Origin of the sequence: Sulfitobacter sp. 1A13496 (genome assembly GCF_043557225.1) — a bacterium.
Lineage (GTDB): Bacteria > Pseudomonadota > Alphaproteobacteria > Rhodobacterales > Rhodobacteraceae > Sulfitobacter > Sulfitobacter faviae.
Genome location: NZ_JBIFFP010000006.1, coordinates 1 through 57,671, shown reverse-complemented (window position 1 = coordinate 57,671; position 57,671 = coordinate 1). Strand labels below are relative to the sequence as shown.

The following is a 57,671-nucleotide window of genomic DNA, read 5'->3' as shown; positions in this document are numbered from 1 at the left end:
CAATGTAGAACATCGAGAAGATCAGGATCAGCGCCTGCACGGTGGGCAGGTCGTTGCGCGCGATGCTCTCCCAGGCCAGATAGCCCGCGCCATGTAGCGCGAAGATCGACTCGACCACGATGGAGCCGCCCAGCATGAAGCCCATCTGCACGGCGGCGAGGCTGACCACCGGGATGATCGCGTTGCGCAGCGCATGGCGGAACAGCACCCGGCGCTCGTTCGCGCCCTTGGCCCGCGCGGTGCGGATGTAGTCGGAGTTCAGCACGTCCAGCATGCCCGCGCGCGTCAGGCGCATGATCGCGGGCATGGCATAATAGCCCAGCACCACGGTCGGCAAGATGAAATGCCGCCATGTGTCGGTGCCCGAAGGTGGCAGCCAGCCCAGTTGGATGGCAAAGACCACGATCAGGATGAGGCCGAACCAGAAGCTCGGCATCGCCTGACCGGCAACGGAGATGAAAAGCGCCACACGATCGATGATCGAATTGGGGCGGATCGCGGCGACCACGCCCAAGGGCACCGCGGTCAGCAACGCGAAGGTGATCCCGCAGACGCCGAGCGTCATGGTCACGCTCAACCGGTCGGCGATGAGCGAGGCGACGGGCAGGCGGAAATAGTAGCTCTCGCCGAAATCGCCCTGAAGGGCCGAGAACAACCATTCGCCATATTGCACCAGCATGGGCCGGTCAAAACCATAGAGACGGCGCAGGGCCTCGATATCTTCGCCACTGGCGGTTTCACCGGCCAGCGCGGCGGCGGGGTCGCCCGACAGGAACAGCAGGCTAAAGCTGATAAACGACACGGTGAAGGCCACGAGAAGGGCCAGTCCCAATCGTTTGAGAATGAATTGAAGCACGGGTGCAACTACCTTGAGGCTGCGCCGCAGGCGAGGGCCTGCCGCGTGGGTCTGGGTTGGGTGCGGAAGGGGAGAAGGGCAGGGGCAACGGTCACGGCGCCCCCGCCGATTGGTTTACTTCCAGCTGGCCGTGGTGAAGCGCAGGACTTCGTCGGCTGTGGGTGTGTATTCCACCTCATTGGTGGTCACGTAGTTGGTGTTGTAGGAGAACATCGGCGCCCAATAGGCTTCCTCGGTGATGCGTTCGATCGCCTTGGAGTAGTTCTCTTTGCGGACCTCGGGGTCGGTCGAGCTGTCGGCGATGTTGAGGTATTCCAGCGTCTCGTCGTCCATCGCGTAGTCGAGCGAGCCATGTTTGAAGAACTGGCTGACCATGGCGGAGGCGTCGTTGATCGAATAGCTGCCCCATGTCTGGAACGACACGGCGGTTTCGCCCTTCATGTTCTGCTCGCGCAGGGCGGAATACTGCAACATCTTGAAGTTGGTATCGATTCCCACAGCGTTCAGATAGCTCGTGATCGCCTCGGCATATTCACGGTCGCGGTAGGCGTAGAAGTCGATGGTCAGACCGTCTTCGTAGCCAGCTTCGGCCAGCAATTCCTTGGCCTTCTCGGGGTTGTATTCATACTTCACCGCCGCGTCTTCGTCGCAGCCGAACTGGCTGGGGAAGCAAGGGGTGTAGACGACTTTGGATTTGCCTTTAAGCAGCGCGTCGACCAGTTCCTGACGGTTGATCGCATAGTTCACGGCCTTGCGCACGCGCACGTCGGTGAAGGGGCTGTCCTCGGAGCGGCCTGCCGCATCGAGCGTCAGATAGCCCACACGCATGGTGGATTCGTTGGAGACTTGGAACTCATCCCGCTCGGCCAGTTTCTCGGCTTGGTCCGACGGCACCTGCCAGATCAGATCAAGCGAGCCGCTGAACAATTCGGCCATCTGCGTGTTCACATCGGGGATGGTGCGGATGTCGATGTTCTTGATGCTGGGCGTGCCCTTGGGGCTGTCGTGGTAGCCCTCATAGGCTTCCAGTTTGAAGTGCTGGCCGGGGACGACTTCGGTCACCTTGTAAGGGCCGGTGCCGACGGGTTTCAGGCCCATGCCTTCGGGGCCGGCTTCTTCGTAGTAGTCGCTGGGATACATCGAAACGGGGCCAGAGAGGAATTCAATCGCCGCCGGGAACTTCTCTTTCAACATGATGCGCACGGTGTAATCGTCGACCTTCTCAGCCGATTTCATCCAGTTCACGTTGCGCTGCGTTTTCACGCCATTGGCCTCATCGGCGACGTAGTTCACGGTAAAGACCACGTCATCGGCGGTGAAGTCCGACCCGTCGTGGAATTTCACGCCTTCGCGCAGTTTGAATTCGATGGTCGTGTCGTCGATCCATTCCCATTCGGTGGCGAGGTTGCCCATGTATTCGTTGGTGACCGGATCGCGGTAGATCAGACCATCCCAGACCGCGCGTTGCAGCACCACGCCTTCGCGGGACGAGTTGAAGTAGCTGTCGACGTTCTCAAGCTCTTTGGTGAAGGCGACATTCAGCGTGTCATTGGCTTTGTCCGCCCAAGCCGCGCCCGTGGCGGCGGCCAAGACAAGCCCGGTGATGGTTGATTTCAGGACCGTGGATTTCATGGTCAACTCCCCTGCTGGTTAACGAATTCGGTTCCGTATCTTTTTGACTTGCGTCACGTATCATATAATAATACTTGATATCGCAATACGATTAATAAACGCAATCAGATCGACATACGTCAAGCCCCGGTTTGAACAATTGGGCCAGATTTCGGGGTAGGTGATTGGAAAAGAAGCAAAATACCCTCTACGTCGGGTCGCTTGCCAAGGGGCTGCGGCTGCTCCGCGCCTTCGATGAATCGCATACGGAATTGTCGTTGGTCGAGCTTGCCGCGCGCAGCGGATTGGACAAGAGCGCGGTTCAGCGGCTGGCGAATACGCTGCATATCGAGGGCATGTTGGAAAAGGATCCGGCCACGCGGCGCTACCGCCCGTCCCATGCTTGGTTGGAGCTGGCCTATGCCTATTACTGGTCGGATCAATTGGTCGGGCAGGCGATTCCCAAGCTGATCGACCTCAGCCAAGAGATCGGGGAGACGGTGAACCTGGCCGAGCTTTCCAAGGACCATATCATCTATGTTAGCCGCTTGCCCTGCCAACGGACCTATTTCGCGGCGACGGTGATTGGGCGGCGGCTGCCTGCGCTTTCAACATCGGCGGGGCGGGCGATCATCTCGACCTTCTCGCCCGAGGACCGGGAAGACGCGATCGAGACTTGGCCGCTCAAACCCTTCACCGCGCGCACCACGATGGACCGCGCCACGATCCGCAACAGCATCGGTGAGGCCGTGCAGCAGGGCTATGCGATCTCCAGCGATCAGATGATTTTGTCCGAGATCGGGGTGGCCTGCCCGATCACCGGCCCCGATGGGCGGGCCTTTGCGGCGGTGCAATGTTCGGTCTCGGCGCATACTTGGACGCGGGAGCGGATCAGGGCCGAGATTCTGCCGCGCCTTCAGGACACGGCGAACGCCATTTCACCATCGTCACAGGTGCATCGGCGCTAGAAAAAGGGCCGGGGCATTGCCGCCCCGGCCCGATGTTTTTTTATTCCCAGTTCAGCTTTTCTTCGCGCTGCCAGAACCGAAGTTTGCGGCAGGTCTGAAGGAACGTGTCCGCATTATCGGCAGAGACCTCCATCATGCCCTCGTCCTTCTCGACCCCGGCGGCGTTGAGCAGCGGATCGGCGGCGGTGGTCCAAGCGATGAACTTGTTATGCGCAAAGGCGTCCGAGACGAAATCCTGCGCGGGTTTGTTCTTGGCGATCTTGTCGGCTTTCTCATTCCCGAAGACCAAGGCCACCGCGTCAAAGACCACCGACGGGCCGCCGTCGATCTTCTCATCTGCTTCGCGGGTGCTGCCGTCCGAAAGGGTCACCCCTTGGATATGCGGTGTCACGATGGCCACCATCGCGCCTTCATCGGCAAAGGCTTTTTCCAAGGCTTCCACCACCGAGGCATCCGCGCCTTCGGTCAGGAACAGACCCAGCTTGCGGCCCGCAAAGCTGTTCGGCGCGTTCTTCAGAATGCTGAGCGCGTCGGACGGCGGCAGATCGGTGATCGGCTCCCGCGCGGGTTTGGCGGGGTCCGGCATCTCGGTCACGCCCAAGCCTTCGGCCACCTGTTTCGCCAGATCGTCATGCACGTTCATCAGATGCGAGAGCATCCGCAGGCGAATGCGTTCTTCCTGACATTTCGACAGCTCGAAGGTATAGGCCGCCGCGATGTGCTGCTGCTCGATCTCGGTCTGGCTGATGTAGAACTGCCGCGCCTGGCTGTAGTGGTCGGCGAATGTCTCGGACCGCACGCGCTGTTTCGTGCCTTCCACCTCTGCCGGGTAACTCTGGAAGCCAATCTCTGGGTTCTCGCGCGGGCCGCCATCCTCGCCCCAGCTGTTGGGCTCGTAGTTCACGCGACCCTTGGGATTGTGCATCGCCATATGGCCGTCTTGCTGGAAGTGGTGGAACGGGCATTTCGGCGCGTTGATCGGGATATGGGTGAAGTTCGGCCCGCCGAGACGTTTGAGCTGCGTGTCGAGGTAGGAGAAGTTCCGCCCCTGTAGCAGCGGGTCATTCGTGTGGTCGATCCCGCGCACGATGTTCTGGGTGCAAAAGGCCACCTGCTCGGTCTCGGCGAAGAAGTTGTCGACATTGGCATCCAGCGTCAGCGTCCCGATGATGCGCACCGGCACCTGCTCTTCGGGGATGATCTTGGTGGCATCAAGGATGTCGAACTCGAAGTTATCCGCGAATTCATCGTCGAAGACCTGAATGCCCAGATCCCACTGCGGATAGTCGCCCGCGTCGATGGCATCCCACATGTCGCGGCGGTGGAAATCCGGATCCGCGCCGTTGATCTTGAGCGCTTCGTTCCAAACAACCGATTGCAGACCCTGCTTGGGCTTCCAGTGAAATTTAACGTAATGCGATTTGCCCTCGGCATTGACCAGCCGGAAGGTATGCACGCCGAAGCCTTCCATAAAGCGGAACGAGCGCGGGATTGCACGGTCGGACATCTGCCACAGCGTCATATGGATCGCCTCGGGCGAAAGCGAGACGAAATCCCAGAAGTTGTCATGCGCCGACTGCGCCTGCGGGAAGCCACGGTCAGGGGCGGGTTTGACGGAGTGGATGAGATCGGGGAACTTGATCGCGTCTTGGATAAAGAACACGGGGATGTTGTTGCCGACGAGATCCCAGTTGCCCTCTTGCGTGTAGAACTTCGTCGCGAACCCGCGCACGTCGCGGGCCAGATCGAAAGAGCCCTTGTTGCCTGCCACGGTGGAGAAACGGGTAAAGGTCGGGGTCTTTTCGCCGACGCGCTGGAAGATATCGGCGCAGGACAGTTCGGGGATCGCTTCCTTTAGCTCGAAATGCCCATGCACGCCGTAGCCGCGGGCGTGAACGACACGCTCAGGAATGCGCTCATGGTCGAAATGAAACATCTTCTCGCGGAAAACGTGGTCTTCCATCAAGACCGGGCCACGCGGACCTGCTTTGAGTGAGTTCTGATCATCCGCGATCGGGCCGCCCTGCGCGGTCGTCATCGTCTTTTCGCGGTCCGTGGTTTGCTGGCGGGGTTCGCCGCCTTTGCCAAGTTCTTTGTCTGTCATGATCTTTCTCCACAGCGCCCCCGGAATATAATCGGGAGGATTTGTTGCTAATATGTGGCGGGCCGAGAGGGCCGCTCCAGAGCCGGCGGTGATTGCCCGACCCTATGAGAGTTCAACCACCCCCGCGGCGAGGGGTTCCGATGCTTTTGCCCGGCGGGCAGGAAAGTTCTCGCGCGGGTGGAGATCTGCGGCCTCCAATGCGAGGGGGGCGGCTGTCTCACAGGTCGCGGACCTGTCCAAAAAGCCCCGCAGAAGCGCGATATGCGCGGGCAGTTCATCGACCGGAATGCGTTCAGCCTCTGGCACCTGCACCGGCCAGCAGCCCAAGGCCCCCCGGCGCAGTTTCTCCAGCAAGCAGCCCGCATCCGGCAAACAGTCATCGGCCAGATAGCCCGCCCCGCTCAGCCGAATGCGCAGCGTATCGGCCATGCCGCCCACCGCGCGCCCGACAAGCCTGCACGAGGCTTCAACCCAGACATCATCCGCGTGATGCACCCGGCGGCCCGCCGCCCGCAGGTCGCGGATGATCGCGCGGTCCTCGCCACAGGGGATCGGGGCGAAACCGCCGACGGCCTCATAGGCATCGCGGGTGAAGCCAAGGCTGGCCCCCGGCGCTTCGCCGTGGCTGTTCTGCAAATCGGCGCAGTTCGGGGCGTGCCGCGCGTAGAGCGTGAGCACCAAGCGGCGGTAGGCCATTTCATGGGCCTCAAACATGGGGTCTTGCTGCGCCAAACAGGCGGCCTCTTCGGGGTTCAGGGTGACCCTGCCGCAGAGGGCATCAAAGCGTTGGAGGTGGTGAATGCTGCGCGCGACCCAATCGGGACTGACGCGGCAATCGGCATCGGTGGTCAGGAACTGGCGCAGATGAGGCATCTGATCGAGCGCCACGGCGCAGCCCCTCCGCCTTGCCGCGCCGACCCCCATGCCGGGGGGAAAGGTGAGGTCGAGCACGGTGAGGTCGATGCCAAGCCGCCCCGCCGCCGCCGTGGCGATCTTGGCGGTGTCGTCATCGGTGTTGTTCACCACAAGGACCACGTGGACACGGTCGTTACACTGGGGGGCGAGGGCGGTGAGGCAATCGCCGATCCGCTCCGCCTCGTTCCGGGCGGGGATGATGATCGCGGTGTCTTTCCAGCGCTCGAAACTCATCTGTCACCCTCCGGAAAGGCGCGGTCGATGCGGTAGTTCTCGGTCTCGCTGACGCAGGTGAAGGCATGGGTGTCGAGCGCCTTGGCAAAGCCGTTCAGCGCCTCTTCCCCTTGCAACGGATTGCCGGTGTCACCGCGCCAAGTCACGCAGATGATCTCGGCCTTCGGCCAGCGGGTCGCAATGTCGCTCGCCAGTTGGGCCAACCCCGAATGATCCAGAAAATAGAGCACTTCGGAGAGGATCAGCAGATCGAAGTCCCCCTCTGGCAGGGGGCCGGGATAGAACCCTTGGACGAAGCGCCCCTCCGGCACCGTTTTGCGCGCGGCGGTCAGGGCGCTGGCGACCGCATCCATCCCGGTATAGCGCGCGCAGATGTCGATCAGGTGGCGCGCCAATTGCCCATTGCCGCAGCCGAGTTCAAAGGCCGAGCGGTAGCCATCCTGTGAAAGCGCCGCCCGCGTCGCGGCGAATTTGGCCTGCTCATAGGCGCTTTGTTCGAACCCCCAAGGATCGCTCGTCTCGGCATAGAGACCTTGGAGATGATCCAACCCCACACCCATCACGGCATCCTCCAAAAAATTTCGTCTTGCTGCGCGAAGAGGTCGATCATCGCCTCGGGCAGAACGAACCCCTCGGGATCGTCCTGCACGACTTGGCCAAGCTGGCTGCGATGCGCGCGGATCGCGGCGCTCTTGGCGTCGCGGTAGGCGGCGGTGTCGAGGGTCAGGGGGGCGTAGCCAGCCGTGTTCTCGGCAAAGTTCGGATCGTCGAAACGGCTCCACACCGGATAGCTATGAAAATGCAGATCGGGGCGCTGCGCGCGCAGCCCGTCGGCCAGTGACGCGGTGGTTTGATGGTCGCAATGTTTGTCTTCGCGGGCCGGGACGAAGATGTGGCGTACCGTTTGCGCGTCGATTACCTGCATCAGCTCGGTCAGGATGGCGTCGGGAGGCACCTCGTGCAATTGGCTGTCGGGATGGCCGAGCCATGTCAAATCCGCTGCGCCGCCACCAAGGAGATCGAGCGCCTCGGCCAGTTCCGCGCGCCGTGTCTCGGCCAATCGGGCCGGGGGCCATGCGCGGGAGCCGGGGTGGCTGGCGCCGCCATCGGTCAGGCAGATGACATGCGCCCCGGCCCCTGCGAAAGCGCGCGCCAAAAGACCGCCGCAGCCGAGTGTTTCGTCGTCCGGATGCGGCGCCAGAACCACGATCTTTTCGCGGCCCGACAGAGCCTCGGCGAGGGGGGCGTTGTGGCTCATCCAAAGACACCCCAAACCGTCTGGTCGCTTGAAAGCGCATGGCGGGCGGCGCGTTGCAGGAAGGCATCGCGCGCGGCTTGGCGCAGATAGACCGAAAGATCGCGCGCCATGCGGCCCGTCTCGGAGGTTCCGGTGAAATGCCGCAACCCTAGGCTCTGCTCCACCGCTTTGATCGCGTCGAGGGCGACCTCCTCAGTATAAATTCGCGCGGCGATCGAGGTGCTGACGAGGGTCTCCTCCGCGTGGTCATCCGCGTTGGCGAGAGCGGCGCGTTCGACCAATGCCATTCCGGCCCATATCCGCATCAGCACCTGCATCAAGCGGCTCAATTGGGCCTCGGCCTCAAGCCGGTCCATGTCCCGCAGAGCAGTGGCCGCCGCATCAATCAACCCTGCCGCCGCGCCCGCCTGAAGCGCCGCGATCCGCCAGACGCCGCCGACGAAATGCGGCTCTTTCAGATAATCGCCGGGGGCGCCGATAAGCGCGTCATCCTCAAGAGGCAGGCCGGAAAAATCATATGTCCCCGAGGCCGTCGCCCGCATCCCCAGCATGTCCCATTGCGAGGCATCGCCGCGCGCGGGCTCGGTCACATCGATCAGCGCAAGCTGCACTTCGGGGCCGGAATTGAGCGAGACGAGCGCATGGGTGACAGTGCCGAGGCCGGAAGCAAAAATCTTCTGACCCTTCAAAACACCCTTTTCGAAACGCGCCGGATTGCCGCCATCGGCCCCCCAAACGCCCAGAAGCCCACCTTGCCGGATCACCTGCTTCGCCCGCTCCGCCTGCGCCGCGCTGCCGTATAGGCGGATCAGGCGCAGCGCGTTGACGTGGCCCTCCCATAAGCGGCCGACGCTGAGGTTGGCGGCACCGATCTGCATCAGCGCATGGGCGGTGCGCAAAGGCGCCGTGGCGCCATCTTCCAGCATCAGCCCCGCGTCGCGCAGAATGTCGATAGAGCCGCTGATCGGGGCGGTGCCCGCTTCTTCGGCCCGCGCCGCGTGGCGCAGGGCCTTTCGGGCAGTTTGCGAAAGGATATCCCTTTGCGACTGGGGCGGGAAAGGGTCGAAACGCGGCGCACTGTTCATGGCAGTGCCCGACAGCCGAGCAAGAATACACCTTTGAGATCAAGCGTCACGATACTGCCCCCCATTCGTGAAACGGGCAGCCTGCGCGGGTGGCAGCACTGCCTTCGGGAGCGCAACCGTTCAACTTGTCTTTTGGTTCCCGCCTACGTTGCAGCCGCGGCGGGGGGGCGAATGTCAGCCCTCGGGAATCTCGCCCATCACCTTGGGCACATGGTAGCCCTTTTGCACCGCGTCCCGCGCGCGCAGGCGCTGGTACCACGCACGCACATTGGGATAGTCGGCAAGGTCGATCTGCTGCCATTCATAGCGCGACACCCAAGGCCAGCAGGCCATATCCGCGATGGAATACTCGCCGCAGATATGGTCCCGCCCCTCAAGCTGTTTGTCGAGCACGCCGTAAAGCCGTTTGACCTCGGCCCCGAAACGCTCTTCGGCATAGGCGGCCTTGCCGGGGTTGAAATGTAGGAAGTGATGCGCCTGCCCGGCCGTCGGGCCAAAGCCGCCCATCTGCCACATCAGCCATTGCATCACCTCGGCCCGCGCGGCCTGCCCCTCAGGCAGGAAGCGGCCATGTTTCTCGGCGAGGTAGACCATGATCGCGCCGGATTCCATCAGGCTTACCCCAGTGTCATGGTCCACGATGGCGGGGATTTTATTGTTGGGGCTGATCTTTAGAAACTCGGGCGCGTGCTGCTCATCCTTGCCGATGTTGATGGCATGCACATTGTAGTCGATCCCCAATTCTTCGAGCAGGATCGAGACCTTGCGGCCGTTGGGGGTGGTCCATGTGTAGAAATCAATCATCGCTTCGGTCCCATATGCAGAGGTGCGTTTCGGTTTCTTGCAATGTTAAGCAGGCGGTTTGCGGTGGGTCAACGCGAGGAACCACAGCGGCCTGCGGGGGTTTTGCTTAACAAGGCATCAATTTGCGGAGCGAAGATGCAGAACAGTGACCCCCTAGCGCAGCCCGACATCGCAGATCGCGCGAAATCCGTTTTGGAAGTGCTTTGCGACCGCGACATTCACATCGCCACGGCGGAAAGCTGCACCGGCGGGCTGGTCGCCGCGTTGCTTACGGATATCGAAGGGTGCTCCCACGCGTTCGAGCGGGGATTTGTCACCTATACGGATCAATCCAAGCATGAGCTGTTGGGCGTCGATCGGGCGCTTTTGGACCGCTGCGGCGCGGTTTCGCGCCCCGTGGCGATTGCCATGGCCGAGGGCGCGCAGGACCGCTCAGGCGCGCAGATTGCCGTCTCGACCACCGGGTTTGCCGGGCCGGGCAGCGCCGAGGATGAAGAGGGGCTTGTGCATTTTGCGCTTGCACGCGAGGGGTGTAACACGGTTCATCGGGCCGAGTCCTTTGGAGCCATTGGCCGGGATGCGATCCGGCAGCGATGCCTTGAAACGATTTTGGATATGTTGGAGGAGAGCCTGACGTGAGCAAGAGCCAAGCCGCCGCCTTTACCGCCTACCACCGTCATGGCTTTGTCCGGGTGGCGACCTGCACGCCGCATGTGCGGCCCGCCGATGTGGCCTTCAACCGCGACAGCCTGTTGGACGAAATGCGCCGGGCCAATGCGGCGCGGGTGGATTTGCTGGTTTGCCCCGAACTGTCACTCTCGTCCTATGCCATCGACGATCTGCACATGCAGGACGCGCTGCTGACGGCGGTGGAAGAGGCGCTTGGCGACCTGATCGAGGCCAGCGCCGAGATGACCCCCGTGATCCTGCTCGGCGCGCCACTGCGCCGTGAGGGGCGGCTTTACAATTGCGCCATCGCCATTTCACGCGGGCAGGTGCTGGGCGTGGTGCCGAAATCCTACCTGCCCAATTACCGCGAGTTCTATGAGAAACGCTGGTTTGCCCATGGCCGGGACACCGGCGGAGAGATCACCGTCGCGGGCCGGCGAGTGCCCTTTGGCGATGACCTGATTTTTGAGGCGACGGATCTGCCCGGTCTGATCTTCCATGCCGAGATTTGCGAAGACCTCTGGACGCCGGCGCCGCCCTCGGCGGATGCCGCGCTTGGGGGCGCCTTGATCCTCGCCAATCTCTCGGCGTCCAACATCGTGATCGGCAAATCCTCTGACCGTCACCTGCTGTGCCGGTCGCAATCCACGCGCGCCTTCGCGGCCTATGTGTACTCCGCCGCCGGGCCGGGGGAGAGTACGACCGATCTGGCGTGGGACGGGCAGGGGATGATCCATGAGTTGGGCGATCTTCTGGCCGAATCCACCCGTTTCCCGCTGGAGCCGGAGCTGACCATCGCCGATGTGGATTGCGGGCGTATCCAGTCCGAGCGGATGCGGACGGGCAGTTTCCATGATGCCGCGCGGCACCGCGCGCCGGAATTCCGCCGGGTGACCTTTGCCCATCAGCCGCATCACGAAAACGCCGGACTGATCCGCCCGGTGCGCCGTTTCCCCTATGTGCCGAACCGCGAAAGCCATCTCGACCAAGACTGCTACGAGGCGTTCAACATTCAGGTCGAAGGGCTGCGCCGCCGCTTTGAGGCGACCAAGGGCAAGACCATGGTCATCGGCATTTCCGGCGGGTTGGATTCAACCCATGCCCTGATCGTGGCGGCGAAAGCCTGTGACCGTATGGGCATTCCGCGCGACCGGATCCTCGGCTTTACCATGCCGGGCTTCGCCACCTCCGAGGGCACCAAATCCAACGCGTGGAAATTGATGCAGGCCATGGGCATCACCGCGGATGAGATCGACATTCGCCCCGCCGCCCGCCAGATGCTTGAGGATATGGATCACCCCTTTTCGGACGGGGAGCCGGTCTATGACATCACCTTTGAAAACGTCCAAGCCGGGCTGCGCACCGATTATCTCTTCCGGCTCGCCAACCAGCGGCAGGGCTTTGTCATCGGCACCGGCGATCTGAGCGAATTGGCGCTTGGCTGGTGCACCTATGGCGTGGGCGACCAGATGAGCCACTATGCCGTGAACACCGGCGTCCCGAAAACGCTGATCCAATATCTCATCCGTTGGGCCACCCGTTCGGGCCAGTTCGACGCTGAGACGGACAAGGTGTTGCAAGCCATTCTGGACACCGAGATTTCGCCCGAACTGGTGCCCGCGGGCGAGGATGAAGAGATTCAAAGCACCGAGTCGATGATCGGCCCCTATGAGTTGAACGACTTCTTCCTCTTTCACACCATGCGCTACGGGCTCGCCCCGTCAAAGGTGGCCTTTCTGGCGTGGCACGCTTGGCATGATGTCGAGGCGGGGCGCTGGCCTGAGGGCTTTCCGCAGGGCAAACGCAACGCCTATGATCTGGAGACGATCCGCCACTGGCTCGAAAAATTTCTGCATCGCTTCTTTGCCACCAGCCAGTTCAAACGCTCGGCCCTGCCGAATGGGCCCAAGGTCAGCGCCGGGGGGGCATTGTCGCCGCGCGGGGACTGGCGCGCGCCGTCGGATTCTGTCGCCACCCCGTGGCTGGAAGAGCTGCGCAGCAACGTGCCAGAGAGCTGGCCCCAGAGCTAAGCCGCGCTATTCCTCGCGGCTCAGCTCGCCTTCGACAAAGTTGGGGGTCAGCGGCGGTGCCGCGTGGCGTTCTTGGGTTTCGGGATCGCTGCGCAGGGTCATGCGCAGCAGCCCCCAGGCCACGATGGTCAACTGAAAACCGCCAAGCGCCAGCGGCAGGCCGCGCGGCCCCAGTGTATCCAGCAGCACACCCGCCAGCAGCGGCCCGATTGCGGCGCCAATCCCCTGCATCAGCACCAACCCGCCCGAGACGGCCACCACCGCCGAGCCGGGGGCGCGGTCGTTGACATGGGCGATGACGATGGATTGCGCAGGCAGAACCAGCCCGCCGATGGCAAACCCCAGCACCAGCAGCATCGACCCCGAAGGGGCGGGGATCGGCAGGGTCAGCATCATCAAAGCACCGCCCGCCGCCGCCAGTCCGACGCCCAAGCCCCGGCGGCTCATCCGGTCGGAAACCCAGCCCAGCGGGAATTGCAGCATCAGCCCCCCGATGGTGAAGGCCGCGATCAGCAGGGCGATGCGTGATTGGGTATAGCCCATCTCCTGCGCGAAGAGCGGTGCCAGACCGTAGAACGTCCCGATAGAGGCCCCGACCAGCCCCGCGCTGACCGCCCCGTAGGGCGACAGCCCCCACAGTCGGCGCAGCGATGGCGGCTCCTGCGCGCCTTCCGAGCGCGGCCCCTCTACACGGCTAAGCGAGATCGGCACCAGCGACAGCGACATCACGATGGAGACGAGCACGAAGAGGATGAACTCAGCCGGATCCCCGAGATTCAGCAGGAACTGCCCCGCCGCACCAGAGGCCATGCCGACCATACCGTAGACCGCCAGCAATTTGCCCCGTTGCGCGGAACTGACCGAAGCGTTAAGCCAGCTTTCCGTCACGATGATCAACCCGGCAAAGGCAAAACCGGTGAGGCAGCGCACGGCGATCCAGACCCAAGGGTCGATGAAAGCCAAATGCATCAGCGCCGCGGCGGAGGCGACAGAGGCAAGTGCGGCAAAGGTTCGGATATGGCCCACCCCGCTGATCAGCCGGGGTGCCACGAAGGAGCCCACGCTCAGCCCCGCGAAAAATCCCGACATGATGAGGCCGGTGGTCGCCCCGCCAAACCCTTCGAGCCCCGCGCGCACGGCCAAAAGCGTGCCCTGCAACCCGTTGCTCATCTGCAAAAGCGAAAAGCCCAGTAGCAGTGTCGCCAGTGGTAGAACCGTCGCGCGCATGATGTCCCCTTGGTCTTTGATCCGGCTTGGGCCAGAATATGTGCGGCGGAAACGGAATTTCTAGTAATCAACCCCATTGCCCTTCCACCGGGCAGGCTTCCGCGCCATAGTGATAGCAGCCAGCGGCCCCTTCGGGGAATGCCCAGCCAGTGATCAAGCAGAATTGACGTGCCTTTTTGGGGCCGATGCTCAATTATGCGCCTCGTAACATATTTTGAAAGCGCATCCCCCGTGAAAGCCCTGCGCCAATTTTTCGTATTTCTGCTGGTTCTCGTTGCGGGTCTTTACGCGATGTTAACCTATGTCCCCGCCTCCCGCCTCTATGTGGCGGAGACCGGCTTGCTCGATCTTCTGGGGATCGAGGAGGTCGCGGAGGCGCCACAGGCCTCTGGCCGGGGCTGGGGCGGCGGCGGGCCGTCGCTGGTCGTCACCGCCGGGGTCAGCGAAGAGACTTTGGCCGACCGGATCACCGCCATCGGCGACGGGCGCGCGCGCCGCTCCGTCACGCTGCGTTCCAACGCCGTGGGGGTCATCACCGACCTGAACTTGCCCGCCGGGCAGTTGATCAAGGCGGGCACCGTTGTGGCCCTGTTGGAGAATGAGGCCGAGCAGATCGCCCTGAAGCAAGCCGAATTGCAGCTTGAAAACGCCCAGACCGAGCAAGACCGCGTGGAGCGGCTGCAAAACACCGGCGCGGTCAGCGAAGTGCGCCTGCGCGAGACGGAATTGGCCCTGCAAAGCGCCGAGCTTGCGCTCAGCCAAGCGCAGTTCGATCTGTCGCAACGCCGCATCCTCGCGCCAATCTCAGGCTGGGTGGGGATCACCGATATCGAAGAAGGTGACCGCGTCAATGCGCAGGATCAACTCGCCACCATCACCGACCGCAGCGAGATCCTGATCGATTTCCGCGTGCCTGAACGGGTGGTGAGCAAGCTCTCTTTGGGCAAGGAAATCACCGTCACCCCGCTTGGCATGCGCGATTTGACCCTTACGGGCGAAGTCAGCGCCATCGACAGCGTGATCGACCGCGCCAGCCGCACGCTTCTGGTGCAGGGCCGCGTGCCGAACGAAGGCGACCAGCTGCGCGCGGGCATGGCCTTTTCGGTCAGCCTGACCTTTGTCGGCGATCCGTTTCTGGCGATCCCGCCGCTGGCGGTGCAATGGTCCTCGGACGGGCCGTTTGTCTGGACGGTACGGGAGGGCAAGGCGCACCAAGTCGCGGTCGAGATCGCACAGCGCAACAGCAATTCGGTGCTCGTCCTGTCGGATGATCTGACCGCCGATGATGTGGTGGTGACCGAAGGCGTGCAAACCCTCCGCGAGGGCGGCGAGGTGCGTGAGGTCAACCGCGCGGGCAGCGTGCAGTCAGATGCCGCCCCGGCTGAGAAGACAACCCTATGAGCGCCGCCCCGACCGAAGACGCCACGCCGCCTGCGAGAACCGCCTCGGGCACCGCGCTATTCGTGCGCCGCCCGATCCTCGCCTTCGTGCTGAATGCGCTGATCGTGCTGGCGGGCATTGCCGCGCTTTTCGGCGCGGAGGTGCGGGAATTGCCCAATGTCGACCGGCCCGTGGTCACGGTCACCACAACCTTCTCGGGCGCCTCCCCGGAATCCGTCGATCAGGAGCTCACGGGGCGGATCGAAGGCGCCGTGGGCCGGGTTTCTGGCGTGCGGGCGATCTCATCGAACTCGCGGTTTGGCCGCAGCCGGGTCACCTTGGAGTTTAACGACAGCACCGATATCGACGTGGCCGCGACCGATGTGCGCGATGCAGTGGCGCGGATCGTGAACCAATTGCCCGAAGGGGCCGACCAGCCGCAGATCGTCAAGGCCGATGCCAATGCCCAGCCGGTGATGCGCATCGCCGTGACCTCCATGGGCCGCTCGCCGGAGGAGTTGACCAAACTGGTGCAGGACCGGGTCGAAGATCGGCTGATCTCGGTCAACGGGGTGGCGGATTTGCAGGTCTACGGCGACCGTGAGCCGTTTTTCCGCGTCGATATCGACCAGTTGGAACTGGCCAGCCGGGGCCTCACCCTCGGAGACATCCAGCGCGCCCTGGCCGATGTGGCCTATGACGCGCCCGCAGGCGATCTGGCGGGCGACCGTCAGTCGATCAGCGTGCGCACCACGGCCAGCGTTGTCACCACACAGGCGTTCGAGGCGATGGAGATCAAGCAGAACGTCCGGCTCGGCGATGTCGCCAGCGTCACGCTCGGCCCCGCCGAAGGGGAGACGATCCTGCGTGCCAATGGGCAATTGGGTCTCGGCATTGGCATCATCCGGCAGGCCACGTCGAACACGCTTGAGATCTCGCGCGATGTGCGCGCCGTGGTGGGGGAGTTGAACGAAACCCTGCCCGAGGATGTGCGGATTTTCGTGACCTCGGACGATGCGACCTTTATCTCAGGCTCGATCCGCGAGGTGCTCTCAACGCTGGCCTTTGCCGTGGGCATCGTGGTGGCGGTGATCTTTGTCTTCCTGCGTGATTTCCGCGCCACGCTGATCCCGGCGCTGACCCTGCCCGTGGCGCTGATCGGCACTTTGGCGGCGATCTATCTGGTGGGCTTTTCGATCAATATCCTGACCCTTCTGGCGCTGGTTCTGGCCACCGGGATGGTCGTGGATGACGCGATTGTGGTGCTAGAGAATATCGTGCGCCAACGGGCGGCGGGCATGGGGCCGCGCGCGGCGGCGGTGCTGGGCACCTCGCAGGTCTTCTTTGCGGTCGTCACCACCACGGCCACGCTGGCGGCGGTCTTTATCCCGCTGTCGTTCCTGCCCGGACAGGCGGGTGGGCTGTTTCGGGAGTTCGGCTTTACCCTCGCCATCGCGGTAATGCTGTCCTCGGTCGTGGCGCTCAGCCTTTGCCCGGTCTTGGCGAGCCGCTTGTTGACCAAACCCGCGGCCGAGAACCCGCGCGGCCCTGTCGTGTGGCTTGGCAACCTGCTGTACCGCGCCTATGCGGCGACGCTTAGATGGGCGCTGGCGATGCCCTATGTCGTGGTGCTGATCGCGGCCTTCGTCGCGCTGACGGCGGTGCTGGTCTCGGGCGAGATCCGGCAAGAGCTGACCCCGCGCGAAGATCGCGCCGTGGCCCTGCTCAGCGTCTCGGCCCCGCAGGGCGTCTCACTTGATTATACCCAAAGCAAGATGCGCGAGATCGAAGACCTGATCACCCCGCTGCAAGAGGCCGGAGAGGTGACGAATATCTTCTCCATCACCGGGTTTGGCGCGGACAATCGGGGTTTCATGGTGTTCACGCTCGCCGGATGGGAAGACCGCGCGCGCAGCCAAGATGAGATTGTGGGCGAGATCAACGGCAAGCTGCGCGGCATCGTGGGCGTGCGGGCCTTCGCGATCCAGCCGAACTCCCTCGGCATTCGCGGCGCGGGGCGGGGGCTGTCATTCGCCATCACCGGCAATAATTACGAGCAACTGTCCCAAGTGGCACAGGCGATGGTCGACCGGTTGAGCGCGAACCCGGCGATGGGGCAGGTGCGGCTGGAATATGAACGCACGCAGCCGCAGCTTTTCGTGCAGATCGACCGGACGCTGGCTGCTGACCTCGGCGTCGACATCACCGGGCTGGGGCAGGCTTTGCTGGCCATGCTCGACGGGCGTGAGGTGGCATCGGTCTTTATCGACGACACCAGCTATGGCGTGCAGATGCTGTCGACCTCGGACCCGGTGAACGACCCGCGCGACCTTGAGAACGTCTTTGTCCAATCGGGCAACGGGCAGATGATTTCGCTGGCCAGTTTCGTGACGCTCGAAGAACGCGCCGTCGCGCCCGAGTTGGACCGGGAAGGGCAGAACCGCTCTGTCGAGATCTCCGCCGGGCTGACCCCGGGCCTGTCACTGGGCGATGCGCTGGAACAGGTGCGCGCGGTCGGGCAAGAGGTGTTGGAGGATGAAAACCTGATCGTGCCGCTGGCCGAGGCCGCCGCCTTGGATCAAACCAGTTCGGGGCTTTTCGTGACTTTCGGCTTTGCGATCCTCGTGGTTTTCCTTGTCCTCGCCGCGCAGTTCGAAAGCTTCATCTCTGCCATCGTGGTGATGGCCACGGTGCCCTTGGGGCTGGCCTGCGCGATCTTCGCGCTGCTGATGACGGGGCAGAGCCTGAATGTTTACAGCCAAATAGGGCTGGTCATGTTGATCGGGATCATGGCCAAGAACGGGATTTTGATCGTCGAATTTGCCAACCAATTGCGCGACCAGGGGGCGGATATCCACGAGGCGATCTTTGGCGCCTCCACCATCCGCCTGCGTCCGGTGATGATGACGATGACCTCGACCGTCTTGGGCGGCGTGCCGTTGATCCTTTCGGCGGGTGCGGGGGCCGAGGCGCGCGAGGCGCTTGGCTGGGTGATCGTCGGGGGGCTGGGCATGGCCACGCTCTCGACCCTCTATCTCACCCCGGTCGCCTATTTCCTGCTGGCGCGGTTCACCACGCCCAAAGCTGCCGAGGAAGCCCGTCTTCAGGCCGAGCTGTCTGAGGCGCAACCGGTCTGAGCCTGCCCGATATTTACGCATCGATGCAACTTCGCGCGGGAATGGGCGTTTAGCCCTGTAGGATCGAAGAGAGAGGGACAAAACGTGCAGGGCGATTTGGAACTGGCTAAGACGAACCACCCGCAAGCGGCCAACGGCCAAAGCCTGTTCAATGACAAGACCACATGGCGCGTCGCCCGGGCCGATCGGTTTGGCCTCATCGTCGATGCGGCGGATTATTTCCGTGTCTTGCGCGAGATTTTCCTCGGGGCGCGGCAGCAGTTGATGCTGATCGGCTGGGATTTCGATTTCGAGCTTGAGATGCTGCCGGGCGAAAGTGACGAAGACGGCAACGCACCCGACAGCTATCCCAACCAGCTTGGCGCTTTTGTCGAGGCGGTGGTGGAGCGGACGCCGGATCTGCATGTCTACCTGCTGAAATGGAACGGCGCTGTGCTGGCCGCGCCGGGGCGATTGGTGCCCTCACTGGCGCTGAGCCTATTCGGTGGCGACCGGATTCACTTTGCCTTGGACGGCCACCACCCCTTCGGCGCCTGCCACCACCAAAAAATCGTCGTGGCCGACGATGCCTTGGCCTTTTGCGGCGGGATCGACGCGACCGAAGACCGGTGGGACACGCCCGACCATCTGCCGCACGACCCGCGCCGCCTGCGCAAGGATGGCACGCCCTCTGACCCTTGGCATGACGCGACTTCGGCCATGTCCGGCCCCGCCGCCGCCGCCTTGGGTGAGCTTTCGCGTCGGCGTTGGTTCCGCGCCACGGGGGATGAGATCGCGCGCCCTGAGGATGTGCCCATGTCCGAATGGCCCGAAGACCTGCCGATTGATGCCGAAGGCGTCGAGGTGGGCATCGCCCGGACCGAGCCGCCTTTTGACGAAGAGCCGATGATCAATGAGATCGAACGCCTCTATATCGCGGGGATCCAATCGGCGCGTGACTATATCTATATTGAATCGCAATACCTCGCCGCCGCCTCGGTTTGCGACGCGCTCAAGACGCGGTTGGCCGAAGAGGATGGGCCGGAGATCGTCATCATCAACCCGCGCGATGCGGAATCCCAGTTGGAAGACGACGCCATGCATGTGCTGCGTGAGCGGCTTGTGGAAGACCTGAAACGCGCGGATCACCAGAACCGTTTCCGGATCTATTTCCCCGTCACCGATGAGGGGGAGCCGATCTATGTCCATGCGAAGATCATGATCATCGACGATCATCTTTTGCGCCTCGGCTCCAGCAACCTTAACAACCGCTCCATGGGGTTTGATACCGAGTGTGACGTGGCGATCGAACACCCAGCGAAAGTGATCGAAGGGTTCAGAACCCGCTTGATTGCCGAACACCTCGGCCTGCCGCCCGAACGTGTGGCCGAGGTGATGGAAGAGAAGAAGTCGATGATCGGGACCATCGAAACCCTCAACCGCAAGAAGGGCCGTGGCCTGCGGGCGGTGTTCCGGGGCAGCGAGACTGTTGTCGGTGGATTCCTCGCCAACACCCGCTTGCTCGACCCGCGCTACCATCCGGGCGAAAACACCGCCACCGGGCGGGGCATTCGCCCGCGGCACATGGCACTGATCGCGGGCGGGCTGGGGCTTGCATGGCTTGCGTGGCGCAAATGGGGGCGCAGCGACGATCGGCGTTGGTGAAGGCTACGGGGCGGCTTCTACGGTTTGTGCTTTAAGCGAGACGGGTGCGGGTTCAGCCGGTGCGGCAAGCACCTGCCGCGAGGTCTCTGCAATCCAAGCGATGCCATAGAGCGCCGCCGTTCCGACAACAGGCAGAACCCACGGCATCCACTGCGCTTCGGGCCGTGCCATCATCGCAACCTGACAGATCAGCGCCAGAACGGTGCCGCTGGCAAAGACCAGCAGCCCATGCCGACCGATCAACCGGACGGGGCTGGCCATTGCATGGGCCGAAAGGCGGGTGACGGTCTGCAACTGTGACAGGAAATATCCCAGGGCCAGAATGTGAACGAACCGCGGGGCGGAGAGATAGGTCTTGTCGTGCGAAGTGATGTTGAAGGGCACCCCGGCCTCTCTCATATGATGCATTTGGAGGTTCAGGAAACGGCCCAAACCCGGCACATAGCGCCATGCGAGAACGCCCAGCAGGATAGCGACGGACAGCCAAAACAGCGCTTGCGAGTTCGGGAAAAATCGGTAGCCCTGCCGCTGGCTTAGGCCCACCAGCAATCCGCAGACAAAGATCGCCTGCCATGCGAAAGGGTTGAAGAACCAGCCGCCGGGGTTGGGGTAGTTCGGCAGGTTCAGCCGGAAGACACCGGTCAGCAGCCAAAGCACCAGCGACAGCGCGAGAAGCAGGCGCGGCCAGCGCAGCCCCAGCATGATCGCCGCCGGGGCGCAGATCAGCAGGACGGAATAGGCGGGCAGGATGTTCACATAGCCGAACTGATGCGTCAAAAGCGGAATGCCGATCACGCTTTGGGTCGGATTTTGGAAGACCTGCCGCATGTTGATCTTGGTCAGGAACGCGGCCTCTGTCGTGATCTGGAAGGCAGCGGCGAAGATGCCCAAGGCCACTGCTGAGAGCAGGAGTTGCACCACGTAAAGCGACCACGCCCGTTTCCACAGGGGCGCGATGGCGCGCCAGAGGCCGTGGCGCACCCTGCCTCGCGCGATAAAACGCGGCGTATAGGCCAAGCCTGCGGCGATGCCGGACATGAGGAAGAACGCCTCTGCCGCGTCCGCGAAACCGAGGTTGCGAATGGTCAGGGCCTCATAGGGGTTGCCCGGGACGTGGTTGATGAAAATCATCACCAGCGCCAGCCCGCGAAACAGGTCGATGCGCGGATCGCGGGCGGATTTGGGAACCGCGCCGGCAGCCCGAGCGGCGGGCGATAGCCCGGTTTTAGGCGGTGGCATGGGGCAGATCCGCCGGTTTGGGTTCTGGCATCAGATGCTCGTCATTCCACGTCAGCCGCCAGACATCGCAGATACTGTCGTATTCGGCGACGACATCGCGCGGCGCGGCATCCTCGGGCACGGCGAAAAGCCCGCGGGGCAGGGGGCGGGAGGTCCAGGCGATGAGCAGCGGCGCCAGCAGCATCGGGACCGCGACGGGCAGCAGCCAGACGGTCAGATCGGGCGCGACCCATTGTACCGCCGCGAGGATCACCGCCCCGATGAACACGATCCACCGGCCCGCCGCCCAGCCATCGGCCAAACTCAACTGGCCCTCGTTGCGCTGGTTGGCGGGCCAGCCGCCGTCTTGGCCCGACAGCACCTGCATCACCGCGCGACTGTGGTAGAGCAGCATCAGGGGGGCCAGAAGCGTGGTCAGCACGATCTCGGTCAGCACCGAGAGCGCCATCCGCAAAGCACGGCCAAAGTCGCGTGCCCGGTCGGTCAGAAGTGCATGGATCAGGATCAGCAGCTTTGGCACCACCAGCAGCCCCAAGACGCCCAAGGCCAGCAGCGTGATCTCGCGCGCGCTGGTATCGGGGAAGACGGGGAAAAGCTGATAGGGGCCGGGGAAATACTCCGGCGGCGGCGCGTAGAGCGTGCTGATCGCCGAGGTGATCAGAAAAGCCGCCCAGAGAAGCGAAACCACATAGGCGGTCACATTCTGCAAAAAGACAAAGCGGCTCCACCCCGCCAAGCCGGGCGCAAAGATCAGCCGCGCATGTTGCAGGTTGCCTTGGCACCAGCGCCGCTCGCGCCGCGCGAAGGAGAGGACGTTTTCGGGGCCCTCCTCAAAGGAGCCGCTCAAGGTCTCATCCACCTCGACCTTCCAACCCGCGCGGGCGAGCAAGGCCGCCTCGACATAATCGTGGCTCAGGATATGCCCGCCCAAGGGCGGCGGGCCGGAGAGTTCGGGCAGGCCACAGCTTTCGGCAAAGGCGCGGACGCGGATGATTGCGTTATGGCCCCAAAACGGCCCCGTCGCCCCCTGCATCCGGGCAAGGCCACGGGTGAAGATCGGCCCGTGGAACCACGAGGCGAACTGCAAAGCGCGGCCAAAGAAAGACCGCGCGCCGATGATCTTGGGCAGGGTTTGCAAGAGCCCTAGCTGCGGATCGGCCTGCATCCGCGCGATCATGGCGCGGATCGTCTCGCCCTCCATCAGACTGTCGGCGTCAAGGATCACGGCAAAGTCATAGGCCCCGCCGTAGCTGCGAATGAACTCTTCGATATTGCCCGCCTTGCGGCCCGCATTGTCCTGCCGTCTGCGGTAGAAGATGCGCCCTTGGCCCTCGGTCTCGCGCAGCAGACGGGCGAAGGCGAATTGCTCTTTCCCGGCCAGTGCGTCATCGCGGGTGTCGGACAGAACGACGAAATCCGCCGTAACCCCGGCTCGGGCGACGGAGCGGTCAATCGCGGCGATGCGGGCGAAGGTGGTCAGCGGGTCTTCGTTGCAGATGGGCACCGCGATCACCGTGCGCGGCTGGGGTGCCTCAAGCGCGGGGCGGGGCGGCGTTGATCTGCCGCCGAAAAGCCCGATGAGCGCCAGTGACGCGCCCCAAGCCAACCAAGCGGTGGTGGCGAAAACGAGCAGGGCGCGGAGGCCGTCCCAGCCGCTGAACCCATCCCGCGCCGCAGCCTCGGCCAAAAGGGTCGCGGCAAGGGCTGCGGAGCCGAGCGACAACAGCAGGGCGACCGCCCGTGCAAAACGGGTCGGGCCATCCGCCGCGATCTGCCTGTGCTGGGGTGCCATGGTGCTCAGGCCTTACGCCGCAGCAGAAATTCCCGCGCAAGGTCGGCGAGCCCGGCCAGATGGCCGCGCCGTTCCAAGCTCTGCCGTGGCATCGCAAGCGGGGCGGCGGGCGGCATCCAGTTCTCGGCCTCGCCAGCCATTGCGGAAGTGGGGGTCGTCGCGTTTTGAAGGGTCATGCGTTGATCCATTGGTACACCCATGTCTCTGTCAGATTGCGGTCATATCCCGATAGAACTGCCTTGATCTCGACGATGGCATCAGGCTCGGCGCGCAGTTCCAGCACCAGACGCCATTCGTCCCTGCCATCCACCCGGCTTAGGATCGCCTCAACGATCTCGCCGTTTTGTGCGCTGGTGACGGGTTCAAGCTCGGCGTCGCTCGGCATATCGCTAAGCTGTCCGCCGGCGAAGTCGATGACGAATTTGCGGGTCTCGGTGTCCGCCTCAACACCCGCCACCCCGCCATGGCCCGAGCGCAGCCGTACCACGCGACCAAGGGTCTGCGGCGTCGCGCCCGGCGGGGTCATCCCCCAGTGCATGCGGTAGCCGTAGGCCAGTTCATCGCCCGCGCGGGTCTCCCCTTCGGGGATCCAATAGGCCACGATATTGTCATTGCCTTCCAGATCCGAAGGTATCTCGACCAGCCGCAGCGTGCCTTTGCCCCAGTCGCCCATGGGTTCGATCATCAGCGAGGGGCGGCGTTCGTAATGGGCCTGCGCGTCGAGGTAATGCTCAAAGTCCCGGTTGCGCTGCGCCAGTCCGAAAGACCGCGGGCTCTGCGCCCCGAAATAGGAACTCGCCAAACGCGGCGGATTGTTCAGCGGGCGGCAGAGGGTGGTATCCTCGCCTGTGTTCAGCACCAAGACTTCGCTGTCATGCACCGCGGGGCGGAAATCGTCGAAATTCCCCTTATCCGCGCCATTGTGCAAAAACATCGAGGTCAGCGGCGCGATGCCAAGCTGTTTGATGTCTTCGCGCAGGAAGAGCCGCATGGTGACTTCGACGGTGGTGTCTTCGCCCGGTGTGATCACGAATTGATAGGCCCCGGTCACCGAGGGGCTGTCGAGTGCGGCATAGATCGTGGCGCTATCGTCACCCGGTTCGGGGCGGCGCAGCCAAACCTCGCTGAAGCGGGGGAATTCCTCGCCTTCGGGCAGGCCGGTGTTGACGGCCAAGCCCCGCGCGCTCAGCCCATAGAGCGTGTCCTTGCCCAAGGCGCGGAAATAACTCGCCCCTTGGAAGACGATCAATTCATCGAAAATATCGGCCCGGTTGAGCGGGGTGTGCAGGCGGAAACCGGCGACGCCCGGCATCACGGCATTGGGCGGGATCGACTTGGCGAGTTCTTCGTCGTCATACTCAAAATCGGCGGTGGTAAAGCCCATCGGTTCCACCGCGTCGCCCCGGACCTCGTTGATTTTCACCGCTTCCTTAAACAGCCAGCCGGGGTGGAAGGCGTGCAGCCTGAAGGCCACGCCCTTTTCCTGCCAGCGGGCCTGCTCGGGCCGGAACCGGATGCGTTGGTAGGCGTCGTAATCCAGATCGGCAAGGAAGCCTTCGACAGGCTTCGGGGCCATATAGGAGGTCTGGGCCAATCGCCGCATATCTTCGACCAGCCCGTCGAAGGTGAAGGAGGCGGCGGGCACCTCCTGCGCCGCGCTGTGCCGCGGCATGAGCGCGGCGGCAAAGGACGCGGCGGAGAGGGTGAGGAACTGGCGGCGTTCTAGGGTTTCGGACCGCTGTTCAATCGGTCGTGCAGTCGGGAAATTCGGCAAAACAATACCTCAGAAGACACGTTAAGAGTGTGCAATTTTTTCCCTATCTAATCTTTTTGCGGAGGCTGGAAACTTGATATTGCAACTATCAGCGGAATGCCGCAGGGCAGCGCGGAAAACCGCCGATCCGCCTGCTGCGCGGCGGGGGCTGCACAAAATTTCGCCTTGATTTCCGTAGGATCGCCGCTTTTTTGTGATATTCGCCCTGCGGTGGCAGCAAGATTTTGCGGCGCTTTGAAGCGGGTTTGGGCGGGACCGCGCCTCACCCCCGCGGGAGGGTGGCGCGCGGAGGGGGTCAGACGGCGTCGAGCCCTTCGGCCAGCAAACGCTCAAGGCTGCGCATTTCGGCCTCCGTCAGGGGAATCCCCTTGGCCCGCGTCTCCGCACGCGCCTTGAAACGGCGCTGCGAGGGCAGCCGCGCGCCTTGGCCAGTGATCGCATCAAAGAGGGTTTCCGCCCGCGCGAAGGGATCGCCGGGGCGGCCTGCGGCAAACGTCTTGGGGTCGAAGGCGATGATCAATTCGCCATGCGCGGGCGCGAGGGTGAGCGCGCCCAAGGCCTCGCGCGCTTCAGGGCTGGTCAGGTCACCGATCATCACCCCAGCAAGCAATTCGATCATGGTCGAGATGGCCGACCCCTTGTGCCCGCCGAAGGGCAGCATGGCCCCGGCGAGGGCGGCTTCGGGGTCGGTCGTCGGGCTGCCATCGGGTGCGATGGCCCAGCCTTCGGGCAGGGGCGTGCCCGCGCGGCGGTGCAATTCGATCTCCCCCCGCGCGGCGACGCTGGTGGCGAAATCGAAAACGTAAGGGTCGCCCCCTTCCCGGGGCCAGCCAAAGGCGAAAGGGTTGGTCCCCATCAAGGGGTCGGTGCCGCCAGAAGGGGCGACGCTGGCATAGCTGGGGCACATGGCCATGGCCGCGAGGCCCATCTCGGTCAGCGCCTCGATCTCGGGCCAGAGGGCGGCGAAATGGGTGCAATCGTTGATCACCATGGCGGCGATTCCCGTCGTGCGGCAACGCTCTGCGAGCACCGGCGCGCCTGCCTCAAAGGCGGCGTTGGAGAACCCACCGCCCGCGTTCACCCGTACGATTGCGCTGTCGTCTTGGGTCACCTGCGGCACGGCGTCGGGAACCACTTTGCCTGCTTTGATCGTGCGCAGGCAGCCTTCGATCCGGTAGATGCCGTGCGATTTGCAGGCATCGCCTTCGCCCGCGACAATCACCCGCGCGAGGGCGGCGGCATTTAGGGGCGACAGGCCCGCGCCTTGGAAAATCCGAATGACCATCGCGGTCAGGTCATCGTGAGAGAGGGTTGTGTCGGCCATCTGGATCCTCGCAGGGCTTGGGTTGCAATCATGCATACATCATGTATGCAGATGCGGAGAGACGCAAGCTGACACCGGGCCGCGGCCCGCATGAAAGGATAGACGATGGCCTTTACCCCCCATGGCAAACACCTGATCGCTGGCGAATGGGTCGCCACCGATGACCGCTTTAGCTCTAGCCCGGCCCATGGGCGGGCGCATGACTTCTCGGTCGGCACGGTGGAAATGGTCGACCAAGCCTGCGAAGCCGCCGAAGCGGCGTTTTGGGACTATGGCTATTCCAGCCGCGCGACCCGGGCCAAATTCCTCAACGCCATCGCCGATGAGATCGACGCCCGCGGGGCCGAGATCACCGAGATCGGCAGCCAAGAAAGCGGTCTGCCCGAAGCGCGGCTGGAAGGGGAGCGGGGCCGGACCGTGGGCCAACTCCGCCTGTTCGCGGCGCATATCGAAAAGGGTGACTACCTCGACCGCCGCTTTGATGCCGCCATGCCCGAACGCCAGCCCGCCCCGCGCCCGGCGATCACCATGGTGCAGCGCCCCATCGGCCCCGTGGCCGTCTTTGGCGCGTCGAACTTCCCGCTGGCTTTCTCCGTGGCGGGCGGTGACACCGCAGCGGCGCTGGCGGCGGGCTGTCCGGTCGTGGTGAAAGGCCACTCCGCCCATCCCGGCACCGGAGAGATCGTGGCCGAAGCGATCCGTGCGGCCGTGGAAAGCTGCGGCATGCCGCGCGGGGTCTTCTCGCTGATCCAAGGCGGCAACCGCGCCGTGGGGCAGGCCGTCGTACAACATCCGCGGATCAAGGCCGTGGGTTTCACCGGCTCGCTCGCCGGGGGCCGGGCGCTCTTCGATCTCTGCGCCGCGCGGTCAGAGCCGATCCCCTTCTTTGGCGAGTTGGGCTCGGTCAACCCGATGTTCATGCTGCCCGCCGCGATGGCGGCGCGGGCCGAAGAGCTTGGCAAGGGCTGGGCGGCATCGCTGACCATGGGCGCGGGCCAGTTCTGCACCAATCCCGGCATTGCCGTGGTGGTCGACGGGCCGGGCGCCGACGTCTTTGTGCAAAACGCGGCCACAGCGCTGCAAGACGTGGCCCCGCAGGCCATGCTGACAGACGGTATCGCGGAGGCCTATTGCGCAGGGCGGGACAAGTTCAAATCCGCGCCAAGCCTGCGCCAGGTGCATCTGGCCGACAGCGAAGGCCGCACCGCCGCGCCGGCCTTGTTCGAAACCACGGGCGAAGAGTTCAAGGCCAATCCGGCGCTGCATGAAGAGGTCTTCGGCCCTCTCGGATTGGTGGTGCGCATCTCTTCGCTCGAAGAGATGCGCGCGCTGGCTTTGGAATTGGACGGGCAATTGACCATCACCCTGCATATGGATGACGCGGATGTCGACGCCGCGCGCGACCTTATGCCGGTGCTGGAGCGCAAGGCGGGTCGCCTGCTGGCCAACGGTTTCCCGACAGGGGTCGAGGTGGTGGATTCCATGGTGCATGGTGGGCCGTATCCGGCCAGCACCAACTTCGGCGCGACCAGCGTGGGCACCCTGTCGATCCGCCGTTTCCTGCGGCCCGTGTCCTATCAGAACCTGCCCGAGGCGCTGCTGCCGGAAGACGCGGCGGAATAATCTGAGATCGTAAAAGCCGGGCCGCGCCCGGCTTTTCGCATTTGTTGCGCCGTGGGGGAGCCGCCCAACCGGCTGCTCTTTCACGAGCCTGCTGGCCACACCGGAATGTATCAAAAATATGTCGACATGCCGGTAAAAGTTAAAAATACATATTGTATTTTTAATGAAGACATTGTTCCTTCATACCACCCCGCACCCCGTCCAGAGAGAGTCGGGGGCGACCAACCCAAGAGGGAGATACCTATGAAATTCACGCAACTCGCCGGGAGCCTCGTGGCTGCGACCGTGATCGGCACCGCCGCTCAGGCCGACAAACTGGACGACATCATTTCTTCGGGCACGCTGCGCTGCGCCGTGGTGCTGGACTTCCCGCCCATGGGCTCGCGCGATGACAGCAATACGCCCGTCGGCTTCGATGTGGACTATTGCAACGATCTGGCCGCCGCCCTTGGCGTCGAAGCCGAAATCGTGGAGACGCCCTTCCCCGACCGTATCCCCGCCCTCGTCTCGGGCCGTGCGGATGTGGGTGTTGCCTCCACCTCCGACACGCTGGAGCGCGCCAAGACCGTTGGTTTCTCGGTGCCCTATTTCGCCTTCACCAACGTTGTGCTGACCCGCGAAGACGCGGGCGTCGACAGTTTTGAAAGCCTCAAGGGCAAGACCGTGGGCTCCGTCGCGGGCACTTTCGAAGCCATCGCGCTGGAAGAGCAGGTCGACGCATGGGACGAAGGCAGCTTCCGTTCCTACCAGAGCCAAGCGGACGTCTTCCTGTCGCTGGCCCAAGGCCAGATCGACGCGACGGTCGTGACCTCCACCGTGGCCTCCTCCATCGTGGCGAGCGGCAAGTTCGACGGGTTGACTATCGCGGGCGATGCGCCGTTTGACGTGGACTATGTCGGTCTGATCGGCCTGCGTCAGGAATACGGTCTGCTGAACTACCTCGACCTCTTCGTGAACCAGCAGGTGCGCTCGGGCCGTTATCAGGAACTGTTCGACAAATGGGTCGGCGGCGAAGCGCCGGATCTGACCATCGCCAAAGCCTATCGCTGATGAATGCGGGGGCCGCGACCTGCGGCCCCCCTGCCGATAACCGCTGATCGGAGCAAGAGATGGGCAACTATACCTTTCAATGGCGACAGGCTTTTCGCGCCTTACCAGAGATGCTGGAAGGCGCGCTGGTCACGCTGCAAATATCGATCCTGTCGATGCTCATCGGCATTGCCATCGCCGTGCTGCTGGCCGTGGGCCGGGATGCCAAATCGGCTTGGCTGCGGGCGCCTGCGACCGCATGGGTCGAAGTGGCGCGCAACACGCCGGCGCTGTTTCAGATTTACATGGCGCATTTTGGGCTTGGGTCTTTCGGGATCTATCTCAGCCCCTACGCCGCGCTGCTAGCCGGGATCGCCTTCAACAACGCGGGCTACCTTTGCGAGACGTTCCGCGGCGCGATGCGCGCCATTCCGGGCACGCAGCTGCGCGCCGGGCGGTCACTGGGCATGGGGCAGGCCAAGGCGTTTCGCTTGATCATCCTGCCGCAGATGTTCCGCATCTCGTTCCTGCCGACGACGAACCAGATGATCTGGGCGATCTTGATGACCTCTCTGGGTGTCACGGTGGGGCTGAATTCGGATCTCGCCGGGGTGACGCAAGACCTCAACGCGCGCAGCTTCCGAACCTTTGAATTCTTCGCATTGGCGGCGGTGATCTACTACGTGATCGCCAAGACCGTGATGCTTGGCGCACGGCTGCTTGCGGCCCGCCTGTTTCGCTACTGAAGGAAGAGAATAGATGTTTGATACGGCTCTGACCTTCAACGACCTGTTGTTCATGCTCAAAGGCGCAGGGGTGACGCTTTCGGTCACCGCCTTCGCGGTGGTGGGCGGCACGCTGCTGGGGGTGTTCTTCGGGGTGCTGCGCAGCCAGATCAGTCCATGGGCGGCGCTGCCGCTGACCTTCGTGCTGGATATCTTCCGCTCGGTCCCGCTGCTGATCCAATTGATCCTCGCCAACGCCTTTCAGGCCATCGCGGGCTGGGGGATTTCGCCCTTCGTGACCTCCTGCATCGTGCTGGCGCTTTATACCTCGGCCTATTGCACCGAGATCGTGCGCGGCGCGATCGAGGCGGTGCCTTCGGTCACCCGCCGTGCGGCGCGCTCGCTCGGCATGACATGGGGGCAGGATCTCACGCAGATCGTCTTTCCCATGGCGCTGCGGGTTGGCCTGCCCAGTTGGATCGGCCTGACGCTCGGTGTGATGAAAGACAGCGCGCTGGTGATGTGGCTTGGCATCATCGAATTGCTGCGCGCCTCGCAAATTCTGGTGACACGCCTGCAAGAGCCGATGTTCATCCTGCTCGTGACCGGCGCGATCTACTTCGCGCTCAGTTTCCCCATTGCCCGGCTTGGCAGCCGCTTGGAAAAAAGGTGGCAAGAAAATGATTGAGATTGAAAACGTCCACAAATCCTTTGGTGCGCTTCAGGTGCTCAAGGGCATCGACCTGACCGTGCAGAAGGGCGAGGTCGTCTCGGTGATCGGCGGCTCTGGTTCGGGTAAATCGACGCTGCTGACCTGCATCAACGGGTTGGAGCCGATCGACAGTGGCCGCATCGTTGTCGACGGGACCGAGGTCCACGCCCGCGACACCGACCTGAACAAGCTGCGCCGCAAGATCGGCATCGTGTTCCAGCAGTTCAACGCTTTTCCGCATTTGACGGTGTTGGAAAACGTCACGCTGGCCCCGCGCAAAGTCAAAGGCATCGCCCGCAAAGAGGCCGAAGAGATCGCGGTGCAGCAGCTTTCGCATGTCGGTCTGGCCGATAAGCTCGATGTTTACCCTAGCCGCCTGTCGGGCGGGCAGCAGCAGCGGATGGCGATTGCGCGTGCATTGGCGATGTCGCCCGATTACATTCTCTTTGACGAGGTGACCTCGGCCCTCGACCCGCAACTGGTGGGCGAGGTGCTGGACACGCTCAAACTGCTGGCAGATGAAGGGATGACGATGATCTGTGTCACCCATGAGATGAGTTTCGCACGCGATGTGTCGGACCGTGTGGCCTTCTTTCACAAGGGCGTCATGGCCGAGATCGGCGCGCCGGATCAGATCTTTGGCGATCCGCAGCAAGAAGAGACCCGTCAATTCCTGTCGAGCGTGCGGTAATGAACCAAACCCCGGTGACGGTCGTCGGCGCGGGCGTGGTGGGCCTGTCTATCGCGCTGGCGCTTCAGGCGCGCGGGCTGCCCGTGCGGGTGATCGACCGTGAAGGCCCGGCAGCGGGCGCCTCGGCGGGCAACGCGGGCGCTTTTGCTTTTACCGAGATCCTGCCGCTCGCCTCGCCCCGGATGATCCGGCAGGCGCCGAAATGGCTGCTTGATCCGCTGGGGCCGCTGTCGGTGCCGCCGCGCTATGCCGGGCGGATCGCTCCGTGGATGTGGCGTTTCTGGAAAGCAAGCTGGCCCGCGCAGGTGCGGGCCTCGACCGTGGCGCAGACGGCGCTGATGAAGCTCTCGCAGGCCGCGCTCGACCCGCATCTGGCGCTGAGCGGTCTGGCCCATATGCTGCGCCATGACGGGCAGTTGCAGGTCTATGAGAGCGAGGCCGAGTTCCGCGCCTCCCTCCCCGGATGGCAGGCCCGCGAAGAGGCGGGGATTGCCTTCACCCATCTCAAGGGCGATGAGATTGCGGCCTATCAACCCGGTCTTGCGCCCGGCTTCACCCATGCGACCTTCACCCCGGAATGGCAGTCGATCTCGGACCCGCGCGACTATGTGCTGGCGATGGCCGAACGCTTCCGGGCCGGGGGCGGAGAGATCACCATCACCCGCGCCGAACGTCTCGTCGCGGGCGGGGTCGAGACCGCCGCTGGCCTGATGCCGGGCCGCGTGGTGCTGGCCGCAGGGGCGCATTCGCATCACCTCGCGCGGACCGCTGGCGTGAAAATCCCGCTTGAGACCGAGCGCGGCTATAACACGACCCTGCCCAGTGGTGCCTTCGACCTGAAGCGCCAGATCACTTTCGGCGGCCATGGCTTTGTCATCAGCAAGGTGGGCCATGGGCTGCGCGTCGGCGGGGCGGTGGAACTCGGCGGGCTCGACCTGCCGCCGAACTTTGCCCGGGCCGATGCGATGCTGAAAAAGGCCAAGCGCTTTCTGCCGGGGCTCGACACCTCGGGTGGCAGGCAGTGGATGGGTTTCCGCCCCTCACTGCCCGACAGCCTGCCCGCCATCGGTGCGTTGCCGAACCGGCCAGATGTCTACTGCGCCTTTGGCCACGGGCATCTGGGCCTCACCCAATCGGCAGGCACCGCCGCCATCATCGCGGATCTGATGACCGGTCAAGACCCCGGCATCGACCTGACCCCCTTCTCTCCCGCCCGTTTCTAGAGGCTGACATGACGCAACACACATTTCCCTGTATCGACGGCCATACCTGCGGCAATCCGGTACGGCTCGTCACCGGCGGCGCGCCGCTGTTGAAGGGCGCGAACATGCTGGAAAAGCGCGCCCATTTTCTGGCGGAATACGACTGGATCCGCACCGGTCTGATGTTTGAGCCGCGTGGGCACGACCAGATGTCAGGCGCGATCCTTTACCCGCCGACGCGGGATGATTGCGACATCGCAGTGCTGTTCATCGAGACCTCGGGCTGCCTGCCGATGTGCGGCCACGGCACCATCGGCACCGTCACCATCGCGCTTGAGAACGGGCTGGTTACCCCCGCCACCCCCGGCCAATTGCGCCTTGAAACCCCTGCCGGGCGGGTCGATGTGACCTACCGGCAAGAGGGGCGTTTCGTCGAAGAGGTGCGCCTGACCAACGTGCCCGCCTTCCTCCACGCCGAAGGGCTGACGGCAGAGGTCGAGGGTTTGGGCGAAGTGGTGGTCGATGTGGCCTATGGCGGGAACTTCTATGCCATCGTCGAGCCGCAGAAGAACTTCCGCGATATGGCGGATTTCTCGGTCTCCGAACTGGTCGGTCTGAGCCCCAAACTCCGTACCGCGCTCAATGCGAAATATGAGTTCACCCACCCCGAACATCCCGCGATCAACGGGCTGAGCCATATCCTCTGGACCGGTGCCGCCCAAGCGCCCGAAGCCCACGCCCGCAACGCGGTTTTCTACGGTGACAAGGCGATCGACCGCTCGCCCTGCGGCACCGGCACTTCGGCGCGGATGGCGCAGCTGGCGGCCAAGGGCAAGCTGAATGTCGGCGATGATTTCGTGCATGAATCCATCATCGGCTCCATGTTCAAAGGCCGTGTCGAAGCGGCGGCAGAGGTGGCGGGCAGGCCCGCGATCATCCCCTCCATCACCGGTTGGGCGCGGGTGACGGGCTTTAACACCATTTTCATCGACGAGCGTGACCCCTTCGCGCACGGCTTTGTGGTCACCTGAATTGGAGAAGCACCCCATGGCGCAAATCATCGTTCCCGCCGAGGCCCAAGGCGCGGTGCTCGCTTCCTCCGAGGGGTTGAGTTTTTGGGGCGGCGTAGATCCGGCCAGCGGCAAGGTCATCGACGCGCATCACCCGCTGTGCGGTCAGTCGCTGGCGGGGAAGATCCTGCTCATGCCCACCAGCCGCGGCTCCTGCACCGGCAGTGGCGTGCTGCTGGAACTGGCGCTGAACGGTCATGCCCCTGCTGCCCTCGTGTTTCGCGAGGCCGAAGACATCCTGACCCTGGGCGCGTTGATCGCGGGCAAGATGTTCGACAAGCCGCTCGCGGTGCTGCGCCTCGGGGCCGAGGATTACGACCTGCTCGCCAAGTCCCGCAGCGCGCGGATCACGCCTGAGATGCTCAGCACCGATGACTGGGATCTGCCCCTGTCGGACAGGCCCGCCCGCCCCCTGCATCTCACCGCCGAGGATCAGGCGATGCTGGACGGGGCCGAGGGCAAAGCCGTGCAACTGGCGACGGAGATCACTTGCACCATGGCGCGGGGGCAGGGGGCCGAGCGGCTGGTCGACGTGACGCGCGTGCATATCGACGGCTGCATCTACGCCAGCCCCGCCAACCTGCTCTTTGCCCAGACTATGGCCGATATGGGCTCGAAGGTGCGCGTGCCGACCACGATGAACGCGATCTCGGTCGATCACGGCAATTGGCGCGATCAAGGCGTGCCGCCGGACTTCGGCCTGCCCGCCAGCCGTTTGGCCGACGCCTATGTCACCATGGGCGCGCGGCCCAGTTTCACCTGCGCGCCCTACCAATTGCCCGCCCCGCCCGAACGCGGCGAATTCATCGCGTGGTCGGAGTCAAACGCGGTGATCTATGCCAATAGCGTGCTTGGTGCGCGGACGGTGAAACATCCCGATTTTCTCGACCTGTGCATCGCGCTCACGGCGCGCGCGCCGCTCTCAGGGGTCTATCTGGAGGAACATCGCGCCCCGCGCCGGGTGATCGAAGTGGAACTGCCCGCGCAGTATGACGAGGCGATCTGGCCGATGCTGGGCTGGCTTGCGGGGCAGGCCGCCCCGGACCGGATCCCGCTTCTGCGTGGGTTGGAGGGGGCCGCCCCGAATGAGGATGACCTCAAAGCGCTCTGCGCGGCCTTTGGCACCACCTCCGCGGCCCCAATGCTGCATGTCGCCGGGATCACACCCGAAGCCGATTTGCCCCCTGTCGCGGAGGCCGATACGGTTCGCCTCACATCCGATGACCTGCGCCGCGTTTGGCGGCAGTTCAACGCCGGGGCCGCGACGGTCGATCTCGTGGCCTTCGGCAGCCCGCATTTCTCTCACGCGGAATGCCGCGCGCTCGACACCGCCCTCGCCGGGCGCAAGCGCCATGCCGACACGGCTGTCATCGTGACGCTCGGCCAAGACACGCTGCAGGCGGCGCGCGATGACGGCACCGTGGCGCGGCTGGAGGCCGCGGGCGTGCAGGTGGTGCCCGACATCTGCTGGTGCTCGATTTCCGAGCCGGTTTTCCCGCCCTCGGCCAAGGTGTTGATGACCAACTCGGGCAAATACGCCCATTACGCCCCCGGTCTGTCGGGCCGGGCCGTGCGCTTTGGGAGTATCGCCGATTGTGTGGAGGCCGCCGTGACGGGGCAGGCGGGGGAAGCCTTGCCGAGATGGCTGACCGAGGAGGAGACGAAGGATGCGTAGCAGCAAGACGGTTCATGTGATCTCGGCCCATGCCGAGGGTGAGGTGGGCGATGTGATCGTCGGCGGTATCGCCCCGCCGCCGGGGGAGACGCTGTGGGAGCAGAGCCGCTGGATCGCGCGGGATGAGACCCTGCGCAACTTCGTGTTGAACGAGCCGCGCGGCGGGGTGTTTCGCCATGTGAACCTTCTGGTCCCGCCGAAAGACCCCCGCGCCGATGCGGCCTTCATCATCATGGAGCCGGAGGACACGCCGCCGATGTCCGGTTCCAATTCGATCTGCGTCTCGACCGTGCTGCTCGACGGGGGCATCCTGCCGATGACGGAGCCTGTGACGGAGCTAACCCTCGAAGCGCCGGGCGGGCTGGTGAAGGTCCGCGCCGAATGTCGCAATGGCAAGGCGGAGCGTATTTTCGTGCAGAACCTGCCAAGCTTCGCGGCGCGTCTGGATGTGCCGCTTGAGGTCAAAGGGCTGGGCACGCTCACTGTCGATACCGCCTATGGCGGCGACAGTTTTGTGGTCGTCGATGCCGCCGCCATGGGGTTTTCGCTAGAGGCGCATGAGGCCCATGGCATCGCGCGGCTCGGCGTGCGGATCACCGATGCGGCCAATGCGGCGATGCGGTTCGACCACCCTGAGAACCCTGATTGGCAGCATTTCTCTTTCTGTCTGTTCGCCGGACCGGTGACCCGCGATGAGACCGGCCTGCGCGCCGGGGCGGCGGTCGCGATCCAGCCCGGCAAGGTGGACCGCTCCCCCACTGGCACCGCCCTTTGCGCGCGAATGGCCCTGCTGCACGCGCGGGGGGAAATGGGACTGGAGGACAGTCTGACCACCGTGTCGCTGATCGGGTCGACCTTCACGGGGCGCATCTTGGGCGAGACGCGGGTGGGCGAACATATGGCCATCCAGCCAGAACTGTCAGGCCGGGGCTGGGTCACGGGCATCCACCAACATATGCTCGACCCCGATGACCCTTGGCCGGGCGGCTACCGCTTGTCCGACACATGGGGTGCGCGCGGCTAGGCGCGCTCTACGCAGGGTCGAAACCCGCCGCCCGGGGCAGACCGGGCACCAATCTTTGCAACCTCGCGCCGCCTCGGCGCGAAGCCGCCGTGTTTGGCTGACGCGAGGCAACGTCTTGCATGTGCTCTTCGTTTTCGATTGATTACTTTTCAATCAGAACACGAACTTTCAAACAACGGAGAGTCACCATGAAGCTACGCACCACACTCGCATCCTCCGCATTGGCGCTGAGCCTTGCGTTTCAGGCCCATGCCGCCGATGTGCCTGAAGGCGTGAATCTTGCCGAAGATCAAACCTATACCTTCTGGCTGCTCGACGCGATCAAGTCGATGGACCCGCAGATCAACACCGACGTTGAAGGTTCGGACGTGCTGCGTAACCTCTTCGAAGGGCTCTACAACGAGGACGGCAACGGTGAGCTGGTCCCCGGTGTCGCGCTCGACCACGAAGTTTCGGAAGACGGCAAGACCTATACGTTCAACCTGCGCGACGACGCCAAGTGGTCCAACGGCGAGCCGGTCACGGCGAATGACTTCGTCTATTCATGGCGCCGTTTGGCCGACCCGGCGACCGCCTCGGAATACGCTTGGTACATGGAGTTGATGCAGGTCGAAAACGCGCCCGAGATCATCGCCGGGGAGAAATCCCCCGAGGAGCTGGGTATCCGCGCCATCGACGATCACACGCTTGAGGTCAAGATCACCACGCCGCTGCCCTATTTCCCGCAGATGCTGGTGCACGGCTCGACCTTCCCCGTGCTGCAAAGCGTGGTCGAGGAACATGGCGACGACTGGACCGATGCAGGCACGCTTGTCGGCAACGGCGCCTATACGCTGGTCGAGCATCAGTTGGGCGAGCGCGTCGTGATGGAGAAGAATGACACCTATTGGGATGCCGAGAACGTGGTGATGGAAGAGATCATCGCGCTGACGATCAACGACGTGAACCAAGCGCTGACCCGCTATCTGGCCGGTGAGCTGGACCGCGTGGACATCCCCGCCGGGCAGTATCCGCGTCTGAAGAAAGAGTACCCCGAACAGGCGGTCTCCACCCCCTATAACTGCTCCTACATCTACATGCTAAACGTGGGCGAGAAGGGGCCGGAGGCGTTGAAAAACGTCAATGTGCGCAAGGCGCTGGCCTATGCCATCGACCGCGACATCATCGTCGACCGCATCCTGCAGGGCGGCCAGAAGCCTTCGTACAACTGGACCCACTGGGCGATTGCCGATTTCGAGCGTCCCGAACTGGACTGGGCCGATAACATGGATCAGGCGCAGCGGGTGGAGAAGGCCAAGGAACTGCTGGCCGAGGCGGGCTACGGGCCCGACAACCCGCTGGATCTGACGCTGCAGTATAACACTTCGGAAGATCACAAGAAGATCGCCATCGCAGCCTCGCAGATGCTCAAGCAGATCGGTGTGAACCTCACGCTCGACAACTATGAGTGGAAGGTCCACACCGACCGGATGCAGAACCAAGACTACGACATGGCGCGTTATGCTTGGTGCGGTGACTACAACGAGGCGTCGACCTATCTCGACCTCATGACTTCCTATTCGGGCCACAACAACGGCGAGTTCTATAACGACGCCTATGACAAGCTCATGAAGGACAGCAAGACCGCCGAAGATCCGCAGCCGCTTTATCAAGAGGCGGAGAAGATCTTGGCCGAGGAAATGCCGATCATCCCGATCTACCATTACGCGAACGTCGACATGATCGCGGAAGACATCGAAGGTCTGCCCGAGAACAACGTGAACAACACGTGGTACGGCAAAGACCTCTACCGTACCGCAGAGTAACCTCTCGACATTCGGGCAGCCCGGCGGTTATGGCACGGGCTGCCCGATTCTATTCTACACCCCCACAAACCCCGTATTCGGAGCGCGCGCCTCTTGCTCAGTTACATCTTCAAGCGCCTTGCCATCGCTATTCCGACGCTTCTGGTCTTGATCGTCATCTCTTTCCTGCTGATGCATTCCGCGCCCGGTGGCCCCTTCACCTCGGAGCGCGAGTTGCCGCCGCAGGTGCTGGCCAATCTCAATGCGAAATACGGGCTGGACGATCCGCTGTGGAAGCAGATCACAACTTACGTCTGGGGCATCGTCACCGAGTTCGATTTCGGGCCGAGCTTTGTTTACAAGGACCGCTCGGTGAACGAGATCATCGCCCAAGGTTTCCCGATCACGCTGACCTACGGTCTTTTGTCCTTCGCCGTGGCGGTCATCGTCGGCGTGAGCCTCGGCGTCGCCGCTGCCGTGCGGCACAACTCGGCGCTGGACTATGCCGCCGTCGGCGTCTCCATCGGCGCGCAGGTGCTGCCGAACTTCGTGATGGCGCCGATCCTCGTGCTGGTCTTCACGCTCTGGCTCGGCTGGCTGCCGGGCGGCGGCTGGCAGGGGCCGGAATATTGGATCATGCCGGTGATCGCGCTGTCCACGTCCTTCATGGCCTCGATCGCGCGGATCACCCGGTCGTCGATGCTCGAGGTGCTGACCTCGAACCACATCCGCACCGCCCGCGCCAAGGGTCTGCCCGAGCGCCGGGTGATCCTGCGCCACGCGCTGAAACCGGCGATGCTGCCGGTGATTTCCTACCTTGGGCCGGCCTTCGTGGCGATGATCACCGGCTCCGTGGTGGTCGACATCTATTTCTCCACCGGCGGCATCGGCAAGGCATTCGTCGATTCAGCGCTGAACCGCGACTACGCGGTGATGATGGGGGTGACGATCCTCGTCGGCGCGCTGACCATCTTCTTCAACCTCGTGGTCGACATCCTTTACGGATGGATCGACCCCAAGATCCGGTACTGACATGGTGATGACATCCGAACAACGGGTCGAGACCAGCGAGATCGCCGCCAAGGGCCGCTCCCCCTGGGCCGATGCGCGGCGGCGGTTCTTCCGTAACAAGGCGGCGCTGATGGGGCTGGTGATCCTCGGCTTCGTCGTGGCCTTCGCGCTTTTTGGCAACAGCCTTGCGCAATGGTCGAACGAAGAACTCGACTACAACGTCATGGGCCAGATCGTCGAACTGGGCGGCCCGTCGTTTGAGAGCGGCCATTACTTCGGTACCGATGATCTGGGCCGCGACCTCTTTGCCCGCACCGTGCAGGGCACGCAGATCAGCCTCGCCGTGGGCCTCGTCGGGGCGTTGATCGCCTGTGTCGTCGGCACGCTTTATGGCGCGGTGGCGGGCTATTTCGGCGGGCGCACCGACAGCATCATGATGCGGCTTGTCGATATCTTCATGGCCGTGCCTTACATGTTCGTGCTGATCCTGCTCTTGGTCATGTATGGCCGCTCGATTACCATCCTCTTCGCCGGTGTCGGCCTGATCTCTTGGATGGAGATGGCCCGCATCGTGCGCGGCCAGACCCTGACCATCAAGGGCCGCGAATTCGTCGAGGCGGCCCGCGCCACCGGCGTCTCGGCCCCGGTCATCATCCTGCGCCACATCGTGCCCAACCTTCTGGGTGTTATCGCCGTCTATGCCACGCTTCTGGTCCCGCTGATGATCCTCACGGAAAGCTTCATCTCTTTCCTCGGCCTTGGCGTGCAGGAGCCGCTCACCTCGCTCGGGGCGCTGATCTCCGAAGGCGCGGGCACCATCGCCTATGGCACCACCTGGCAGTTGGGTTTCCCGCTGCTGTTCTTTTGTCTCACGCTCTTCGGCCTGTTCTTCATCGGCGACGGGCTTCGTGACGCGCTCGACCCCAAGGATCGCTGATGTCTCTGCTGGAAATCGACAAGCTCAACGTCACCTTCGAGGGCGACGACGGCCCCGTTCACGCGGTCAACGACCTGTCGCTCTCGATCAACCGGGGCGAGACCCTCGGCATCGTTGGCGAGAGCGGCTCGGGCAAATCGCAGACCGCCTTTTCGATCATGGGCCTTCTGGCGCCGAACGGGCGCACCGGCGGGTCGATCCGCTTCGACGGGCAGGAGATCCTCGGCGCCAAGCCGAAGTTGCTGAACAAGATCCGGGCCGAGCGGATCGCGATGATCTTCCAAGACCCGATGACCTCGCTCAATCCCTACATGCGGATTTCCGAGCAGATGGCCGAGGTGCTGACCCTGCACCAAGGGCTGTCGAAGCGCGACGCACTGGCGGAATCGGTGCGCATGCTGGACGCGGTGAAAATCCCCGCCGCCAAGGAGCGTATCCGCCTCTTTCCGCATGAGTTCTCGGGCGGGATGCGCCAGCGGGTGATGATCGCCATGTCGCTGCTGTGCAAGCCGGACCTGTTGATCGCGGACGAACCGACCACCGCGCTCGACGTGACCGTGCAAGCGCAGATCATGGAGCTTCTGGGCGATCTGCAAAAGGATTTCGGCATGGCCACGATCCTCATCACCCATGACCTCGGCGTCGTGGCGGGCTTCTGCGAGCGGGTGCTGGTCATGTACGGCGGCCGTGTGATGGAGCAGGGCCCGACCGAGCCGCTCTTTGCCAAGCCCACGCATCCCTACACCCGCGGCCTTCTCGCCGCCGTGCCGCGCGTCGACGACGAGGACGCCACCATGAAGGCGATCCCCGGCAACCCGCCCAACATGGCCGCCCCGCCCGCGGGCTGCCCCTTCCGCCCGCGCTGCGATTACGCCGGTGACGATTGCCGCGTGATGCCGCCCCTCGCCCCCTTCGACGGCGCGCGCGCCCGCGCCTGCCACCGTCCCATCGCGGAGGTCACCGCATGAGCCCGCTGCTTTCCGTCCGCGACCTGCACGTCAAATTCCCGATCACCCGCGCCGGTGACATGCCTTGGTCCAAGCCGCGCATCCTGCATGCGGTCAACGGCGTCAGCTTCGATCTGGAGCCCGGCAAGACCCTCGGCATCGTGGGCGAATCCGGCTGCGGCAAATCCACCCTCGCACGCGGGCTGATCCAAATGGTCCCGTCCGAAGGACAGGTCATGTGGCAGGGCGAGACGGATCTGCTGTCGCTCTCCCCGCGTCGGATGAAGCCCTACCGGTCCGAAATCCAGATGGTGTTTCAGGACCCGCTCGCCTCGCTTAACCCGCGCATGACGCTGGGCCAGATCATCGCCGAGCCGCTGAAGACCCACCGCCCCGACGTCCCCGCGCGCGAGCGTCGCACCCGGGTGGCGCAGATGATGGAGCGCGTGGGCCTGTTGCCGCAAATGATCAACCGCTACCCGCATGAGTTCTCCGGCGGCCAGTGCCAGCGCATCGGCATCGCCCGTGCGCTGATCGTCGAGCCGAAGCTCCTGATCTGCGACGAGCCGGTTTCGGCGCTCGACGTCTCGATCCAGGCGCAGGTGATTGAACTTCTGAAAGAATTGCAGCGCGATCTGGGGCTGGCGATGATCTTCATCGCCCATGACCTCAGCGTGGTAAAGAACATCTCGGACGAGGTCATGGTGCTCTACCTCGGCCGCGTGATGGAGAAGGCGCCGAAGGCGCAGCTCTACGACGACCCGCAGCATCCCTACACGCAGGCGCTGCTCTCGGCGGTGCCGATCCCGGACCCGATTGCCGAACGCGCCAAGCAGATTGTGCCGATGAGCGGCGACATGCCCTCGCCGATGAACCCGCCCTCGGGCTGTGTCTTCCGGGGCCGATGCCCGCGGGCGCAGGCCGATTGCGCGCAGGTGGTGCCGCAACCGGGCGAGTCGCTGCATCAGGTCGCTTGCATTCACCCCGGCCCGCTGCAAGCCAGCGAGACCGCGGCGCAGTAAGTCTGCGGACGGTTTCGGAATGAAGACTCCAGCCTAATCAACCTCTTAGGGGCGGCGTGCGTTCGCCGCCGCCCCGCCCTATCCGCGAAAAATGATATACGTCTATCAAAAATGATTGACGTATATCAAAATATCCCCCTAGATAGGCCCCGAGATGCGCAGGCTGGGAGGGCCAGCGCGCGGGGGAGGGGCCATGACAAGTCCGACGTTAAGCGATGTCGCACGCGCTGCCGGGGTGAGCTATGCCACCGCGGACCGGGTGATCAACAACCGCGGCAACGTGGCGGAAAAGTCCATCGCCAAGGTGCGCGAAGCGGTCGCGGCGCTTGGCTATGTGCGCAACGTCGCGGCGGCGAACCTGTCACGCGGGCGGGTCTACCGGCTCGCTTTCCTGATCCCCCGCGGCTCCAACGCCTTTTTCAACCGCATCCGTCAACACATCGACCATACCGCTGCCCATCAGGCCACCGAACGCGTCACCGCCGAGGTGATCGAGGTCGCGGCCTTCGCCGTCGAAGGGTTGCAAGACAGCATTTCGGACCTGCTGAAACGGGATTTCGACGGTGTCGCCATCGTCGGTTTGCAAAGCGCGGCGCTTGAGGCACCTTTGGCCGCCCTGCGGGACAAGGGGGTGGCCGTGGTGGGCCTCGTCTCCGACCTGCCGCAGACCGCCCGCGCCGCCTATATTGGGATCGACAACATCGCCGCCGGGCGCACCGCGGGCCGCATGGTGGGGCTTGCCCATGGCGGGCAGGGCGGACGGGTGCAGACCTTTGCAGGCTCGCTTGACGCGCGCGACCACGCAGAGCGTCTGACCGGCTTTCGCGAAGTGTTGCAGGCCGATTTCCCGCAGGTTGAGTTGCTGGATCCGATCATGACGAAGGACGACGCGCAGGTGCTGAACGCGCAGACGCGTCAGGCGCTCGGCCAGACGGAGCTGACAGCACTTTACAACGTGGGCGCGGGCAACAGCGGGTTGATCGCCGCCCTGCAAGAGGGGCAGGGAGAGCGGCCCTTCTGCGTGGTGCATGAACTGGTCGCGCATTCGCGTCAGGCGCTGCTTGATCGACATATCGATCTGGTGATTGACCAGCGCCCGGATGTCGAGATCAACCGCGCCTTCACCGTGTTGCGCGCGCTGATCGACCAAAAGGAATTGCCGCCGATGCCGGACCTCGTGCCGACGATTTACGTGCGGGACAATCTGCCCGCCGACACATTGACCGATAAGATGAAGGCCAAGATAGATGACTGATTTCTTTAAAGATATAAAGCCCCTCACCTATGATCCCGAGGGGGCCGATCTGGCCTTTCGCCACTACAACCCTGACGAGATCGTCATGGGCAAACGGATGGAGGATCACCTGCGTTTCGCCGTAGCCTATTGGCATTCCTTCGCATGGCCGGGCGGCGATCCCTTTGGCGGGCAGACGTTTGATCGCCCGTGGTTCGGTGACACGATGGATCTGGCAAAGCTCAAGGCCGATGTGGCCTTCGAGATGTTCGATCTGCTGAACGCGCCCTTCTTCTGCTGGCACGATGCCGACATCCGCCCCGAGGGGGACACATTCACCGAAAGCCTGCGCAATTTCGAAGAGATCATTGATTATCTCGGCGCCAAGATGGAAGGCTCCAAAACCAAGCTGCTTTGGGGCACGGCGAACCTCTTTGGCCACCGGCGTTTCATGTCGGGCGCGGCCACCAACCCCGACCCTGAGATTTTCGCTTGGTCCGCCGCCACGGTCAAAGCCTGCATGGACGCGACCCATAAGCTGGGCGGTCAGAACTACGTCCTCTGGGGCGGGCGCGAGGGCTATGAGACGCTGCTCAACACTGACTTGAAACGCGAACGCCAGCAGGCCGGGCGCTTCTTGCAGATGGCGGTAGAGTACAAACACAAGATCGGCTTCAAAGGCGCCATTCTGGTGGAGCCCAAGCCGCAGGAGCCGACCAAACATCAGTATGATTTCGACGTGGCCACGGTCTATGGTTTCCTCAAGGAATTCGGGCTGGAGAACGAAGTTCAGATGAACATCGAACAGGGCCATGCGATCCTTGCGGGCCATTCGTTCGAACATGAACTGGCGCTCGCCGCGTCCTTGGGGATTTTCGGCTCGATCGACATGAACCGCAACGATTATCAATCGGGCTGGGACACGGATCAATTCCCCAACAACGTGCCCGAAGTGGCGCTGGCCTATTACGAGGTGCTGAAGGCAGGCGGCTTTACCACCGGCGGCACCAATTTCGACGCCAAGCTGCGGCGGCAATCGCTTGACCCCATCGATCTGGTCGCAGCCCATGCGGGCGCGATGGATGTCTGCGCGCGGGGCTTCAAAGCCGCCGCCGCCATGTTGGAGGATGGCACGATTGAGGCCATGCGCGCCGAGCGCTACGCGGGGTGGGAGAGCCCCAACGCCAAGGCGATGCTGGAGGGGGATCTGGCCAGCATCGCGGCACAGGTCGTCCAAGACGGCATCAACCCGCAGCCCCGCTCGGGTCGGCAGGAAATTCTGGAGAACATCGTGAACCGGTTCGTTTGAGCCGGGGAAAGGGAGGAACATTATGAAGACGATCAAGGGACCGGCGCTGTTTCTGGCGCAATTCGCGGGCGATGAGGCGCCCTTCAACTCTTGGGACAGCATCACCAAATGGGCCGCCGATTGTGGCTACAAAGGCGTGCAGGTGCCCAGTTGGGACGCGCGGCTGATCGACTTGGCCAAGGCCGCGTCGAGCAAGGATTACTGCGACGAGTTCAAGGGCAAGGCGGTCGAAAACGGCGTGGAGGTGACCGAGCTTTCGACCCACCTTCAGGGCCAATTGGTCGCCGTGCATCCGGCCTATGACACGGCCTTTGACGGCTTCGCCGTCGAAGAAGTGCGCGGCAATCCCAAGGCGCGGCAGGAATGGGCGGTCGAGCAGGTGAAACTGGCGCTTTCGGCGTCCAAGAACATGGGGATCGGGGCGCATGCGACCTTCTCGGGCGCTTTGGCTTGGCCCTATGTCTACCCTTGGCCGCAGCGGCCTGCCGGGCTGATCGAGACGGCTTTTGACGAACTCGCCGCGCGTTGGTTGCCGATCTTGAACCACGCCGAAGACTGCGGTGTCGATGTCTGCTATGAGATCCACCCCGGCGAAGACCTGCATGACGGCATTACCTATGAGATGTTTCTGGAGCGCACGGGCAACCACGCGCGCGCCAACATGCTCTATGACCCCAGCCACTACGTCCTGCAATGTCTTGATTACATTGATAACATCGACATCTACAAAGACCGGATCAAGATGTTCCACGTCAAGGATGCCGAGTTCAATCCGACGGGCCGTCAGGGGGTCTATTCCGGCTACCAAAGCTGGACGGACCGCGCCGGGCGGTTCCGGTCGCTGGGTGATGGGCAGGTTGATTTCGGCGCTGTCTTTTCCAAAATGGCGGCGAATGATTTCGATGGCTGGGCCGTGGTGGAATGGGAATGCTGCCTCAAACATCCCGAAGACGGCGCGCGTGAGGGGGCGCAATTCGTTTCCGATCACATCATTCGCGTGACCGACAAAGCCTTTGACGACTTCGCCGATGGCGGCACCGATGAGGCGGCAAACCGCAAGATGCTGGGGATCGACTGATGGCACGTATTCGACTTGGCATGGTGGGCGGCGGCAATGACGCCTTTATCGGCGGGGTGCACCGCATCGCCTCGCGCATTGACGACCGGTTTGATCTGGTGGCAGGCGCGCTGTCTTCGACCCCCGAGAAATCCGCCGCCAGTGCGGAGGCTTTGGGTATCCCGCGCTCCTACGGCAGTTTCGAGGAGATGGCCGAGGCCGAAGCCGCCCGCGAGGACGGGATCGAGGCGGTCTCAATCGTCACGCCCAACCACGTCCATGCTGCTGCCGCGAAGGCGTTCTTGGCCAAGGGCATCCATGTGATCTGCGACAAGCCCCTGACCTCCACGCTGGAGGATGCGGAGGCGTTGGCGGCCAGCGTCGCGGAGGCCGAGGCGCTGTTCATCCTCACCCATAATTACACCGGCTATCCGATGATCCGCCAAGCGCGGGCCATGGTGGCGGCAGGCGATCTGGGCGAGATCCGGATCGTTCAGGTGGAGTATCCGCAGGACTGGCTGACCGCGCCGATGGAGAACGAAGGCGTCAAACAAGCCGAATGGCGCACCGATCCCGCACGCTCGGGCGCGGGCGGCTCTGTGGGGGATATCGGCACCCATGCCCATAACCTCGCCTGTTTTGTCAGCGGTCTGGAGGTCGAAAGCCTTGCCGCCGATCTGCAAAGCTGGGGCGCGGGGCGCAAGCTGGATGACAACGCCCATATGATGCTGCGTTTCGCCGGTGGCGCGCGCGGCATGCTGTGGTCAAGCCAAGTGGCCCCGGGCAATGAGAACGCGCTGAAACTGCGGGTCTATGGGGAGAAGGGCGGTCTGGAATGGTCGCAGGAGGACCCGAACTACCTCTGGTTCACGCCATTGGGAGAGCCGAAACGCCTGATCACCCGCAATGGGGCAGGGGCGTCTGAGGCGTCGCAATCCGTAAGCCGCATTCCCGGCGGCCACCCCGAAGGGTACCTCGAAGGGTTTGCCACGATCTATAACGAGGCCGCCGATGCGATCCGCGCCGTGCAGGGCGGGGCGAGCCGCGAAAGCGCCATGGGCGTGCTGCCGGACATCACGGCGGGCATGGCGGGGATGCGTTTCATCAACGCCTGTGTCACCTCCTCGGCCAATGATGCGGCGTGGACCAAGCTATGAGTGCCACCCCCGTTCTTGCCCTGCGCGACGTGAGCAAGAGCTTCGGCTCGATCGAAGTGCTGCACGGCGTGACCCTCGCGCTGGAGCCGGGGACCGTTCATGCGCTGATCGGTGAGAACGGGGCAGGCAAATCCACCACGATGAAGATCATGGCCGGCTATCAATTGCCCTCCAAAGGCGCTGTCGAACTTGAAGGTGCGGCGGTCCGTTTCGACAGTCTGCACGAGGGCGAGATGGCCGGGATCGTGATGATCCACCAAGAGTTCAACTTGGCCGAACAGCTCACCGTTGAGCAGAACATCTTTCTGGGCCGCGAGTTGAAACGCGGGCCACTGCTCGACAAGGCCGAGATGCGGCGGCGCACGCGCGACTATCTTGATCGGGTGGCCTGCAACGTCTCTCCGGATGCGCTGGTCTCGCGCCTGTCGAATTCCGACAAACAGATGGTCGAGATCGCCAAGGCCCTGTCGCGCGATGCGCGGGTGTTGATCATGGACGAGCCGACGGCGGTGTTGACCAAACGCGAGACCGATGTGCTGTTCAAACAGGTCGCGGTCCTGCGCGCGGCGGGGACGGCGGTCTTGTTCACCTCGCATAAATTGGACGAAGTGGCCGAGATCTCGGACCATGTCACCATCATGCGCGATGGCGCGGTGGTGCAATCCAGCCCGACCTCTGAGATCACCGAAGACGAAATGGCCACCGCCATGGTGGGCCGCGATGTCTCTGACCTCTACCCCGCCAAACCCGGTGTAGAGCGGGACGCGCCAGAGGTGCTCTCGGTCGAAAACCTCAGTGTGCCGGGTTTTGCCAGCAACCTGTCCTTTTCGCTGCGGCAGGGCGAAATACTAGGGGTGGGCGGGCTGATCGGCTCTGGCCGGACCGAGGTGATGGAAGGCCTGGCCGCGCTGCGCCCGGCAAGCGCCGAACGTGTCACCCTTTTTGGGGAGCCGGTGCAGTTCAAGCGGCCAAGCGACGCGCAACAGGCCGGGCTGTGCTATCTGACCGAAGACCGCAAGCTGCGCGGTCTGCTGCTGGAACGCGGCATGCGTGAGAACCTGACCCTGCAAAACCTGCATAAATTCGGCGGCTTCCTGATTGATCGCAACGCAGAGGAAACCGCCCTGACCGAGGCCATTGGCGAATTCGACATTCGCGCGGGCAGCCGTGATGTGCGGGTCGGCAATATGTCGGGCGGCAACCAGCAGAAACTGCTGCTGGCCAAGATCATGCTCTCCGAGCCGCGCATCCTGATCGTCGATGAACCCACCCGCGGCATCGACATCGGCACCAAGCAGCAAATCTATGCCTTCCTGCGCAAATTGGCCGATCAGGGTCATGCGATCATCGTGATCACCTCTGAGATGCCCGAACTCATCGGTCTTGCCGACCGCGTGATGGTCATGCGTTTGGGTAAGGTCAGCGGCACGCTGAACGCGGGCGAGATCACGGAAGACGCGATTGTCCGCCTCTCCATGGGGCTGAGCGCCGAACAAATGCCGATGACGGCCTAAGGAAACCGAAGATGACAGATGTAACCACCCCTCAAACCAAAAGCTTCCGGATGCCGTCGATGTCTGTCCTCGGGCCGATCATCGCGCTGATCGTTCTGCTGCTGATCGGCACGGCGCTGAATTCCAACTTCCTGAGTGCGGCGAATATCACCAACGTCCTCGCCCGCTCGGCCTTTATCGGGATCATCGCGGTGGGCATGACTTTTGTCATCACCGCGGGCGGGCTCGACCTGTCGGTAGGGTCGATGGCGGCCTTTATCGCGGGGCTGATGATCTTGGTGATGAACGCCGCTTTACCGAGCCTCGGTGTCGGCGTGCCGATCATCCTTTTGGGGATGTTCACGGCCATCGTCGCGGGGCTGCTGGCGGGGCTGTTGAACGGCTTTTTGATCACCGCGCTCGGCATTGAGGCCTTCATCGTCACGCTCGGCTCGATGGGCATTTACCGCTCGCTGGTGACTTGGCTGGCGGATGGCGGCACCCTGTCGCTCGATTTCGGTCTGCGCAGCTTTTACCGGCCCGTGTATTTCGACGGCATCCTCGGGATCAGCTGGCCGATCATCGTTTTCGCGCTAGTGGTCATCATTGGTGAGATCATCATGTCGCGCAGCGTCTATGGCCGCCACTGCGCCGCCACCGGCTCGAACGAACATGTGGCGCATTATTCCAATGTGAACGTCAATCGCACCCGTCTGATCTCCTATGCGGCCTTGGGCATCTTGGTGGGCATTGCGACGATCATGTATGTGCCGCGCCTCGGCTCGGCCTCGGCCTCTACCGGGGTGCTGTGGGAGTTGGAGGCGATTGCCGCCGTGATCATTGGCGGCACTGTGCTCAAGGGTGGTTTCGGTCGGGTCTGGGGCACCGTCATCGGCGTGCTGATCCTCAGCCTGATCGGCAATATTCTGAACCTCACCGATTTCGTGTCGCCCTATCTCAACGGTGCGATCCAAGGGATTATCATCATTCTCGCTGTGATCCTACAGCGCGAAAGGAAGACGGCGCTTTAAGCCGTAGTTGAACGCTTCATGGGAGGAGCAAAAATGACATTTACCAAAACATTCATTGCCACGGCGCTGGCCACGGCTGTCGGTACGGGCGCCTTTGCCCAAGAGACCAAGGTTATCGGCGTCTCGATCCCGGCGGCGACCCACGGCTGGGCGGGGGGCATGAACTTCCACGCCAAGGAAACCGTCGAGCGGCTGGAAGAGGTCTATCCCGACCTCGACTTCGTCCTCGCCACCGCGTCGGACCCCGGCAAGCAGGTCAACGACATCGAAGACATGGTCGCCACACGCAACATCGACGCGCTGGTGGTGCTGCCGTTCGAATCCGACCCGCTGACCCCGCCGGTGCAAGCCGTGGCCGACAGCGGTGCATGGGTTACCGTGGTGGACCGCGGCCTTTCCGTCGAGGGCATCCAAGACCTTTACGTTGCGGGCGACAACAGCGGCTTTGGCAAGGTGTCGGGTGAGTTCATGGCCCGGCAAATGCCCGATGGCGGCGACATCGTCGTGCTGCGCGGCATCCCCACCACCATCGACAACGAGCGTGTCGAGGGTTTCAACGCGGCGATCGAAGGCTCCGGCATCAATGTGCTCGACATGGAGCATGGCAACTGGAACCGCGACGACAGCTTCACCGTGATGCAGGATTTCCTGTCGAAATACCCCAATATCGACGCGGTCTGGGCCTCGGATGACGATATGGCGATTGGCGTGCTGGCCGCGATCGAAGCGGCAGGGCGTGACGACGTGAAATTCGTGCTCGGCGGGGCCGGCATGAAAGAGATGATCAAGCGCACCGCCGATGGCGATGAGATGATCCCGGCCAATGTGACTTACCCGCCGTCGATGATCGCCACCGCGATTGAGCTGACCGCCGTGGGCCTCACCTCCAACGCGCCGGTCTCGGGCACTTTCGTGATCGGCTCGGTGCTGGTGACGCAAGAGAACGCGATGGATTTCTACTATCCCGACAGCCCGTTCTAATGACCAAGGCCACCGGCAGCCTGCCGGTGGCTCCCTCTCATTTGTGAAGTAACGAGTACCGCATGACCTATCTTGGTTTGGACCTTGGCACCTCGGGCGTCAAAGCGCTTTTGATCGACGAAGGCCAACGGCCCTTGGCCGAGGGTCATGCCCCATTGGAGGTTCAGCGCCCGCACCCGATGTGGAGCGAGCAAGACCCCCATTCATGGATCACCGCCTGCGAGAGCGCCATCGCCGAGGTCCGCGCCGCGGCCCCGGATGCATTCGCGGCGCTGCGCGGCATTGCCGTCTCGGGCCAGATGCATGGGGCCACGCTGCTGGATGCCAGTGACCAGCCCCTGCGCCCGGCGATCCTGTGGAACGATGGCCGCGCCCATGCCGAATGCGCGGAACTGGAAGAACGTGCCGATTTTCGCGGGCTGGGTGGCAATATCGTCATGGCGGGCTTCACCGCGCCCAAGCTGCGGTGGGTGCAAAAACATGAACCCGAGGTTTTCGCGCAGGTCCGCAAGGTCCTGCTGCCCAAGGACTATGTCGGTCTTTGGCTGACGGGCGAGCATGTGTCGGAAATGTCCGACGCGGCGGGGACGCTCTGGCTCGACGTGGAAAAACGCGATTGGTCGGATGAACTGCTCGCCGCCACGGAGCTTAGCCGCGATCACATGCCGCGATTGGTCGAAGGCAGCGCACGGGCGGGCGGGCTTCGGGCCGAGCTTGCCGCTCAGTGGGGTGTCGGCAACGTCACTGTCGCGGGCGGCGCGGGGGACAATGCCGCCACCGCCGTGGGGCTGGGGCTGGTGCAGCCGGGGCAGGGGTTTCTGTCGCTCGGCACCTCTGGCGTGCTATTCACCGTGACCGACCGTTTCGCCAGCAACACCGCAAGCGCCGTACATAGTTTCTGCCACGCGGTGCCGAAAACCTGGCACCAGATGGGGGTCATCCTATCGGCCACCGACGCTTTGGCATGGCTGGGCCAGATCACGGGGCAAAGCCCCGCAGCCTTGGCGGGCATGGTTCAAGAGCTGCAACAGCCTTCCGCGATCACCTTCCTGCCTTACCTCTCGGGCGAGCGGACGCCGCATAACGCCCCCGATGCCGCCGGGGCCTTTCACGGGCTGCGCCGCGCGCATGGGTTGCCGGATATGGTGCAGGCGGTGATGGAGGGGGTGGGCTTCGCCTTTGCCGACTGCTGTCGCGCCCTCGACCACTGTGGTTCCTTGCCCGAACGGGTCTGCGTGGCGGGTGGCGGCAGCCAGTCGGAGACATGGTTGCAGATGATCGCAGACATCACCGGGCTGACCCTCGATGTGCCAGAAAGCGGTGCGCAGGGCGCGGCGCTCGGCGCGGCGCGGCTGGCGATGCTGGGCTGTGGCGAGGCGGCGGAGGCCGAGGTGATCCGCCCCCCGAAGATACGCAAGAGCATCGCGCCCAACCCCGCGCTCACCTCAGCCTATGCGGAACGCTATGCCGACTTCCGGGCGGCTTGGGAGCAGCGGCTGACGCGGTAGGTATCAAACGTAAAGCAGGCAAAAAGTGAGGCGGCCATCACGCCGCCCCCCCTCATCACATCCCGGCAATCACCTTGTCCAAAGTGGCGGGATAGTCACGCACCCGCACGCCGGTGGCGTTGTAGATCGCATTGGTGATCGCTGCCGCCGCGCCGCAGATGCCCAACTCACCGATCCCTTTCGCCTGCAGCGGGTTGGCCCAGTCGTCCCGCTCTTCCAGCAGATCGACGGTCAACTGCGGCACATCCGCGTTCACCGGGATGTGGTATTCCGCGAGGTTGTGGTTGGCCACATGGCCGTCGCGCGGGTCAAAGGCAAGTTCCTCAGTCAGTGCGATGCCGATGCCAAAGGTCATGCCCCCCAGACATTGCGAGCGCGCCGTCTTAGCGTTCAGGATCCGCCCGGCGGCAAAGGTGCCATGCATCCGCCGCACCCGTGTCTCGCCCGAGGCGGCATGCACCGCGACCTCGGCGAAATAGGCCCCGAAGGTGGCCTGCCGCACCGCCTCAGAAGTATCGCCGGGCTGGAAGTGACCCACTTTGGCAATCTCATCCCCGTTCAGGATATCGCTCAGGCTGCGGGTCTGGTTGTCGAAGGTCGCCTTGCCGTCTTTCAGCGTGAGGTCACCTTCCTCCACCTCCAGCCGCGCGGCAAGCTGTTTGCGGATCGCCTCGCAGGCCAGATAGACCGATGTGCCGCTCGACGACGCGCCCCATGACCCGCCTGAACCCGAAGCCGGGGGCAGGGTGGTATCGCCCAAGACCACATCGACCGCATCGCGCGGCAGGCCCATCATATCGCCCGCGATTTGGCCCAAGATCGCATAGGTGCCGGTGCCGATATCGGTCATGTCCGTTTCGACCCGCAGGCGGCCATCGGGCATCAGCGTCACGCGGGCTTGGCTCTCCATCAACACGTTCACCCGCGCGGCAGAGGCCATGCCATAGCCGATCAGCCATTCCCCCTCGCGCCGCTCCTTGACGCCCGGGCGGTCGGCCCAGCCGAATGTCTCGGCCCCGCTGTCGAGCGCCTCTCGGAAACGGCGGGAGGAGAACTTCTTGCCGCTTTCGGGGTCTTTTTCGGGGATGTTGCGGCGGCGAAGCTCGACAGGGTCCATGCCGATCTTATCGGCCAGCTCATCCATCGCGCCTTCGAAAACGGTGACACCCACCGCCTCGCCCGGCGCGCGGACGGAGCCTGCGCAAAGCCGGTGCACCCGCGCCAAATCCATCGACATCTTGCGGTTTGCCCCGGCATAGAGAAAATGCGACGCCTGCAAGACCGGCTCGGCGAAGCTCTCTCCGGGCAGGTTGGACACCCGCGCGTCATGGCCCAGCCCGGTCAGCCGACCTTCGGCATCAGCGGCAAGGCGCACCCGCTGCGTGGTCTCGGACCGGCGCATCGTCGCCTCATAGACCTGCTGGCGGTGCAGCGCGACAGAGACCGGGCGGCCCACCTCTTTCGCGGCAATCGCCGCCGCGACCGCCTCGGGCGCAATGCCGAGTTTCGACCCGAAGCCGCCCCCGACATAGGGCGACAGGATGCGCAGCCGGTCGGGGTGGATGCCCAAGGCATCGGACAGTTCATTGCGGTTGTATTTCAACATTTGATAGCTGCCGCGCAGGGTCAGCTCTTCCCCATCCCATGAGGCGATGGAGGCATGCGGCTCCATCGGGGTGCTGGAATGCGACGGGGTGGTATAGGTTACATCGACCGAGAAAGCGGCCTGAGCCATAGCACCGTCAAGATCGCCCTGATCCAAGGTCTTCGCCTCCTGCGGCTCAACCGCCGCGGTGGCGGGATCGACCGGCATGACCTCGCCATTCTCCAATTCCACCTTTAGCGATTGCGCCGCATGACGTGCCTGTTCGAATTCCTCTGCGACGACCAACGCGATCAACTGGCCGAGGTAGGCGGCCTGTTCCGGCCCCTGTATGGGTGCTTGGTTCGCGGTGCCTTGGGCCGGATTGCGCAGCAGGCGCGGGTCTTGGATCACGGCCAATACCCCCGGCATTTGCGCCACCGCTTCGCGGTTGGCCAAGACCACCCGGCCGCTATTGCCCGGCGCGCGGACCATCACGCCATGCACCATGCCCTCGACCTGCCATTCATTGGCATAGGTCGCCGTTCCGCTCACCTTCAGCGGCCCCTCCGGACGGTCCAGCGGCGCGCCGACAAGCCCCTGCGCCATATCGTCCAGCCTGCGGGCGGTGGCAGGCGCGTCCATCTTGAATTGCTCGGTCATTGCTGGGCCTCCGCGGTAAGTTCGTTCAGCACCGACACCAGCGTGCGGCGGGCGAGGGGGATTTTGAAATCATTCGCGCCATAGCCTTTGGCCTCGGCCAGCAGCAGATCGGCGGCTTTGTTGAAAAGGTCTTCCGAAGGCGCGTTGCCGGTCAGCAGTTCCTCCACCTCGGCATTGCGCCAAGGTTTCGGCGCCAGCCCGCCAAAGGCCAGATCGGCACGGGTGATCCGCCCGTCTGCCATCTCGACGATCCCGGCAACCGAGACGAGGGCAAAGGCATAAGAAGCCCGGTCCCGCACCTTGCGATAGGTCTGGTTGCCCGTCACAGGCGCGGGCAGCACCACGGCGGTGATCAATTCGCCCGGCTCAAGAACGGTCTCTTGATCGGGTCGCTCTCCGGGCAGCAGGTAAAGCTCATCAAGCGTCAGCCGGCGCGTGCTACCGTCCTCCTTCAGTGTCTCCACCTCGGCCCCGAGCGCCCGCATGGCCACGGCCATGTCGCTGGGATGGGTGGCGATGCAATGCTCCGAGGTGCCCAAGACGGCAAGGATGCGGTTGAACCCCTCCTTCGCCGAACAGCCCGTGCCCGGCGCGCGTTTGTTGCAGGGCATGGCGCGGTCGTAGAAATACAGGCAGCGCGTGCGTTGCAGCAGGTTGCCGCCCGTCGTCGCCTTGTTGCGCAACTGCCCACTGGCCCCGGCCAGCAACGCGCGGCTCAGCACCGGCCAGCCCTTGCGCAGGCGGGCGTCATTGGCCAGATCGCTGTTGGTCACCAAGGCCCCGATGCGCAGCCCGCCATCTTCGGTCTCTTCGATCTCGCTAAGGTCGAGCCGGTTGATGTCGATCAGTGCCTCAGGGGTCATGACCTCCAGCTTCATCAGATCGAGAAGGTTGGTGCCCCCGGCGATGAAGGTACCACCGCTGGCTGCTTGCCGCGCGGCGGCCTCTGTATTCTCGGCGCGGGTATAGTCGAATGGTCTCATGCGTTTTCTCCCGCCGCTTTTCGGATCGCCTCGACGATGTTGGGATAGGCCGAACACCGGCAGAGGTTGCCGCTCATCCGTTCCGAGATCTCTTCCGCCGTCAGCGCGGACTTGCCGCTCAGATCATTGGTCACATGGCTAGGCCAGCCCTCTGTGATCTCTTTCAGCATCGCGGTGGCCGAGCAGATTTGCCCTGGCGTGCAATAGCCGCATTGGAACCCGTCTTCGCTGACAAAAGCTTCTTGCAGCGGGCTGAGGTTGCCCGGCTGTCCGATGCCTTCGATGGTGGTCACCTCATCGCCGTCATGCATACAGGCCAATGTCAGACAGGCGTTGATCCGGCGGCCATTCACCATGACCGTGCAGGCGCCGCATTGCCCGTGATCGCAGCCCTTCTTGCTGCCGGTCAGTCCAAGATGGTGGCGCAGCGCATCCAGCAGCGTCGTGCGGGGATCGAGATCCAGCCGCTGCTTCGTGCCATTGATGGTCAGATTCGTTTCCACGGCAATTTCCTTTGGCTAAATGGGGGCGGAGGGGCAGGCCCCTCCGGCTATCGGCTGGCTCAGGACGTAGGGCGGCACGGATGAGCGGCAAGCGGGTGTGGCTGGTGGAACTCGGGCGGCGCACTTCAGTAACATAACCATGATTACGAGGCTTTTGACTGTAGCCGGGTGGATTCACAAACGAAGTGCAAATTCTGTACGAATACAGAGAGTTGCATGGAGTATGAAGAATGGGAACCCACTATTGTCACCTGAAGCTGGACGAACGTCGCAAGCTTGCAAAGTGGCTTGAAGCCAAAATGCCGATTTCAGAGATCGCGGATCGACTAGGTCGCGACCCGTCCACGATCTACCGAGACATTAAGCGTAATCGGTACACGGACGACGAACTGCCTGAGCTAAATGGGTATCACGCGCTCGTAGCTCAGGACAAATATGAGCACCGCCGCGCGATCCATCGCAAGATGATCATGCACCCTGATTTGAAAGCCGCCATCGAGGACCGCCTGAAGGCTGGCTGGTCGCCCGAACAGATAGCCGGCAGGATGCGGCTCGAACGGCACCCGATCCGCGTAAGCCACGAGACGATTTATCGCTTTGCCTATTCCAAAGACGGTCGCGAGGAACAGTTCTACCGCCATCTCCCTGAGCATCGTCGCCGCCGTCGGCCGCGTGGTTACCGCAGGCACAACAGAACCCACATATTCGACATTCAAAGCCTGTCACACAGGCCTGAGCGTGTCTCAGAACGCTTAGAATTCGGCCATTGGGAGTGCGACTTGATGATGTTCCGCAAGGAGCATGGGAAGGTAAACGTGACGTCACTGGTGGAGCGCGTCAGCCGCTATGCCGTCGTGATGCGTAATGAAGATCGCCAATCCAAACCGATCATGGAGTCCCTGATAAACGGGCTGGTTCCCCTGCCCGCCGACGCGCGCCAGTCGATCACCTTCGACCGCGGCACCGAGTTCTCGGCCTGGAAATATCTCAAGGCCGAGATCGGAGCGGATGCCTGGTTCTGTGACCCGCAAGCGCCCTATCAGAAAGGCACTGTTGAAAATACGAACAATAGGCTGCGTCGATACCTGCCAAGATCAACCGCACCGACGGCGCTGACAAATCGATATTTGAAGTCGATTTGCCACCGCCTCAACACAACGCCGCGCAAGTGCCTTGGCTACCGGACGCCCGCTGAGGTCTTTGAAAGCAACCTGATGGAAATACAGAACCGGTTGGAGTAAAGCGACATATCAGGAACTGCACTTCAGCGTGAGTTCACACGGGCGTTACCCTCAAATGTGATTATTGTGAGAAAGCAGTATTTTACCTAACGGGAGGGATCGGTATGGGAGCTGTTTACAGCCAACTGAGTATAGCCTGCCTTTTATGTCGAAGAGCAAAGATTCAGGTACCGTTAAGCAACAGCGCTATCTACTCGCCGGCGCATCCTACCTGAGAGAAATAGCCTATAGGTCCTTCATGTATTATTAAAACATGTTGCAAGAACAAGGACAAAGCACGCGAGGGAAAACAATGGCTATAAAACAGTCCAAAAGCCTCATACGTGCACTTCTGGTTCTGATGCTCTTGGGAGCCATTTGGCTTCCTAAAGAAAGGCGAATGACCGTTTTTTTGACAGGTTACAGCTATTGGGACAACACGCCCCCGGCCTCAGCCATCATTGGGCGCCCCATCATACATGAAGTTGCTGCGGGGGTAGGAACTTACGACGATCCTGTAACCTTAGCGGTGGGCTGGCGGATAGATGAAGGTAAAGTATCAGAAGATTTCCAGCCTGGTACGAGGTTTTATATTCCCCGATTGCGAAAATATGCGATTGTTGAAGACCTGTGTGGGGATGGTGCTAAACCACAAGGTGGGCCATGTCACATCGGTTGGGAAGGGTACCATTGGCTAGATATTTATGTGGATGGCAGCACCCGAACCGCGGAGATAAGTCAGCAATGCATGGAAAAGCTTACGGGCATCCAGCCTGTCTTGATAAAGCCAAGAAAAGGATATCTCATATCACCCGGACCTATTGTCGAGACCGGGTGTAAAGTTTTCCAAGTTTCATTGCTGAAGTGAAGTTTTAACCTGCGCACTCAGCAATATTGGGTCAAAAGGTTTTGTGATAACGTCACTAGCCCCTAACTTAAGCAGTGCCTCTCTGCGGTAGCTTGCATGAGTTAACCGAAGGCGATCTCAAAGCAATCAAGCCAATAGATCTTCTTGGTAAGCCTTACAGCTCTACAAAACTGGCTGAAGTGCTAAAGTTTTTTGCTGCTTCCAAGAATTCCTCTATATCAGCTCATATTTCTCTGAGACCTTCTGGGGATACTTCTAGCCCTTGCTCATGTCGAAAATTTGTCCCGCAAGGGCGATGTGTTGTTAATATTAAGGCATAAATTGGGCGCTTCGTGTTTGCGCTAACACATGGTGGCGACGACCCCAGCTGGGTGTCTTAACCGTCCAAACGTGATGGAGTGGCACACAGCGCCTCACAGGGGGGGTGTTACTGCCTTAGGCGCCGTGCTTCAGCCTGGGAGATATGGGCAAAAGTTGGTGATGCCTGATCAGGCGGCAGTTTGAAGCTGGCGGATCCCATCGCGGAACTCAACCCCTTGGATGATCTCGGGCAGACGGTTCTGTCCATCGAGTTTGCGC

47 protein-coding genes (1 of these 47 running past the window's edge) are annotated in these 57,671 nt (G+C 63.1%); 30 read left to right on the top strand and 17 right to left on the bottom strand.

Annotation, left to right across the window (positions count from 1 at the left end; genetic code table 11):
* On the bottom strand, nt 1-856 hold the 5' portion of the coding sequence (locus ACGYLX_RS13870; protein WP_136720362.1) for an ABC transporter permease. The gene continues 62 nt to the left of window position 1, outside the view; only the first 856 of its 918 coding nucleotides appear in the window; it begins with the start codon at nt 854-856; its stop codon lies off the left edge, out of view.
* 114 nt (nt 857-970) lie between these two features.
* Nucleotides 971-2,488 (bottom strand): ABC transporter substrate-binding protein, encoded by a 1,518-nt coding sequence (locus ACGYLX_RS13865; RefSeq protein ID WP_394442461.1) that lies wholly within the window; start codon nt 2,486-2,488, stop codon nt 971-973.
* Nucleotides 2,489-2,652: 164 nt separating this feature from the next.
* On the opposite strand from ACGYLX_RS13865, the gene ACGYLX_RS13860 reads away from it, so the two are divergent.
* On the top strand, nt 2,653-3,435 hold the full coding sequence (locus ACGYLX_RS13860) for an IclR family transcriptional regulator (protein ID WP_394442463.1): 783 nt from the start codon (nt 2,653-2,655) through the stop codon (nt 3,433-3,435).
* A gap of 40 nt (nt 3,436-3,475) precedes the next feature.
* Here ACGYLX_RS13860 and ACGYLX_RS13855 read toward each other — a convergent pair whose 3' ends face one another.
* The 6 genes from ACGYLX_RS13855 to ACGYLX_RS13830 form a co-directional block, all read right to left on the bottom strand.
* Nucleotides 3,476-5,539 carry a catalase gene (locus ACGYLX_RS13855; protein ID WP_394450233.1) on the bottom strand — a complete coding sequence of 688 codons (2,064 nt, stop codon included), beginning with the start codon at nt 5,537-5,539 and terminating at the stop codon, nt 3,476-3,478.
* A 102-nt stretch (nt 5,540-5,641) separates the two neighbouring features.
* On the bottom strand, nt 5,642-6,688 hold the full coding sequence (locus ACGYLX_RS13850; protein WP_394450231.1) for a glycosyltransferase: 1,047 nt from the start codon (nt 6,686-6,688) through the stop codon (nt 5,642-5,644).
* A complete protein-coding gene (locus ACGYLX_RS13845) occupies nt 6,685-7,248 on the bottom strand; it encodes a class I SAM-dependent methyltransferase (protein WP_394450229.1) in 564 nt (187 codons plus the stop codon). Before ACGYLX_RS13845 ends, ACGYLX_RS13850 begins: the two co-directional genes overlap by 4 nt.
* On the bottom strand, nt 7,248-7,946 hold the full coding sequence (locus ACGYLX_RS13840; protein WP_394442474.1) for a PIG-L deacetylase family protein: 699 nt from the start codon (nt 7,944-7,946) through the stop codon (nt 7,248-7,250). The genes ACGYLX_RS13845 and ACGYLX_RS13840 overlap by 1 nt, the downstream gene beginning before the upstream one ends.
* The gene (locus ACGYLX_RS13835) at nt 7,943-9,031 is read right to left on the bottom strand and encodes an acyl-CoA dehydrogenase (protein ID WP_394450227.1); all 1,089 of its coding nucleotides are present in this window, start codon (nt 9,029-9,031) and stop codon (nt 7,943-7,945) included. Before ACGYLX_RS13835 ends, ACGYLX_RS13840 begins: the two co-directional genes overlap by 4 nt.
* A gap of 174 nt (nt 9,032-9,205) precedes the next feature.
* Nucleotides 9,206-9,835 (bottom strand): glutathione S-transferase family protein, encoded by a 630-nt coding sequence (locus tag ACGYLX_RS13830; RefSeq protein ID WP_394442480.1) that lies wholly within the window; start codon nt 9,833-9,835, stop codon nt 9,206-9,208.
* 135 nt (nt 9,836-9,970) lie between these two features.
* Between ACGYLX_RS13830 and ACGYLX_RS13825 the strand changes: the two genes are divergently transcribed.
* Together ACGYLX_RS13825 and ACGYLX_RS13820 are read left to right on the top strand one after the other, a co-directional pair.
* Entirely contained in the window at nt 9,971-10,474 is a 504-nt protein-coding gene (locus ACGYLX_RS13825) for a CinA family protein (RefSeq protein ID WP_067265105.1), read from the top strand.
* Nucleotides 10,471-12,534: an NAD(+) synthase gene (locus ACGYLX_RS13820; protein ID WP_394450224.1), complete on the top strand. Its 2,064-nt coding sequence runs from the start codon at nt 10,471-10,473 to the stop codon at nt 12,532-12,534. The genes ACGYLX_RS13825 and ACGYLX_RS13820 overlap by 4 nt, the downstream gene beginning before the upstream one ends.
* A gap of 6 nt (nt 12,535-12,540) precedes the next feature.
* Here ACGYLX_RS13820 and ACGYLX_RS13815 read toward each other — a convergent pair whose 3' ends face one another.
* A complete protein-coding gene (locus ACGYLX_RS13815) occupies nt 12,541-13,761 on the bottom strand; it encodes an MFS transporter (protein ID WP_067265100.1) in 1,221 nt (406 codons plus the stop codon).
* A 291-nt stretch (nt 13,762-14,052) separates the two neighbouring features.
* Here ACGYLX_RS13815 and ACGYLX_RS13810 point away from each other — a divergent pair, with 291 nt between their 5' ends.
* The 3 genes from ACGYLX_RS13810 to ACGYLX_RS13800 all read left to right on the top strand — a co-directional run bounded on the left by ACGYLX_RS13810 (nt 14,053) and on the right by ACGYLX_RS13800 (nt 19,922).
* Nucleotides 14,053-15,162, top strand: a complete 1,110-nt coding sequence (locus ACGYLX_RS13810) for an efflux RND transporter periplasmic adaptor subunit (RefSeq protein WP_394450222.1) — start codon at nt 14,053-14,055, stop codon at nt 15,160-15,162.
* Nucleotides 15,159-18,278 (top strand): efflux RND transporter permease subunit, encoded by a 3,120-nt coding sequence (locus tag ACGYLX_RS13805; RefSeq protein ID WP_394450220.1) that lies wholly within the window; start codon nt 15,159-15,161, stop codon nt 18,276-18,278. The genes ACGYLX_RS13810 and ACGYLX_RS13805 overlap by 4 nt, the downstream gene beginning before the upstream one ends.
* A gap of 84 nt (nt 18,279-18,362) precedes the next feature.
* Nucleotides 18,363-19,922, top strand: coding sequence for a phospholipase D-like domain-containing protein (locus tag ACGYLX_RS13800; RefSeq protein ID WP_394450219.1), 1,560 nt, complete (start codon nt 18,363-18,365; stop codon nt 19,920-19,922).
* 3 nt (nt 19,923-19,925) lie between these two features.
* Here ACGYLX_RS13800 and ACGYLX_RS13795 read toward each other — a convergent pair whose 3' ends face one another.
* From ACGYLX_RS13795 to ACGYLX_RS13775, 5 genes are all read right to left on the bottom strand, one after another.
* The gene (locus ACGYLX_RS13795) at nt 19,926-21,161 is read right to left on the bottom strand and encodes an OpgC family protein (RefSeq protein ID WP_394450217.1); all 1,236 of its coding nucleotides are present in this window, start codon (nt 21,159-21,161) and stop codon (nt 19,926-19,928) included.
* Nucleotides 21,148-22,953, bottom strand: a complete 1,806-nt coding sequence (gene mdoH, locus ACGYLX_RS13790; protein WP_394450215.1) for a glucans biosynthesis glucosyltransferase MdoH — start codon at nt 22,951-22,953, stop codon at nt 21,148-21,150. The genes ACGYLX_RS13795 and mdoH overlap by 14 nt, the downstream gene beginning before the upstream one ends.
* 5 nt (nt 22,954-22,958) lie before the next feature.
* Entirely contained in the window at nt 22,959-23,129 is a 171-nt protein-coding gene (locus ACGYLX_RS13785; RefSeq protein ID WP_394450213.1) for a hypothetical protein, read from the bottom strand.
* Nucleotides 23,126-24,625, bottom strand: a complete 1,500-nt coding sequence (locus ACGYLX_RS13780) for a glucan biosynthesis protein (protein WP_394450397.1) — start codon at nt 24,623-24,625, stop codon at nt 23,126-23,128. Before ACGYLX_RS13780 ends, ACGYLX_RS13785 begins: the two co-directional genes overlap by 4 nt.
* Before the next feature lie 397 nt (nt 24,626-25,022).
* Nucleotides 25,023-26,051, bottom strand: coding sequence for an Ldh family oxidoreductase (locus ACGYLX_RS13775; protein ID WP_394450211.1), 1,029 nt, complete (start codon nt 26,049-26,051; stop codon nt 25,023-25,025).
* A gap of 105 nt (nt 26,052-26,156) precedes the next feature.
* On the opposite strand from ACGYLX_RS13775, the gene ACGYLX_RS13770 reads away from it, so the two are divergent.
* The 22 genes from ACGYLX_RS13770 (at nt 26,157) to xylB (ending at nt 51,273) form a co-directional block, all read left to right on the top strand.
* Complete coding sequence (locus ACGYLX_RS13770) at nt 26,157-27,674, top strand: aldehyde dehydrogenase (NADP(+)) (protein WP_394450209.1); 1,518 nt, start codon at nt 26,157-26,159, stop codon at nt 27,672-27,674.
* 243 nt (nt 27,675-27,917) lie between these two features.
* Nucleotides 27,918-28,724 carry a transporter substrate-binding domain-containing protein gene (locus ACGYLX_RS13765; protein WP_067260893.1) on the top strand — a complete coding sequence of 269 codons (807 nt, stop codon included), beginning with the start codon at nt 27,918-27,920 and terminating at the stop codon, nt 28,722-28,724.
* A 59-nt stretch (nt 28,725-28,783) separates the two neighbouring features.
* Nucleotides 28,784-29,449, top strand: a complete 666-nt coding sequence (locus ACGYLX_RS13760; RefSeq protein ID WP_067260891.1) for an amino acid ABC transporter permease — start codon at nt 28,784-28,786, stop codon at nt 29,447-29,449.
* Between the two features lie 13 nt (nt 29,450-29,462).
* Complete coding sequence (locus tag ACGYLX_RS13755) at nt 29,463-30,116, top strand: amino acid ABC transporter permease (protein ID WP_067260889.1); 654 nt, start codon at nt 29,463-29,465, stop codon at nt 30,114-30,116.
* Entirely contained in the window at nt 30,109-30,831 is a 723-nt protein-coding gene (locus ACGYLX_RS13750) for an amino acid ABC transporter ATP-binding protein (RefSeq protein ID WP_209219145.1), read from the top strand. Before ACGYLX_RS13755 ends, ACGYLX_RS13750 begins: the two co-directional genes overlap by 8 nt.
* Nucleotides 30,831-32,054 (top strand): NAD(P)/FAD-dependent oxidoreductase, encoded by a 1,224-nt coding sequence (locus tag ACGYLX_RS13745; RefSeq protein ID WP_394450207.1) that lies wholly within the window; start codon nt 30,831-30,833, stop codon nt 32,052-32,054. Before ACGYLX_RS13750 ends, ACGYLX_RS13745 begins: the two co-directional genes overlap by 1 nt.
* A gap of 8 nt (nt 32,055-32,062) precedes the next feature.
* On the top strand, nt 32,063-33,064 hold the full coding sequence (locus tag ACGYLX_RS13740) for a 4-hydroxyproline epimerase (protein WP_394450205.1): 1,002 nt from the start codon (nt 32,063-32,065) through the stop codon (nt 33,062-33,064).
* A gap of 16 nt (nt 33,065-33,080) precedes the next feature.
* Nucleotides 33,081-34,778, top strand: a complete 1,698-nt coding sequence (locus ACGYLX_RS13735) for an aconitase X (protein ID WP_394450203.1) — start codon at nt 33,081-33,083, stop codon at nt 34,776-34,778.
* The gene (locus ACGYLX_RS13730; RefSeq protein WP_394450201.1) at nt 34,771-35,802 is read left to right on the top strand and encodes a proline racemase family protein; all 1,032 of its coding nucleotides are present in this window, start codon (nt 34,771-34,773) and stop codon (nt 35,800-35,802) included. Before ACGYLX_RS13735 ends, ACGYLX_RS13730 begins: the two co-directional genes overlap by 8 nt.
* Before the next feature lie 188 nt (nt 35,803-35,990).
* Nucleotides 35,991-37,607 (top strand): peptide ABC transporter substrate-binding protein, encoded by a 1,617-nt coding sequence (locus tag ACGYLX_RS13725; protein WP_394450199.1) that lies wholly within the window; start codon nt 35,991-35,993, stop codon nt 37,605-37,607.
* Nucleotides 37,608-37,700: 93 nt separating this feature from the next.
* Nucleotides 37,701-38,618: an oligopeptide ABC transporter permease OppB gene (oppB, locus tag ACGYLX_RS13720; protein WP_394450197.1), complete on the top strand. Its 918-nt coding sequence runs from the start codon at nt 37,701-37,703 to the stop codon at nt 38,616-38,618.
* A 1-nt stretch (nt 38,619) separates the two neighbouring features.
* Entirely contained in the window at nt 38,620-39,534 is a 915-nt protein-coding gene (locus ACGYLX_RS13715) for an ABC transporter permease subunit (protein WP_394450195.1), read from the top strand.
* Complete coding sequence (locus tag ACGYLX_RS13710; RefSeq protein ID WP_394450193.1) at nt 39,534-40,502, top strand: oligopeptide/dipeptide ABC transporter ATP-binding protein; 969 nt, start codon at nt 39,534-39,536, stop codon at nt 40,500-40,502. The genes ACGYLX_RS13715 and ACGYLX_RS13710 overlap by 1 nt, the downstream gene beginning before the upstream one ends.
* Nucleotides 40,499-41,503, top strand: a complete 1,005-nt coding sequence (locus tag ACGYLX_RS13705; RefSeq protein ID WP_394450191.1) for an ABC transporter ATP-binding protein — start codon at nt 40,499-40,501, stop codon at nt 41,501-41,503. The genes ACGYLX_RS13710 and ACGYLX_RS13705 overlap by 4 nt, the downstream gene beginning before the upstream one ends.
* 193 nt (nt 41,504-41,696) lie before the next feature.
* Nucleotides 41,697-42,758, top strand: a complete 1,062-nt coding sequence (locus ACGYLX_RS13700; protein WP_209219136.1) for a LacI family DNA-binding transcriptional regulator — start codon at nt 41,697-41,699, stop codon at nt 42,756-42,758.
* Nucleotides 42,751-44,046 carry a xylose isomerase gene (gene xylA, locus ACGYLX_RS13695; protein ID WP_394450188.1) on the top strand — a complete coding sequence of 432 codons (1,296 nt, stop codon included), beginning with the start codon at nt 42,751-42,753 and terminating at the stop codon, nt 44,044-44,046. Before ACGYLX_RS13700 ends, xylA begins: the two co-directional genes overlap by 8 nt.
* Before the next feature lie 22 nt (nt 44,047-44,068).
* Nucleotides 44,069-45,124, top strand: coding sequence for a sugar phosphate isomerase/epimerase (locus ACGYLX_RS13690; protein WP_067261237.1), 1,056 nt, complete (start codon nt 44,069-44,071; stop codon nt 45,122-45,124).
* On the top strand, nt 45,124-46,260 hold the full coding sequence (locus tag ACGYLX_RS13685; protein WP_394450187.1) for a Gfo/Idh/MocA family protein: 1,137 nt from the start codon (nt 45,124-45,126) through the stop codon (nt 46,258-46,260). The genes ACGYLX_RS13690 and ACGYLX_RS13685 overlap by 1 nt, the downstream gene beginning before the upstream one ends.
* Complete coding sequence (locus ACGYLX_RS13680) at nt 46,257-47,774, top strand: sugar ABC transporter ATP-binding protein (protein WP_394450185.1); 1,518 nt, start codon at nt 46,257-46,259, stop codon at nt 47,772-47,774. Before ACGYLX_RS13685 ends, ACGYLX_RS13680 begins: the two co-directional genes overlap by 4 nt.
* Nucleotides 47,775-47,785: 11 nt before the next feature.
* Entirely contained in the window at nt 47,786-48,784 is a 999-nt protein-coding gene (locus ACGYLX_RS13675) for an ABC transporter permease (protein WP_067263827.1), read from the top strand.
* A gap of 33 nt (nt 48,785-48,817) precedes the next feature.
* Nucleotides 48,818-49,765 (top strand): ABC transporter substrate-binding protein, encoded by a 948-nt coding sequence (locus ACGYLX_RS13670; protein WP_394450183.1) that lies wholly within the window; start codon nt 48,818-48,820, stop codon nt 49,763-49,765.
* A 62-nt stretch (nt 49,766-49,827) separates the two neighbouring features.
* Nucleotides 49,828-51,273, top strand: a complete 1,446-nt coding sequence (gene xylB / locus ACGYLX_RS13665) for a xylulokinase (protein ID WP_394450181.1) — start codon at nt 49,828-49,830, stop codon at nt 51,271-51,273.
* 55 nt (nt 51,274-51,328) lie between these two features.
* On the opposite strand, the gene ACGYLX_RS13660 is transcribed toward xylB, so the two are convergent.
* Genes ACGYLX_RS13660 through ACGYLX_RS13650 form a run of 3 tightly spaced genes read right to left on the bottom strand, consistent with a single transcriptional unit; the run spans nt 51,329 to nt 55,004 of the window.
* The gene (locus ACGYLX_RS13660) at nt 51,329-53,518 is read right to left on the bottom strand and encodes a molybdopterin cofactor-binding domain-containing protein (RefSeq protein WP_394450179.1); all 2,190 of its coding nucleotides are present in this window, start codon (nt 53,516-53,518) and stop codon (nt 51,329-51,331) included.
* A complete protein-coding gene (locus tag ACGYLX_RS13655; protein WP_394450177.1) occupies nt 53,515-54,501 on the bottom strand; it encodes an FAD binding domain-containing protein in 987 nt (328 codons plus the stop codon). The genes ACGYLX_RS13660 and ACGYLX_RS13655 overlap by 4 nt, the downstream gene beginning before the upstream one ends.
* The gene (locus ACGYLX_RS13650) at nt 54,498-55,004 is read right to left on the bottom strand and encodes a 2Fe-2S iron-sulfur cluster-binding protein (RefSeq protein WP_394450175.1); all 507 of its coding nucleotides are present in this window, start codon (nt 55,002-55,004) and stop codon (nt 54,498-54,500) included. The genes ACGYLX_RS13655 and ACGYLX_RS13650 overlap by 4 nt, the downstream gene beginning before the upstream one ends.
* A 230-nt stretch (nt 55,005-55,234) precedes the next feature.
* Between ACGYLX_RS13650 and ACGYLX_RS13645 the strand changes: the two genes are divergently transcribed.
* Nucleotides 55,235-56,245, top strand: a complete 1,011-nt coding sequence (locus tag ACGYLX_RS13645; RefSeq protein ID WP_394450173.1) for an IS30 family transposase — start codon at nt 55,235-55,237, stop codon at nt 56,243-56,245.
* Between the two features lie 379 nt (nt 56,246-56,624).
* Nucleotides 56,625-57,092, top strand: a complete 468-nt coding sequence (locus ACGYLX_RS13640) for a hypothetical protein (RefSeq protein ID WP_394450170.1) — start codon at nt 56,625-56,627, stop codon at nt 57,090-57,092.
* Nucleotides 57,093-57,671: the final 579 nt, after the last annotated feature.

What these genes read in the sequence shown, in the direction of transcription:
- ACGYLX_RS13865 (WP_394442461.1), bottom strand. Translation starts at nt 2,488, where the DNA reads ATGAAATCCACGGTCCTGAAATCAACCATCACCGGGCTTGTCTTGGCC.
- ACGYLX_RS13855 (WP_394450233.1), bottom strand. Translation starts at nt 5,539, where the DNA reads ATGACAGACAAAGAACTTGGCAAAGGCGGCGAACCCCGCCAGCAAACC.
- ACGYLX_RS13850 (WP_394450231.1), bottom strand. Translation starts at nt 6,688, where the DNA reads ATGAGTTTCGAGCGCTGGAAAGACACCGCGATCATCATCCCCGCCCGG.
- ACGYLX_RS13845 (WP_394450229.1), bottom strand. Translation starts at nt 7,248, where the DNA reads ATGGGTGTGGGGTTGGATCATCTCCAAGGTCTCTATGCCGAGACGAGC.
- ACGYLX_RS13840 (WP_394442474.1), bottom strand. Translation starts at nt 7,946, where the DNA reads ATGAGCCACAACGCCCCCCTCGCCGAGGCTCTGTCGGGCCGCGAAAAG.
- ACGYLX_RS13835 (WP_394450227.1), bottom strand. Translation starts at nt 9,031, where the DNA reads ATGAACAGTGCGCCGCGTTTCGACCCTTTCCCGCCCCAGTCGCAAAGG.
- ACGYLX_RS13830 (WP_394442480.1), bottom strand. Translation starts at nt 9,835, where the DNA reads ATGATTGATTTCTACACATGGACCACCCCCAACGGCCGCAAGGTCTCG.
- ACGYLX_RS13825 (WP_067265105.1), top strand. Translation starts at nt 9,971, where the DNA reads ATGCAGAACAGTGACCCCCTAGCGCAGCCCGACATCGCAGATCGCGCG.
- ACGYLX_RS13815 (WP_067265100.1), bottom strand. Translation starts at nt 13,761, where the DNA reads ATGCGCGCGACGGTTCTACCACTGGCGACACTGCTACTGGGCTTTTCG.
- ACGYLX_RS13810 (WP_394450222.1), top strand. Translation starts at nt 14,053, where the DNA reads ATGTTAACCTATGTCCCCGCCTCCCGCCTCTATGTGGCGGAGACCGGC.
- ACGYLX_RS13805 (WP_394450220.1), top strand. Translation starts at nt 15,159, where the DNA reads ATGAGCGCCGCCCCGACCGAAGACGCCACGCCGCCTGCGAGAACCGCC.
- ACGYLX_RS13795 (WP_394450217.1), bottom strand. Translation starts at nt 21,161, where the DNA reads ATGCCACCGCCTAAAACCGGGCTATCGCCCGCCGCTCGGGCTGCCGGC.
- mdoH (WP_394450215.1), bottom strand. Translation starts at nt 22,953, where the DNA reads ATGGCACCCCAGCACAGGCAGATCGCGGCGGATGGCCCGACCCGTTTT.
- ACGYLX_RS13785 (WP_394450213.1), bottom strand. Translation starts at nt 23,129, where the DNA reads ATGACCCTTCAAAACGCGACGACCCCCACTTCCGCAATGGCTGGCGAG.
- ACGYLX_RS13780 (WP_394450397.1), bottom strand. Translation starts at nt 24,625, where the DNA reads ATGCCGCGGCACAGCGCGGCGCAGGAGGTGCCCGCCGCCTCCTTCACC.
- ACGYLX_RS13775 (WP_394450211.1), bottom strand. Translation starts at nt 26,051, where the DNA reads ATGGCCGACACAACCCTCTCTCACGATGACCTGACCGCGATGGTCATT.
- ACGYLX_RS13770 (WP_394450209.1), top strand. Translation starts at nt 26,157, where the DNA reads ATGGCCTTTACCCCCCATGGCAAACACCTGATCGCTGGCGAATGGGTC.
- ACGYLX_RS13765 (WP_067260893.1), top strand. Translation starts at nt 27,918, where the DNA reads ATGAAATTCACGCAACTCGCCGGGAGCCTCGTGGCTGCGACCGTGATC.
- ACGYLX_RS13760 (WP_067260891.1), top strand. Translation starts at nt 28,784, where the DNA reads ATGGGCAACTATACCTTTCAATGGCGACAGGCTTTTCGCGCCTTACCA.
- ACGYLX_RS13755 (WP_067260889.1), top strand. Translation starts at nt 29,463, where the DNA reads ATGTTTGATACGGCTCTGACCTTCAACGACCTGTTGTTCATGCTCAAA.
- ACGYLX_RS13750 (WP_209219145.1), top strand. Translation starts at nt 30,109, where the DNA reads ATGATTGAGATTGAAAACGTCCACAAATCCTTTGGTGCGCTTCAGGTG.
- ACGYLX_RS13745 (WP_394450207.1), top strand. Translation starts at nt 30,831, where the DNA reads ATGAACCAAACCCCGGTGACGGTCGTCGGCGCGGGCGTGGTGGGCCTG.
- ACGYLX_RS13740 (WP_394450205.1), top strand. Translation starts at nt 32,063, where the DNA reads ATGACGCAACACACATTTCCCTGTATCGACGGCCATACCTGCGGCAAT.
- ACGYLX_RS13735 (WP_394450203.1), top strand. Translation starts at nt 33,081, where the DNA reads ATGGCGCAAATCATCGTTCCCGCCGAGGCCCAAGGCGCGGTGCTCGCT.
- ACGYLX_RS13730 (WP_394450201.1), top strand. Translation starts at nt 34,771, where the DNA reads ATGCGTAGCAGCAAGACGGTTCATGTGATCTCGGCCCATGCCGAGGGT.
- ACGYLX_RS13725 (WP_394450199.1), top strand. Translation starts at nt 35,991, where the DNA reads ATGAAGCTACGCACCACACTCGCATCCTCCGCATTGGCGCTGAGCCTT.
- ACGYLX_RS13715 (WP_394450195.1), top strand. Translation starts at nt 38,620, where the DNA reads ATGGTGATGACATCCGAACAACGGGTCGAGACCAGCGAGATCGCCGCC.
- ACGYLX_RS13710 (WP_394450193.1), top strand. Translation starts at nt 39,534, where the DNA reads ATGTCTCTGCTGGAAATCGACAAGCTCAACGTCACCTTCGAGGGCGAC.
- ACGYLX_RS13705 (WP_394450191.1), top strand. Translation starts at nt 40,499, where the DNA reads ATGAGCCCGCTGCTTTCCGTCCGCGACCTGCACGTCAAATTCCCGATC.
- ACGYLX_RS13700 (WP_209219136.1), top strand. Translation starts at nt 41,697, where the DNA reads ATGACAAGTCCGACGTTAAGCGATGTCGCACGCGCTGCCGGGGTGAGC.
- xylA (WP_394450188.1), top strand. Translation starts at nt 42,751, where the DNA reads ATGACTGATTTCTTTAAAGATATAAAGCCCCTCACCTATGATCCCGAG.
- ACGYLX_RS13690 (WP_067261237.1), top strand. Translation starts at nt 44,069, where the DNA reads ATGAAGACGATCAAGGGACCGGCGCTGTTTCTGGCGCAATTCGCGGGC.
- ACGYLX_RS13685 (WP_394450187.1), top strand. Translation starts at nt 45,124, where the DNA reads ATGGCACGTATTCGACTTGGCATGGTGGGCGGCGGCAATGACGCCTTT.
- ACGYLX_RS13680 (WP_394450185.1), top strand. Translation starts at nt 46,257, where the DNA reads ATGAGTGCCACCCCCGTTCTTGCCCTGCGCGACGTGAGCAAGAGCTTC.
- ACGYLX_RS13675 (WP_067263827.1), top strand. Translation starts at nt 47,786, where the DNA reads ATGACAGATGTAACCACCCCTCAAACCAAAAGCTTCCGGATGCCGTCG.
- ACGYLX_RS13670 (WP_394450183.1), top strand. Translation starts at nt 48,818, where the DNA reads ATGACATTTACCAAAACATTCATTGCCACGGCGCTGGCCACGGCTGTC.
- xylB (WP_394450181.1), top strand. Translation starts at nt 49,828, where the DNA reads ATGACCTATCTTGGTTTGGACCTTGGCACCTCGGGCGTCAAAGCGCTT.
- ACGYLX_RS13660 (WP_394450179.1), bottom strand. Translation starts at nt 53,518, where the DNA reads ATGACCGAGCAATTCAAGATGGACGCGCCTGCCACCGCCCGCAGGCTG.
- ACGYLX_RS13655 (WP_394450177.1), bottom strand. Translation starts at nt 54,501, where the DNA reads ATGAGACCATTCGACTATACCCGCGCCGAGAATACAGAGGCCGCCGCG.
- ACGYLX_RS13645 (WP_394450173.1), top strand. Translation starts at nt 55,235, where the DNA reads ATGGGAACCCACTATTGTCACCTGAAGCTGGACGAACGTCGCAAGCTT.
- ACGYLX_RS13640 (WP_394450170.1), top strand. Translation starts at nt 56,625, where the DNA reads ATGACCGTTTTTTTGACAGGTTACAGCTATTGGGACAACACGCCCCCG.